Below are 57,671 nucleotides of genomic sequence, written 5' to 3' on the forward strand. Positions count from 1 at the left end.
CCCATCAGCCGGTATTCCCAGTACGGAAACAGATGGCTAGCCGCAATCGCGAGTGCAGACCCGACGACCGTATCGATCGCCCGCTCGCCGATCAGGCTCAAGCTTCCCGGCGCGAGCAAGTGGAACATCAAGAGCACGAACGCCGACGTGAACACGACGCTCGCCGTGTAGTTGAAGAGCAGCAGGCTGTAGCTCATCACCATCGACGCGAACATGACGATCAGGAGCAGATGCGGCTCCTTCACGAGCAAAATGAGCGCGACGCTCGCCGCGCAGCCGATCGCCGTGCCGATGATCCGCTGCGTGTTGCGCTGCTTGGTGAGCGAATAGCCCGGCTTCAGGATGATCACGGTCGTCATCACGATCCAATAGGCGTTGGTGAGCGGCAAAATACGCCCAAGCCAATAGCCCGCGCCGACTGCGATCGTCACGCGCAGCGCGTGCCGGAAGCTGGGCGACGCCATCGTCAGGTTCGAGAAGATCTGCATGAACGGCACGCGGCGGCTCGAAATGAAACGCGAGATCGCGTGGTCGATCTTCATCTCGGTTTCCGTCACGTCGACGTCGCTGCGAGTGTGGCGGCGCATCCTGTCGATGAGGCGCGTCGCGCTCCAGAGGCGCCGGAACACGGCCGCGACCGCCGCGTAGGCTTCCGGATTCTTGTCGGGAAGGGCGTGCTTGCGCATCAGTTCGAGCTCGTATTCGATCGCGCGCAGTTCCGCTTTAACGCTAATCCGCGAGCGCGCGGGCTGGTTCTGCAGCACGGCGAGGCCGATTTCCTCGAGATCGACGGCGGCCTTGCGCATCAGATCGCGATAGAAGATCAGCAGGTCAGAGCCGCCGAACGTGTTGCGCACGAGCGGGTAATCGGTATGCGCGCCGACGAAAAACTCGTGCAGATCGACCACATTGACGAACAGGTTGAATAGCTTCGCGCGCCGGGGCTGGAGCTTGCCCTTCTGCAGCTTCGGCAGGTTGCGCAAAACGATGTCGCGCGCGGCGTCCTGCCGCTCGACCGCCGCGATCTGCTTTTCAATCAGCTTTCGATAACACTCGTCGAGATCGGCGTCGGGATCGTAGAAATCCGCGCGCGCCATCAGGTATTCCGCGCAACTGAAAATGCTCTCAGCAAGCGCCTGCTGCTCGATCCGGTACACCTGCCAGTGGCTGATCAGCGTCGCCCAGTAGGTGTACCAGAGGCCGCCGAGCAGAATCCACGACGCGTTGACGAGCGCCTGCATCGGCGTGAAGTGCTCTTCCAGCGTCACGATCATCATGAAGAGCGTCGCGAAGCTGATCTGCGGCCAGCGGTTGCCGTAGACGACCACGAGCGACAGCACGAACGTGAGCGAAAGCACCGTGATCCAGAGCGCGAGCACGTGGGCCGTGGCGATGCCGGTCGCAAGGGCGGCGACGAAACCGATCACCGTGCACGCCAGCATCTCGTTGTGCTTGTACTTGAGCGGGCCGGGCATGTCGACGACGCACGCGCCGAGCGCGCCCGTCGCGATCGTGAAGCCGAGTTCGCGATTGTGAAACACGGTCAGCATCAGGACGGCCGGAAGCGAAACGCCGAAGGCAATGCGCAAGCCGCCGAAAAAGTACTGGCTGTAGATGAATTTCCTGATTTCGATCGAGTAGGGCATCGACTTCCTGTTTGCTGCTTTTTCGTGTAGCGGGGACTTCCGGCGCCCGACTCGCCCAAAAGTGGCTTCGAGTCTAACGCAACCGGAGACGGTTCTGACCTCGTCCGATCGGACAGGTTCTGCGCGCGTTCGGCCTTTGTTATGCTGTCGGATCAATTCGGAAACGTCCGATTCAACGCCGCAATCTCATTGCAATCCCGCCCCAGGCTCCATGCTCGAACTGTTCTATTCGAATCGCCACGAAACGCTGTCGCAGGCGCTTTTCGACGACCTCGCCGCGTTCTCGATGCAAAACGGCGATCCGTTCGCGAGCCAGCCCGTGATCGTGCCGAGCGCGGCCCTGCGGCGGCGGCTCGAGCTCGACATGGCCGAGCGCTTCGGCATCTGCGCGAACGTGGAGTTCGGCTATCTCGCGCAGTGGCTCTGGGCGCAGATCGGGCGCGTGATGACCGTGCCCGTGCATTCTCCGTTCGCGCCGGACCGGCTCGCGTGGCGTTGTTACCGGCTGCTGTCGGAGCCGTCGTCGGGGGCGTTTTTCGAGGACAACGCGCGGCTCGCGTCCTATCTAAGCGCCGCCGACGATTCAATGCGCTACGAGCTCGCGCGCCCTATCGCGACGGTCTTCGACCACTATCTGACGTATCGCCCCGAGTGGCTCACGCAGTGGCAACAAGGCGGCTCGATCCTGGCGACGCCTGGCGCGGGGGAAATCGATCTGCGCGGGCCGCGTCTGCAAGGCGCGAGCGAAATTCAGCGCGAGGACGAGCGCTGGCAGGCCGCGCTGTGGCGCGCGTTGCTGGCCGACCTGGCCGCCGGCGCCGACGAAACCGGGTACGACCCGACGCCGCCCGCGTACCGCTTTCTCGCGGAATCGTCGAAGCTCGATCTCGATGCCGTAATGCGCGCCGAGTGGCCCGAGCGCATCAGCGTGTTCGCGCTGCCGACCATGCCGCCGCTGCACATCGCGCTCTTGCGCGAGCTGTCGCGCTGGATCGACGTGCGCATCTACGCGATCAATCCGTGTCAGGAGTTCTGGTTCGACATCGTGAGCGTCGCGCGCGTCGAGCAACTGGAGATGAAGGGCGAACTCGACTATCAGGAGGTCGGCAATCCGCTGCTCGCCGAGTGGGGTCGGCAGACGCAGGCGCAACTGCACATGCTGCACGAGCTGACGGAAAGCGCGGCGTCGCGCGAGGCGAGCCACTTCGAGCCGAACCCGGCGCCGACGTGGCTCGCGCGCGTGCAGAACGCGATCCTCGAACTGAGCGAACTCGCCGATGACGGCGGCATCGATGAAACGGGTATCGAGGTGCATGTCTGCCACAGTCTTTCGCGGCAGCTCGAAGTGCTGCACGACCGCCTCCTCGGCTGGTTTGATTCGATCGAAGGGCTGGAGCCGTCGGACGTGCTGGTCGCGTTTCCGGATCTCGCGGCGGCCGGCCCGCTGATCGACGGCGTGTTCGGTACGGCGCCCGTGGGAGTCGCGAACGATCGGCGGCGCATTCCATACCGGATCACGGGCTTGCCGCCGTCGCAGGCGAACCCGGTCGCGCGCGTGCTGCTCGACTGGCTCGCGTTGCCGGAACGCAGCGTCGGCGCGCCGGATCTGATCGAATGGCTGCGCGTCGATGCGATCGCGGCGCGCTACGGCATCGATGCCGCCGCGCTCGAAACCGCGCAGGCGTGGCTCGCGGCGGCGGGCGCGCGGCGCGGCCTGACGCCGGCCGAAGTGTCGGCGGAACACGTGCCGAGCGCACGCCACACGTTCTCCGACGCCCTCACGCGCCTCTTTCTCGGCTACGCGCTGCCCGACGGCGGCGCGCCCGTCGACGAGTGGCTGCCGGTCGAAGGCGCGAACGGCTCGGACGCGGAACTGCTCGGGCGTCTGACGCGTTTCATCGACGACATCGACGCCTTCGCCGAGCTCGTCTCCACGCCGCGCACGCCGCGCGCGTGGGGCGAACTGATGCTCGATTTGCTTGAACGCTTTTTCGACCCGGGCCTTGCGTTCAGCGATTCGATCGCGGACGTGCGCGGCACGCTCGACGCGCTGATCGTCGCGATGAGCGAAGGCGCGGGCGAAGCGGAAGTCGCGGCCGCCGTGCTGCGCACCGCGTTCACCGACGCCCTCGACGACCCCGCGCGCGGCGGCGTGCCGTGGGGCGGCGTGACGTTCTCGTCGCTCACGAGCTTGCGCGGGCTGCCGTATCGCGTCGTCTGCCTGCTCGGCATGGATGACGGCATGCTGCCGAGCCTCGCGCGCGCCGACGAATTCGACCTGATGGCGAAGTTCGGCAAGCTCGGCGACCGCCAGCGCCGCGACGACGAGCGCAATCTCTTCCTCGACCTGCTGCTCTCCGCGCGCGACCGGCTGCTGATCGCGTACACCGGCCGAAGCATCCGCGACAACGCCGCGCTCCCGCCCGCCGCGCTGATCGACGAATTGCTCGACTATCTGGCCGAATCGGCGGCGGGCGCGCATGCCTCGCCGGGCGAGGTGGCCGGGCAGCGCGCGCGCTTCGTCTTCGAGCATCCGTTGCAGCCGTTCGCGCCCGAGTACTTCGAGCCCGGCGCGCCGCTTTTCACGTACGAGCCGGAGCGCGCCGAACTCGCGCGCACGCTGGCGCTCGGCCGCCCGGAACCGGCGGTGACGTTCTTCGCCGAGCCGCTCCCCGCCGAGGACGGAACGGAAGCCGTCGCCTTCGACGATTTCGTGCGCTTCTGGCGGCATCCGGCGCGCGCGCTTTTGCGCGACCGGCTGGGCATCGCGCTCTTCGACGCCGAAAGCGAACTCGGCGACACCGAGCCGTTCGAGCTCGACTTCAGCGGCCGCGATGCGGTCGCGGAGCGCGTGCTGCCAGCGCTCCTCGACATGACCGATGATGACGAGAGCGCCGCGCGCGAGCGCGCGCGGCGCGTGGCAAGGGCGAGTCCCGAGATGCCGGGCGGCGCGACGGGCGGCGTCTGGCAATCGCAGGAACTGCACGCGCTGCATCACCTCGCGAACCGCGTGAGGACCGCGACGGAGGAGGGCACGACGCGCCTGCCGTTCACGCTCGACATCGCGCCGCGCTGGCCCGACACGGCGGGCGTCGCGCTCTTCGGCGCGCATGACGAGGCGCTCGCCCGCGACGCAGCACAGTCTCTGCAACTGCACGGGACGCTGAACCTGCTGACGCCGCAAGGCCAGGTGATCTATCGATATGACGCGCCGCGCGCGCGCGATTACCTCTCGGCGTGGCTCGCGCATCTCGCCTACTGCGCGGCGCTGCCTGACGGCCCGCGCCGCACCGTGTGGCATGGACGCGGCGCGAAGTCGTCGAATTTCGAGCTGACACCCGTCGACGATCCCTTGAGCCATCTCGCCACGCTTGCCGCGCTTTATCGCGCGGGGCGCCGCATGCCGCTGCGTTTTTTCCCGAAGAGCGCGTGGCTCAAGGTGACCGAGGGCGACGCTAAGGCGGAGGGCGCGTGGCTGTCGGAGCGCACGCGCAGCGAATCCGACGATGCCGCGCTGCGCATCGCGTTTCGCGGCACGAGCCTCGCGCTCGACGAAACCTTCGCGACGCTCGCGAAACTCGTCTTCGAGCCGCTGATCCAGCATCTGCGGAGCGACGCATGAACGACGCCCTGCATCTGAACGTGGAAGAACTCGACGTCTTTGCCTGCCCGCTCGACGGCGTGAACCAGATCGAGGCATCGGCGGGAACGGGGAAGACGTGGAACATCTGCGCGCTCTACGTGCGCCTCCTGCTCGAAAAGAAGCTCGCCGCCGACCAGATCCTCGTCGTCACCTTCACGAAGGCCGCGACCGCCGAATTGCACGAGCGGATTCGCGCGCGTTTGGCCGAACTTGCGCACGCGATCGAGAACGGCGATGCTGCGGGCGATCCGTTCATCGAACGCCTTTTCGAGACGACGCTCGCCGAAGTGGATCACGACGAGGCGCTCAAACGCGTCCACATCGCGCTGCATACCTTCGATCAGGCCGCGATCCACACGATCCACGCGTTCTGCCAGCGCGCGCTGCAGGAGGCGCCGTTCGCCGCCGCGATGCCGTTCGCGCTGGAGATGGAAGCCGACGACAGCGCATTGCGCTTCGAACTCGCCGCCGATTTCTGGCGCGAGCGCGTCGAGCCGGCGGCAGCGCGCGAGCGCTCGTTCGCGTCGTGGCTGGTGGCGAAGGGCGCGGGACCGGGCTCGCTCGATGCGCAACTCGCGCGGCGCCTGAAGAAGCCGCTTGCGGCGCTGCGCTGGGGCGATCTGGACGCGGTGGCATTGGCGGACGCGCAAGCCATCTTCGATACCGCGTGCGCGCTGTGGCACGCGGAGCGCGACGGCATCGCAAATTTGCTGCTGGAAGCCGAGGCGAAGCTGAGCAAGACGACGCACAAGCGCGCGCTGATTGAAGCCGCGATCAAGGCGTGGGGCGAGTATTTCGCGAACGCCGACTGCTACGCGCCGCCGCCTCAAGAGGCGCTCAAGCTCACCGCGACGGCGCTCAAGAAAGGCACGAAGGTCAAGCACGAGCCGCCAGAGCACGCGTTCTTCGATCACGCCGATTCGCTCGCCGCCGCCGCGCAGGCGGCCGAGGCGGCGCAGCGCGCATTGTGGCTCGACATCGTGCGCGAGTGGCTCGACTACGCACCGGAGGAGCTCGCGGCACGGAAGCGCACGCGGCGCGTCGTGTCGTTCAACGATCTGCTCTCGAACCTGTATCACGCGCTGACGAAGCACGCGTGGCTCGCGGATGCGTTGCGCGCGCGTTATCCGGCCGCGCTCATCGACGAGTTCCAGGACACCGATCCGCTGCAATTCGCGATCTTCAACCGCGTGTTCGCGCCGGCCGGGCCGCTCTTTCTCGTCGGCGACCCCAAGCAGGCGATCTACAGCTTCCGCGCCGCCGATCTGCACACGTATCTGAAGGCGCGCGAGGCGGCATCGGCGCGCTACACGCTCGCGGTCAACCAGCGTTCGACGGCTCCGATCATCGATGCCTGCAACCGCGTGTTCAGCGCGAATCCGGCCGCCTTCATCCTGGGCGGCCTCGACTACCAGCCAGTGCGCGCAGGCACGCGCCAACGTCCGCCGTTCATCGACAACACGCCGGCCGCGGCCTGGTCCGATACCGCCGACTTCTGCGTGTGGATGCTGCCGCAGGGCGACTCGGTGCTGACCAAGAACCGTGCGCAACGCGACGCCGCCGAAGCATGCGCCGCCGAAATCGTGCGGCTTTTGCGCGGCGCGCAGAAAGGCGAGGTGACGATCGGCGACGAACCGCTTTCGCCCGGACGCATCGCCGTGCTCGTGCAGACGCACAGGCAGGGCAGCCTCGTGAAGCGCGTGCTCGCGGCGTGGGGCGTCGGCAGCGTGGAACTGGCGCAGGCCTCGGTGTTCGGCACGCTCGACGCCGAGCAGATCGAGCGCGTGCTCGCCGCCATCGATACGCCCGGCGACTTGCGGCGCCTGCGCGCGGCGCTTGCGACCGACTGGCTCGGGCTCGATGCCGCCGCGCTCTGGCGCCTCGAACACGCCGATTCCGCCGATGCCGCCAGCGAAGCGATGAGCTGGGTCGAGCGCTTTTCGCGCTATCGGACGCTGTGGCACGAACGCGGCTTCGCGGTGATGTGGCGAACGCTCGCGCGCGAGTTGCGCATCGCGGAACGGCTTGTCGCGGGCGTCGATGGCGAGCGCCGGCTGACCAACGTCAATCACCTCGCCGAGCTGTTGCAGGCACGCGGCGCGGCGCAGCCGGGCATCGCGCCGACGCTGCGCTGGCTCGCGGCCCAGCGCGCCGAGGAAGGCACCGCCGACGAAGCGCAGTTGCGCCTTGAATCGGATCGCAATCTCGTGCAGATCGTGACCGTGCACAAGTCGAAGGGGCTGGAGTATGCGGTCGTGTTCTGCCCGTTTCTCAACGACGGATCGTTGCGCGAGCCGCCGTCGTCGGGTCTGCCGGACGCGAAGGAATATCACGACGACGCGGGCGATGCCGTGCTCCACTACGGCATCGACGAAGAGGCGGAGCAGCGCGCGAAGGCGAGCATGGCGCGCGAGGCGGCGGCGGAGCGCGCGCGGCTCGTCTACGTGGCGCTCACGCGCGCGGTGTATCGCTGCTACGTGGTCGGCGGCGTCTATCTCGTCGGCAAGAATTCGACGAAGGAGGCGCGGCGCAGCGTGCTGAACTGGCTCGTCGCGGGGAAGGGGCACGAGTTCGGCGCGTGGCTCGCCGAGCCGCCCGCAGAAACGGAGGTGCTCGCCGGCTGGCAGGCGCTCGCGGCGCAATCGAACGGATCGATCACGCTGGAACCGCTGCCCGTGATCGAAGCGCGCGAGCCGCTCGTGAACCCGCGCGGCTCGGAACACGCACTCGCTGCGCGCGCGAGCCGGCGTTTGCTGCGCGACCGCTGGCGGATGGCGAGCTTTAGTTCGCTGATCGCGGCGGGCGCGCGCGACGAGTCGAACCAGCCGCAGCCCGCCGACGCGCGTCCCGATCACGACGAATTCGTCGATGCGATCGACGCGCTGCAAGCGGGCGCCACGCCGCCGCGCGAAAAAGCGGTCCTCGCCGATGACGACATTCTTGCGTTTCCTCGCGGTCCGGCGGCGGGCGAATGTCTGCATCGGATGTACGAGCTCGCGGATTTCACCGCGCCCGAGACGTGGCCGAAGGCGATCGACCGCGCGCTGCGCGAGCACCCCACTCCTGCGCCCGAAGCCATCGCGCGCCACTTGCCGTCGATGATGTTGCGCCTCGTCGCCGACACCGTCGCGACCGAACTCGTCCCCGGCATGCGGCTTGCATCGATCGGGCCGAAGCGCCGCATGAACGAGCTGGAGTTCCTGTTTCCGGCGCAGGCGCTCGATTTCGCGGCGCTGCGGCGTCTGCTCGCCGCGCACGGTTTTCCTGACGTCGCGCTCGAAGCGGGCACGTTGCGCGGCTTCGTCAAAGGATTCATCGACATGATCGTCGAACACGACGGGCGCTTCTGGATCATCGACTGGAAGTCGAATCACCTGGGCGATACCCCCGCCGACTACGACGCCGCCTCGCTCGACGAAGCGATGGCGTCGCACGCTTATCACTTGCAGGCGCTGTTTTACGTGGTGGCGCTGCATCGATACTTGCGCTCGCGGCTCGCCGGCTACGCGTACCAGACGCACATCGGCGGCTATTTGTATCTTTTCGTGCGCGGCGTGCGGCCCGGCTGGCTCGACGGCACGCGCGCGGCGGGCGTGCACGCTGCGCTCCCGGGGCGCGAACTCGTCGAGGCGCTCGACCGGTTGATGTCGGGAGGGACGGCATGAACGCGCGCGCTGCTTCCGCCGCCATCACCGCCGACGAAGGCGTCGCACTTGCCGAAGGCTTCGCGCGCAGGATCGGCGCGCTCGCCAAGCGCGTGGGCAACGATCCGCACGGCGCGCGGTGGGCCGAGCGCGCCGCGTTCGCCGTCAGCCGCGCGACGGCGCAGGGGCACGTGTGCGTGTCGCTCGTGGCGCTCGCGCAGCGTTACGGCGAGAGCGTCGCGGCGGCGCGGGCGGCGTTGCTCGCGAGCGGCGTCGCGTGCGACGGCCAGCGCGCCGCGGCCGACCTGCTGCCGCTCGTCATCGACGAAGGCCAGCGTATCTATCTCGCGCGTTACTTCGATTACGAGCGGCGTCTGGCGCAGGCGCTCGTCGCGCGATCGGGACACGCGCCTGCGGCTGTCACGGCGACCGCAGCGCCTGGCGCCCGCATCGCGCGTTTCTTCGGGCCACCTCAGGACGACGACATCGACTGGCAGCGCGTCGCGGCACTCGTTGCGCTTTCCGGGCGGCTGACGATCGTGAGCGGCGGCCCCGGTACGGGCAAGACGACGACGGTCGTCGGCGTGCTGGCCTGCCTGCTCGACGAGAACCCGAACTTGCGCATCGCGCTCGCGGCGCCTACCGGCAAGGCCGCGCAGCGCATGCAGGAAGCGCTGATCGAGCGGGCGGTTCTCCTGCCGGCAGAGCTTGCGGCACGCTTGCCGCGCACGTCGTTCACGCTGCAGCGGCTGCTCGGCACGCAGATCAATGGTCGTTTCCGCCATCATCGCGATAATCCGTTGCCTTATGACGTGATCGTCGTCGATGAAGCGTCGATGATTGACGTCGCGCTCGCCGCGCATCTGCTCGAAGCGGTCGCGCCCGACGCGCGGCTCGTGATGCTCGGCGACAAGGATCAACTTGCTGCGGTCGAAGCGGGCGCGGTGTTCGCGGAACTGAGCGCGCGGCCCGTGTTCAGCGACGAGGGCGCGGCAAGGGTCGCGGCGGGGTTGTCCGTTGCGCCTGCGCAGTTCGTGGCGGCGTTGCCGCGTGAGGCGGCCGCAACCGCTCTAGATGCGCAAGAAGCCGATTCCGATTACCTGTTGATCGATGAAGGCTACGTCGCACTGCACGAGACGGAACCCGAGCCGTGGCATCCGGTGATAGAGGACGAAGGGCGAGGGAATCCGCTGACCGATTGCGTCGTCTGGCTGGAGCGTAACTACCGTTTTGGACTGGATTCGGATATTGGGCGGCTGTCGATCGCGATCCGGCGCGGTTCGCCGCAGGGGGCGCTGGAAGTGCTTCATGTGCTCGATCCGCGGGCGGAAGGGGAGCGCGCGGGGCGGGGTTTGCCGCGAGCGGCTTACGAGGCCGGAGAGAGCACGGAACGTGTCGGACGTAGCTCGCCGCTGGCGATACCCGAGCCCGGTTTGCCGCGCGCATCGCACGCCGCCGAAAGCGTCTCACACGCCGCCACCCTGATCGACGACAGCGCGCCGGTGCTTTCGGACCGCACACTCGCGCGCCTCACCGCCGGTTTCGCGCCCTATGCCGACGCGCTGGCCGCCGCGCTCGACGGCGCGTCGGACCCGGCCGCGCTCTTCGACGCGCTCAACCGTTTCCGCGTGCTGTGCGCGACGCGCGAAGGCGCGCGCGGCGTCGACGAGATCAACGCGCGCATCGCGGCGAAGGTCCGCGAGCGCTCGGGCGCCGCGCTCGCGCTCGGCGCGCAGTGGTTCGCGGGGCGGCCGGTGATCGTCACGCGCAACGACTACGCGCTCGGCCTCTTCAACGGCGACATCGGCATCGCGATGCCCAGCGCTGCCGACGGCGCGCTGCGCGTCGCGTTCCGCATGGCCGACGCGACGCTGCGCTACGTCTCGCCCGCCGCGCTGCCGCCCCACGACACCGCGTTCGCGCTGACGGTCCACAAATCGCAGGGCTCGGAGTTCGACCACGCGGCGCTCGTTTTACCGGCGACGTTCAATCGCGTGCTGTCGCGCGAACTCGTCTATACGGCGATCACGCGGGCGAAGAAGCGCATCGACGTGATCGGCTCGCCGGGGATTTTTGCGCAAGCGGTCGCGACGCCGACGCGGCGTGATTCGGGACTCGCGGCACGGATCGCGAAGATTGCGGGGGACGGGCGATGATGGCTGGGTCACGGGCAGGCGCGTGGCATGCTGGCACGGTGCGATTCGCGGGCGCAGGGTGTCGGGCGATGACGTCCGGCTCGCCGGCACTGGGGGTTTGTCATGCCGGCGCGATGCGAATCAGGGCTCGTCGCGCAAGCGGCGCAAGCGCGCCCGGCTTGCTGGATCAAGCGCTCGCCATACGCAGGGTTTGCCCTGCGGAGCCCCAACCATGACGCACAGCTACGAGATCCCGCCGAACGAAGTCGAACTGACGGCGGTGCGCGCCCAAGGCGCGGGCGGGCAGAACGTCAACAAGGTGTCGAGCGCGATCCATCTGCGCTTTGACATCCGCGCGTCGTCGCTGCCCGAGACGATCAAGATGCGCCTGCTTGCGCTCTCCGACAGTCGCGTCACGCGCGATGGCGTCATCGTCATCAAGGCGCAGGAACATCGCACGCAGGACATGAACCGTGCCGCCGCGCTCGCGCGCCTCGACGAACTGGTGCGAAGCGTCAGCGTCACGCGGCGCACGCGCGTCGCAACGAAGCCGACGCGCGCGTCGCAGGTTCGGCGCGTCGAAGGCAAGGTGCGGCGCGGCGCGATCAAAGCGGGACGCGGGCGCGTCGAGGGCGACTGAGGCGGCGCCGCGCGGGTATCGACCGCACGCCCCATGACCCATGAAACAAATCTCCGCGAGCGATCCGGCCATGCGTCGCCGATGATCTCCTTTCGCCAGCACAAGCCGAGAGACTTCTCACCTTCGAGCCCTGGCATGTGCGCGGACGATTCCGCGCGTCTCCAAGACTAACCGAGAATATCTGCGCTTCCCGCTCAACTCGCGCCCGCAAGGACATGTGCGCAGGCGATCAAGCACGTCTCCAAGGCCAACCGAAAGTCTTATCGCAATGTGACGCGCGAGCACATGTGCAGACAATTCAAAACATCTATAAGACTAGTCAAAAATTTCCTCGCTTCCCGCTCAACTCGCGCGCCCGAGGGGCTGACATGGCAAACACTTGTTTTAGCGCTTCGCGCGCTAATGCACTTCAGCACTGATTTAGCGTCGATTGTCTATCTTGGCTTCGCCGATTAGACCTGCCTTCTGGCCAGCAGACATTGGTAAGAGAACACAGCTATAGCCTAATTCGGAGTTTTCACGTAGCCCAATGTCCGGCAAGAGGCTAAATTTAGCCTGTAAAGGCGATGGACCAGTGGATGTCCACGTTCGGAGTAAGGCTCAATCTTGCTGAAGATTGCCTATATCCATCGACCGATGTTGTGCACAAGTGCCTCGTACTATAGTTGGCATGACTATCTAACGTCAACGCTCTGAAAGCGCTTGTCTGTGTTTCTTAAAACTGAGAGAGAACCAAGAAAAATGACGAAGAGAAAGCAAACTGTCGCATCGAACAAGCAGGCTTCCGCCGCTACTTCCGATGCGCTGACGCAAGCCCTTTCCCGTGCGCGTGTCGTCGCGGCGGGTGCGCCCCGCGGACGCATGATGCTCGCGACTCTCGCGCTGGTCGGCTTGCCGCACATGGCACACGCCGACGTGCGCGAGGAAGCTGCACCGGCCGCCGTCGATGCGCGTCTCACCTACGCCTCGCAAATCGCGCAAGCGCTGGGCGCGCTGTCGATGAACGCCGACGCGCTCGTGCCCCGCGTGCGCACTGCTGCAACAGAAGCACCGGCGCCGCGTGCATCGCTGACGCGAGCGGCATCCAGCCTCCCGCCGGCGGAACTGATCAAATCGGGTCCGACGGACAAGGCTCAGCAAATCGAGGCGCTCGGCTCCGACTCCATCGCGATCGGGTTGAACACGCGCGCGAACGGTCTGCAGGCGGTTGCGATCGGCACGAACTCGATCTCCGGCAACGAAGATGCAGTGGCAATCGGCAATTCGGCCATTTCCAGTGGTGTCGGTTCGACGGCTATCGGTGTCAGTGCGCAGGCTACGATTGGTGACCGTGCACTGGCCATCGGCAATTTTGCTCGGGCCGGTTCGATCGACAGCATCGTGATCGGCAACGACTCGATCGTCGGCGACAAGATAGACGTGCTGGGCGACCCCATTCCGACGGCCAACGCTATTGCGATTGGTTCAAAAAACGCGGTGTTGGGAGCCGACTCGGTTGTCCTTGGCAACGGAAACACCGCCTATGGCACGACGTCTTTCGTGCTCGGCAGCAACGTCAATGTGGCCGGGACGAACAGCGTCATTCTCGGCGCCGGCAGCGATGGTTCGGCAAGCAACGTGCTGTCGATCGGTGCGAAGGGCGCGGAGCGCCGAATCGTGCACGTCGCCGCGGGCACGGTCAGCGCGGCGAGCACGGACGCCGTGAACGCGTCGCAACTGCACGCCGTGGCGTCGAGCACTGCAGCGGCGCTCGGCGGCGGAACGAGCGTCGAGGCGGACGGCAAGGTGAGCCAGCCGTCGTTCACAGTCGGCGACGCCAAGTATGCCGATGTCGGCAGCGCGTTGACTGCGGCGGCTAACGTGGGCGTCAAGGCGTCGGCCGATGCGGTCAGGTACGACGGCGCGGACAAGGCTTCGGTCACGCTCGGCGGCGGGACGGCGGGCACGGTGCTGTCGAACGTCGCGCAGGGCAAGCAGGACATGGACGCGGTGAATGTCTCGCAACTGAAGAGCACGGGCCTGATCGACGGAACGGGCAACGCGCTGGCAGCCGTCACCTACGACGACGCGACCAAGGGCAAGGTCACGTTCGGCGGCGGCACGTCGGGCACGGTGCTGTCGAACGTCGCGCAGGGCAAGCAGGACACGGACGCGGTGAATGTCTCGCAACTGAAGAGCACGGGCCTGATCGACGGAACGGGCAACGCGCTGGCAGCCGTCACCTACGACGACGCGACCAAGGGCAAGGTCACGTTCGGCGGCGGCACGTCGGGCACGGTGCTGTCGAACGTCGCGCAGGGCAAGCAGGACCTGGACGCGGTGAACGTCTCGCAGTTGAAGAGCACCGGCCTGATCGACGGCACGGGCAACGCGCTGGCAGCCGTCACCTACGACGGCCCGACCAGGGGCAAGGTCACGCTCGGCGGCGGCACGGCGGGCACGGTGCTCGCGAACGTCGCCCGAGGCGAGGACGACCTGGACGCGGTGAACGTCTCCCAATTGAAGGGCATCGGCCTGGTCGACGGCGCCGGCAACGCGCTCTCAGCCGTTGTTTACGACGACGCTACCAAACGCAAAGCCACGCTCGGCGGCTCGGCGGGCACGGTGCTGGCGAACGTGGCCCAAGGAGAGCACGACCTGGACGCGGTGAACGTCTCGCAATTGAAGAGCGCCGGCGTGATCGATGGCGCGGGCAACGCGCTGGCAGCCGTAGTCTACGACGACGCCACCAAACGCAAGGCCACGCTCGGCGGGGGGACAGCGGGCACGGTGCTGTCAAATGTGGCGCAGGGCAAGCAGGACATGGACGCGGTGAACGTCTCGCAGTTGAAGAGCACCGGCCTGGTCGACGGCGCGGGCAATGCGCTGGCCGCCGTCACCTACGACGACTCGACCAAGGGCAAGGTCACGCTCGGCGGCGGCACGTCGGGCACGGTGCTGTCGAACGTCGCGCAGGGCAAGCAGGACATGGACGCGGTGAACGTCTCGCAGTTGAAGAGCACCGGCCTGATCGACGGAACGGGCAAGGCGCTCGCCGCCGTCACCTACGACGACGCGACCAAGGGCAACGTCACGTTCGGCGGCGGCACGTCTGGCACGGTGCTGTCGAACGTCGCGCAAGCGAAGCACGACACCGACGCCGTCAACCTGAGTCAGCTCAAGAACGCGGGCCTCGGCGTCGACGCGGACGGCAACGCAACCAACGCCTTCGTCGCCTACGACGACTCGACCAAGGGCCGCATCTCGCTCGGCGGCACGGACGGCACGACAATCGCAAACGTGAAGGCGGGCACCGCCGATACCGACGCCGTCAACGTCTCGCAGTTGAAGAGCACCGGCCTCATCGACAGCACGGGCAACACGCTCGCCGCCGTCACCTACGACGATGCAACCAAAGGCAGTGTCACGTTCGGCGGCGCATCGGCGTCCGCGCCGGTCGTGCTGCGCAACGTCGCGGCGGGCCGCGTCGAAAAGGGCAGCACGGACGCCGTCAACGGCGACCAGTTGTTCAGCACGATGCAGAAGGTCGACAGCATCCAGAACGGCGGCTCGCTCAAGTACTTCGCGACCAACTCGTCGCTTGCCGCCGCCACGGCGACCGGCCAGGACGCGCTCGCAATCGGCGGCAACGCGCAGGCGAGCGGCAACAACGCGGTCGCGCTCGGCGCCAATTCGGTCGCGGACCGCGCGGACAGCGTCTCGGTCGGCGCGAAGGGCCAGGAGCGCCAGGTCACGAACGTGAAGGCCGGCACCGCCGACACCGACGCCGTCAACGTCTCGCAATTGAAGAACACCGGCCTGATCGACAGCAAGGGCAACACGGCCGCCGCGCTGACCTACGACAAGACCGCGAGCGGCGCGACCGACTACGCGAGCGTGACGCTCGGCAACGGCGTCGAGGGCGGCACCACGCTGCACAACGTCGCGAGCGGCTCGCTCGCCAGCGATGCGGTCAACGTCGGCCAGTTGAACGATGCGCTCGGCCAGTTGAACGCCTCGCTCGGCAAGGTCACGAACGCGAGCGTCGCGAGCACGGCGTTCTTCACGGCGGACGGCAACACGTCCACCGAGGGCGCGGTCGCGAGCGGCACGCATGCCGCCGCGATCGGCGCAAATGCAATCGCGACGGGTGCGAATGCGGTAGCGGTGGGCGCCGGCGCGAACGCAAGCGCCGACAACTCTGTCGCGCTCGGCTCTGGTTCGGTCGCGAATCGCACGAACAGCGTCTCGGTCGGAGCGGCGGGCGGCGAGCGCCAGGTCACGAACGTCGCGGCGGGCACGTCCGGCACGGATGCGGTGAACCTCGACCAGTTGAGCCGCGCGACGTCCCAGGCGAACAGCTACACCGACGAGCGCTTCAACAACACCGATAGCCAGATCCGCGATCTCGACCGCAACACGCGCAAGGGCATCGCGGCGGCATCGGCGCTCAATGTGGTGACGCCTTACCTGCCGGGACGCACGGCGGTGAACGCGGGTGTCGCCGCGTATCGCGGACAGGCGGCGCTCGGGATCGGCGTGTCGCGCTGGAATGAGAAGGGCAACTTCAACTTCAACGCGGGCGTGTCGTCGTCGGGAGGCAACAGCACCATCGTTCGCGCGGGCATCGGCTACGTGTTCGGCAGCTAAACAGGCTTAAGCCACAGTCACTTCCCAGCCGTCGTTCGACGGAGCGATACAAAAGCCGCGGCGCGCAATGCGCCGCGGTGCTTATTCGGGCTACACCTATGAAGAACACAATGATTTTCGCGGCCTGCGCGCTTTTGCTTGCAGGCTGCGGCTCGACGGCGGTCCGCGACTCGCTCGCGATCCAGGACCCGACCGTCCTGCAAAGAGGCTTCGACACCGAGCAGAGCGTGGCGGCGGGCGCCGCCGTGCGCCAATGGACCGATGTCTATGGCCAGATCAAGGCGCCGCGCGACGTGACCGCGTCGCTCGAATCGAGGCTCGCCGCGCTCGGGCAGAAAAAAGAAAACTACTACGGCTACAAGGACCAATGCTGGATCGACGCCGCCAATGAAGAGATTCGCTTGCAGAACCGTTGGGGCTTCGTCGAAGAAGCGGTCGGCGAAGCGGCGCGTCTGACGGCGGGCCTCGAAGGCAGCCAGCCGGTGTCGCGCGACAACCCGCCGCTGCGCACGGTCGCCCCGGTGAGGCCGGACCTGGCCGCGTCGGTGAGGGCGCTGGAGAACGATTCGCGCTTCCAGTACTGTCCGGCCGCGCAGAAGGTCGCCGCGTGCATGGAGGTGAAGCTGATACACGCCGGGCATGACGCGTGGGCGCGCAACTTCGATGCGTCGCGGCGGAAGGTCATCGCCGTCGAGGAAGCGATGACCGAGGCGCAGCAACATCTCGCTACGTGCGGCGTGCCGCAGGCGCCGCCGCCTGTAGCACCACCCCCACCGCCGCCTCCACTGCCGCCCATGGTCACGCTGTCGACGGATGCGCTGTTCCTCTTCGATCGCGGAGACATCGCGGCGATCACCGATGGCGGCCGCTCGAAGCTCGACGCCGTGATCGACGACCTCAAACGCGCGGGCGAGGTGACGAGTGTCTCCATCGCAGGCTATACCGACCGGCTCGGCAGCGCGGCGTACAACCGCGCGTTGTCGCAGCGGCGCTCGACGAGCGTGCAGCGCTATCTGCAAAGCCGCGGCATCAAGGTGCCGATTCAGGCGCGCGGTCACGGGCCGGCATCGCCGGGAGCGCAGTGCACGATGAAGAACCATTCCGCTCTCGTTGAGTGTCTCGCGGGCGACCGGCGTGTCGAGTTGCGTTTTTCGCGCAAGGGTGAGCCGATCGACTCGGACGAGTAAGCGCTCCGGCGATCGGTCGCCGCGACAGCCTCATCGCCGGCTGTCGCGGCTAAAACGCGTAGTACGGCCCCTTGCCCGCAGGCGTCACGCGGCCCTCGAACGCTGTGAACACGCGCCGTCCGTAGAAGAACGGCAAACCCCAGTCGAAGTAATTGCCGACCGGCCCCGCGAGGTTCGAAAACGCGTTGTTGCCGCTGGCGAAGAGCATCGTCGATGTCGAGACGGCGAAGCTCACGTCGCGCGTCACACCGCTCGCCGAGCGTAGCGTCGCGGTAAGGCTCGTCGGCGACGGCGGGCAATACCAGAAGCCGCACGTCTTCAAGTCTTTCGACGGGAAGAAGAGCCCGTTCGATCCGCTGTCGATGAAGCTCGTCGAGAACGTGCTGCCGTCAAAGTTCGTGCTCACGAAGCCGGAAAGCGCGCTGCCCTTGAGCACGGTGGCATCGCCGAGCAGGTTGTTCGACTGCGAGCCGATGCCGAACGTCATGGTCCCGGCCACCGCCGATGCGCCGCCGTCCGGTACGGCGGGCAGTTCGATGAGCACGCCGTTGTTGTCGGCGGGGAAGCGCGCGACCGGGTTCGTCACCTGTTGCGCGACGGGCAGCGTGCTCGCGGTGCAGTTCCCCGACGCGCACGCGTAGTACCAGCGTGGCAGCGCGGCGCTCGCGCAGGCGCCGCCGCAATCGGCGCTGAACGGGCCGACGCCGAGAATGCCGTTGCTGCGCAACCGGTCGGCGGTGAGCATGGGCAGGCCCGACTTCGTGCAGTCCGCGGCGGCGGCGGGCACGGCCGGATCGGCGATCGCCTGAATCGACGTCGCGCGGGCGACGTGCCCGGCGAGCTTGATGTCGGCGGTACGCACCGCGCCCCACGTGTAGCCTGAGCCGAACACCGTACATTGCGCGGCATTCGAGCCGCCGCCGTTCGTGACGGCCGGCAGCGCGAGCGGCGCGAGCGCCGACGCAAGGATGCGCAGGCCCTGCGAGCCGGTATCGACCTGAATGTCGTCGATGGTCTGGCAATCGTCGGTGCCGGGCACGCACACGGTGACGCTCGTCATCAGCATGTTGCGCGTGTTGGTCACGAGTTTCGAAACGCGGATCGGCTGGACGTTCGGCGTGGTCGATTGGGCGACGGTGTCGTCGGGCGGCGGGGCGGGCGGCGCTGGTTGGCTGGCGGACGCGGCGGCGGGACTGGATGCGGGCGCCGCGCTTGCCGGTGCCGTGCTGTTGCTGCCGTCACTTCCGCCGCCTCCGCAGCCGGAAAGCACAATGGTCGAAAGGATTGCGGCGAATGCGGCCGCGAGCAGGACTCGTCGATGAATTTGCATGGCGCCGCTCCTATTCGATGTCCGAGGCAATGACGCCGGCGGGTAGCGCACTCGTGAGCCACGCGCGGCCGACGAATTCCCGCAGCCGCACGCCGCTTTCGACAACCAGATCGCCTCGCGACACCCGCGACGCGTGCAGTCCGTTGTCGGCTTGCGACGTGCTGGCACTGTTCCGATATCGCGCGTAGTGGCCTCCGAGCAGCGCCTCGACGTCCGGCATCGCGGGGCCGTGCCAGCTCACCGCGTAGACGTCGCCGGCAGAGCTCACGTACTTACGCACAGAGATACCGTTGGCATCGGTGGATTGCTGGAACGAAAGCTGGCCGTTTTGCGTGTGCTGCATGACCGCCGCATGCAAAGGATCGAGGGGCTTGACGATCGTCGAGCCGAGTTGCGCATATGCGGTGCCGCTCACGATCGCCGCGCATAGCGCGATCACCCGAAAGCAGTGAGGAGTTCTGATGCGTGTCATGGTCTTTCTCCGTTCTCAAGGTCATTCTTATTTTTGAGATGCAATTTTAAGATTGCGAGGAGCGGAGGCAGCGCGATGGTGGATCGTCTTGAGGGGTTTTTTGAGATATCCTTTGAATTGCTTAATAATGCTTAGTAAACAAAGACTTGTTGGCTTAGGAAAGATCAGAGCGATCGAGGAGAAATGTCATTAATTGTCGTCATCGACGCGGCCGTGGATTTTTTCGAGACAAAGCGGGCACTGCGAATCAGACAGCAGCGGTTCGGGTTATCCGGCGGAGGTGCGGTTTATCGCGCGGAGGAGAAAGCAGGAATCGCCAAATAACTATCGACACACGCCCGATCCAGCACCGAACCGGTGCTCTTTTTGCACGGCGGCGCGTGGGACCGGTAAAATGCTGGGTTGATCCACGGAAAACACCGTGGCGTAGCGGAAGGACTTCCCAAACATGACAGATTTTCGTGTGACCAAGCGGTTGGCAGCACTTTTAATGGCGGCCGGCTTCGTGGCCGGATGCGGTACGTCGTCCCCCACCGCGATCAACTACAAGAGTGATTCACGCTCGAAGCAGGCGTCGCTTGCCGTTCCGCCGAACCTGATCGATGAAGTTTCCGATCAGCGGTCTTTGCCGCCGCAGGGTGGGCAGGCCACGCTGTCGGACCTGCAGCAAGTCCAGAAAGCTGCCCCGACTACGCCCACTGTGGTTCCGCCGGTTTCCGGCATGCATATCCAGCGCGACGGCACGGAGCGCTGGCTCGTGATCGACAACAAGTCGCCCGAGCAGGTCTGGCCGCAAATCCGCCGTTTCTGGCAGGAGCAGGGCTTTCTGCTCGTCGTCGATTCGCGCGACAAGGGCGTGATGGAAACCGACTGGAACGAAACCCACCCACAGATTTCCGACGGCCTGATCCGCAACACGCTCTCGAAGGCGACAGGCAACTCCTATGTCACCGCCGAACGCAACAAGTACCGCACGCGTCTCGAAGTCTCGCCGTCGGGTGGAACGTACGTGTTCGTGAGCCAGAAGGGCCTGCGCGAGGCACTCACGGGCGTCAACAACGATTCGAGCCAGTGGCAAGCCCGCCCGAACGATCCCGCGCTCGAAAGCGAATACCTGAAGCGCTTGATGGCGTCGCTCGCGCTGGCCGACTCGCGCCAGGCATCAGGCGCGCCGCTCGACACGCTCCTCGCCGACAAGGCGGCTTCCACCGGCGAAGCGCCCAAGGCCGGCAACGCGGCGGCAGCGACTACGGCAGCGCAGAACGTCAAGCTGTCGAGCCAGACGGCGCTTCAGAACGACACGGTGCCCGAGGCGTCGTCGGCGGAACTGACGCTGCCCGAAGCGTATGACCGCGCGTGGCTGCGCGTGGGCATCGCGCTTGATCGCAGCAACTTCACGGTCGACGACCGCGATCGCGCGAAGGGGGTCTACTTCGTGCGCTATGTGGATCCGAAGGATATGACGTCGGTGGAGCAGGGCTTCTGGAGCCAGGTGTTCCACGGCAAGAAGGAAAAGGTCGCCAAGCAGTACGCGGTCAACGTCCGCGCGATCACGGAGCAGCAAACGCGTGTGTCGATCGTCGACGACAAGGGCCAGGTCGACTCCTCGCCGCAAGCTCGCCAGATCATGGCATTGCTCGCCGATCAGATCAGCTGAATCCAAGCAAGCCGATATCGACTGACATGAAAACCCGCCTCACCCCGAGGCGGGTTTTTTTTTGGCCGGAAACGGGCAGAAGAAGGCTCTCGATAACCGAGTGTCCTTTCTACAAGTTGTGTGCGGGAAAGCTTACAAGGAACAATGGCTTGGCAAGTAAAGTGTGCTCATGCCATGCCTTTCGCACGCTCGACGCAGTAGCACTGACTGGAATACCACTTTGCACGGGCGCTGCGAGCGCCTTTCCCCGACACGAGTCCGCGCTCTCGCGCGGGCCCCGGTGGCCCCGTCGCCTATCCTCGTAGGGCGACGGTTTTGGCCCGCGTTTCGAAGAGACGCGGGCTTTTTCTTTGCATCGGCCGAGAGCCGCGTGGGTCAAGGGACCGCGTTCGGCGAACAATCCGCGGCGCAGTTATCCTTGACCCTCTTTTATTCGAGGAAAACGCTTATGTCGGAAATTGCCGTTGTCGCCACGTTCGTCGCGAAGCCGGGCCAGGAGGAGAAGCTGAAGGAGGCGTTGCAGGGTCTCGTCGCGCCGACGCTGAAGGAACGAGGCGCCTTGCAGTACGACCTGCATCGCGATCTGAAGGAACCGCGGCGTTTCGTGTTCTTCGAGCGCTGGGAGAGTGAAGCCGCGCTCGAGGAGCACGGCCGCCAGCCGCATATCGAAGCGCATCGCCGCAACGCGCCCGACCTCGTCGAGCACGGCGAGATTCACGTCGTGGCGAAGCTGTAAGTCAGTGCGTTTCGTGCGGGACGTCGAGAATGAGGATGATGGTCCAATCGGCGTCGCCTTCGTGGTGATACTGCCGCTCGGCGACGATAAACGGTTGCTGCTTGCCCTCCGGCCCGAGAAAGAGCACGTCGCCTTCCATCGGCAGGCATTCGACGGGCGGGAGCGCGAGATAGGCGTCCTTGTTCGCGCTGCGCGGCATCAGTTTTTCGATCTTGCGTGACGCGGCTTCCGTCCATTCAATATCGAGTTGGATATTGCTCATGCTGTCCTCCGCACCTGCGTGCGTTTGCTGTTTGACACGTGTGAAAAGGGGATATCAAGCGGGGTCAAAATTTTCGATGCGCAATGTAGCATACCGCCGCGCGAGTCATCGCGCGTGTCATGCAAGCGCCAAATGAAAAAGCCGGAAAACGCGCGCGTGGCGCGGCTTCCGGCTTCATATTCTGAAAATGCCTCGGCTGTCGGCGTTTACTGCGCCGGCGCCATTTTCTTCGAGCCCTTTTTATGATGACCGGACTTGTGTGCCGGCGCAGCGGGCATTTTTTGCATGTCCGCCTGCTGCGATTGCAGATTCTGAGCACGCATTTCGATGTCGGAGATCTTAGCGGGATCGGTGCTCATCGTCACGCCTTGATCGGCCTGCGCGAATGCGCCCGTCGCGACCGCGCTCAGGGACAACAGAACAGCGAGGGAGATTTTCTTCATTGTTTCCTCCTAGTAAAGGTCGAACCCGGGAACAGCCTGTCCGAAACGGTGTGAGATCGCCGATTGAACATCGCCTACGCCTGAGCAAATTCCGCTCCAGCTAGAGCGGCGGCGTCGACGAAAGCCGCGAATCGCAACACGTTTTGAACGTCCTTTCCCGCCAGTCGATGACTGAGCGCGTGATCTTACCGACGGTGCCCTCCCGTTTCTAGTCCTTATTAATTCGAGATGAAGGGCATCGAACCCGCTTCGATGCGGCGCCTCGCCAATTCAGTATAGATGCAGCCAGCGATACGCATGAAAGCGCATGATCCCGACCGCCTCGTGGGCCGCGATTTCAGCGGTCTTGAACCCGTCGATACTGGGAAAGAGCGTCCGCTTCGCCGTCCACACGTTGGACACGAAAGCCTGCGGCGCGAAGCCGAACGCCTCGAATGCGAGCATGACACGCGCCATGTGATACGACGATGTCACGACGATTACGGTTTCGTCACGCTCCGGACGCACAAGGGCGGCAACATTGCGTGCGTTCTGATACGTATCGAGGCTGCGGTTCTCGAGCGTGAGATCGGCCGCGCCGACGCCGCGCGCGAGCAGATAGGGCGCGTAGTTGTCGGCTTCGGCCTCGCCGTGATGCTGCGGATCGCCGCCGCTCACGATCACCCGGCACGCAGCGCCCGTGCGCCGGCACTCGCGATACAACTCGGCGGTCGCATCGATGCGCTGGATCGAATCGCGCTTGGGCACGAGGCGCGATTCGCGGTCGCGATCGGTGCCGCCGCCCAGTAGGACGATGATCGTGCGCGGCGCGAAATCCGGCTGGATCGACTGGTCGAAGCCGTGCTGGACGTATTCGAGGATGGGTAGCGAAGTCCATCCCGCGCCAAGCGACCAGAAAAGCAGGAAACAGACGATTGCGATTACGCGTCGCTTACGTCGCCAAACCACAAATAACGCAAAAAAAAGCAGCAATAAAGTGAATAGAACCAATTTGATTGGGGTAACGTAGAGTTTTCGAGACAATCCGCAGCGACGTCGCATTCTTTTGAACGCGCCAGCGCGAGCGGGGAAAAGCGTGCGATCAGCGCGCCTGTAACGGGGGCTTGAAATAAAAAGCAGCACCTAGCGCAAGCGGCGGCTGCGAGTTCCGGTCCTGGGCCGCGAGGCGGCATGGGTACCGGCGGGGCATGCCGCGTTTAGTCGGTGCCGCCGGCAGTCTTCTGACTGCTTACGCGCGGTGCCGTCATGGCTGCACAGGAAGAAAGAACGAAATGACCACGTATTCTAACGAAGCCGTACTCGAAGCGCTCCGGCGAGCTCAGTATCGCCAGGTCCCGTGGGCGAAACGCCCCAACGTTTTCGATCATCTGCGTGCGCTCGGCATGCTGGAGCTCGTGCGCCAGCGCACCGTGGCACCGGCGCCCGGATTTCATGCACCCGTCGATATCGCGGTCGTCACAGAACTCGGCAAGCTCGAATTCAACCGTCTCGCACGCGACGAACGATCGATGGATTGGGATCTGCATCGCAACCAGCCTTACGCGATGGCCACGCACGAGCCGGTACTGGAAGCCCGCGTCTGACGCGTCGCGCCAAGCGTTTCAGTCGGGAGGCGCGGAGCGCTTCCCTCTAGCGCATTCGACACGGGCGAACCACTACCACCCGTAGCGCGCAGTGACAGGTTTCGGCTCGTGGACCGAAGGTCGCGCTGTCGCCTGCATCGTCGACGCAGAGAAAGAGCAGGGCGCAAAAAAAAAGCCCGTATCGCGAGGATACGGGCATACCGGATCTTTACTGCTGCCACGCTGTGCTCATGGCACTTGATGGGACTGGCCAGACTCGGCAGTGGTTCCCCATCGATTCATCGGAATGAATCCAAAGTTCTCAAAAACGTCTCAACGATGCCGCCCGTGACTCCCGCGATCCGGCTCCGGACGCAAATGCGCATTGCTCGCGATATCGCCGCGCAAGTCGCCACGCGGCGCCGGCGGACTGAAATCCCTCGCACGCGACACGTCTTGCTGCGCCGACACAACCGCCCGAGCGCTTGCCTGCACGCTCATGTCGGCGGGCTGCAATTGCGCCTGCGCAATGGCCGCTCCACATAGCAACGAAACGCCAATGCCGCACGCGAGCCGTGACATTGGTTTCATGGTGAGCTCCCTCCAGGTTTCTATTGAAGCCTGTTTGTCAGCTAACCAAGTTATGCCTGTGCGCGCCATGGCGCTGTAAATAATAGTAAGGAGTTGTTTCGTTCACGAAACAACGTGCGCGAGAACGCGTTCGACTGCGAGTGCTCGCGTCGCGCGGTAAGAGAAGCTGGGGAGTCGTCGAGGTTTCACCCGGCACGGAGTCCGGACGAAACCTCGAAGGGGTAAAACTTCGCGATACGCCGCCCCAAAACTTTTTGGCGACCGTATCGTTCTGGAGAGCTGTCGCTCAGGCCATCTTGGCCGGTGCGCGCCACGATTCCGGATTGGTCCAGAACGCGCCACGCAGACGATCGCGGCTCGGCGGTGCTGGCGGCTTCGCGGCGGTCGATCCGATGCGGCCGCGCAGCGACACTTCACGGCCATTGCTACCGAGGCGCTTTACGATCTCCGCCAAGGTGCCATCGGCTTGCCATTCGTCGAACCGGCGACGGCACGTCGGCGGCGACGGATAGCGGCCCGGCAGTTTCGACCAGCCTTCACCGGTCGAAAGGACCCACAGCACGGCGTTGACCACCGCGCGCGCTTCGACGCGCGGACGGCCGCGGCGTTCGCTGCGTGCCGGTTCCGCACAGAAAAGGGCTTCGACCAGCGCCCACTCGTTATCTCTCAAATCGTCGAACAGCATCATGTTTCACCTCAGCGAAGCTAACCCCGGTGCGCTGCCCCGCGCCGCGCACTCTGGTCGGAATCCGAAGAACGAATACCCAGGCAGGCTGAAAACCGCTGCGGCGGACGATTTGCTTTCTGACCGCAGTCGATCCCAACCCTGTGCGCAATGAAATGCGAGAACCGTGCCATGTGAGCAGCAAACACCGGGAAACCCACATGGCAGTAGGCTGGCGCGATGCCAGCATGGCCAGTATCAGACCCGAAATGCAGTGTTCGCGAAATCGGGACAATCACCAATCCAGTGCAAGAGGCCCACACAGCGTGCGTCCGGACGCTTTTGTTGCACCGCAGCGAAACCTCTGCGGTGCTTGTTGACTGCAGATAATCCACGCCGGTGACGTGAATTGGCGAGGTTTGCGAATCAGTGGCGCGCTGAAAGTGACGCTGCGGTAGCTGCGAGTGTTGAGCCTTCAGGCCCTCTAAGCGCTCCATCTCAAAACCCAACCTCACAAGTTAGACTTCCCTTTTTATCGACGGGGCGGGCAATGAGCGAATCGGCGGGAGCGGTATCGGCGGAACTGGGGACACTGACGGGCAACGAACACGGCCACGCACCGAACGCACGCGATGCCGTCCGCGGCCTGCGCCCGTCGCAGATCCGCGAGGTGGCTAACGCGGGCTTCGGCATCCCCGACGTCCTCCCGTTCTGGTTCGGCGAATCCGACCGCGTGACGCCGCAATTCATTTGCGATGCCGCGAGCCGCGCGCTCGCCGACGGCGCCACGTTCTACACGCACAACCTCGGTATCGCGCCGCTGCGCGAGGGGCTCGCGGGCTACGTCGGCGATTTGCACGGATCGACTGCGCCCGGCCACGTCGCCGTGACGAGCGCCGGCGTCAACGCGCTGATGCTGGCGGCGCAACTGGTGGCGGGCGCGGGCGATCGCGTGGTTGCGGTCACGCCGCTCTGGCCGAACCTCGTTGAGATTCCGAAGATCCTGGGCGCGCACGTCGAAACCGTAGCGCTGACCTACGGCGCCGACGGCTGGACGCTCGACCTTGAGCGCCTTCTCGCCGCGCTCACGCCGGCCACGCGGATGCTGATGATCAATTCGCCGAACAACCCGACCGGCTGGACCATGACCCGCGACGAGCAGCGCACCGTTCTGGCGCATTGCCGCCGGCACGGTATCTGGATCGTCGCCGACGAGGTCTACGAGCGGCTTTACTACGGCGCGGACAGCCGCGTCGCGCCGTCGTTCCTCGATCTCGCCACGCGCGACGAACGCGTGATCGCGGTGAATTCGTTCTCGAAGGCGTGGCTGATGACGGGCTGGCGTCTCGGCTGGCTCGTCGCGCCGACCGCGCTGATGGACGATCTGGGCAAGCTTGTCGAGTACAACACGTCGTGCGCACCGTCGTTCGTGCAGCAGGCGGGCGTCGTGGCGGTGAGGGATGGCGAGGCGTTCACGCAGTCTCTCGTCGCCGATCTGCACGCGAGCCGGGATCACCTCGTCTCGGCCCTGCAGACGATTCCAGGCGTCGACGTGCGCGCGCCGCTCGGTGCGATGTACCTGTTCTTCTCGATGCCCGGCGCCGAGCGCAGCCTCGATCTGTGCAAGGAGCTGGTGCGCGACGCGGGCCTCGGTCTCGCACCCGGCAGCGCGTTCGGGGCCGAAGGCGAAGGCTTCGTGCGCTGGTGCTACGCGTGCGATCCGGCGCGTCTGGACGTCGGCGTCGAGCGCCTGCGCGCGTTTCTGGCGTCGCGATAAATCGCTCAGAGGGCGGCGGATGGCGCCAATAAATGCTGTTAAGCCGTCCGACGTGAGCAATCGGACATCGAAATGTTTCACCTTTACGCACCGGTTCTTTTTGCGTAATATGGCGCTCAGTCACGCGCTTGCGCCTTGCAAAGCGCGCCTCCGTCCGGCTGGGATGGCTCGGTGATCCGCCAGAAGTACCGCGAGTTTTCTCCTCGCACTGGCCGGTTCGCTCGATTCGGCTCCCCCCGGTACGTGCTCCCAATCAATATGACCGATCAAAATCGGGCGAGCGCGTCTGGAAATTCCGCGTCCAGTTTCATCGTCCGCAGCGTTTGCCTGGGTCTCAAGGCCCGCTCGATTCCGATTGATCCAGTTCATTGACCATACAGGGTCTGACCTAGCTGCATGAATACCCAAGAGGCGAAGATCGTCCTCGAGACTGCTTTGATTTGTGCGCAGGAACCGCTGAAGCTCGGCGAGTTGCGCAAGCTCTTCGCCGACGATATTTCGGCAGACACCGTTCGTACGCTGCTCGAAGGCCTGAAGGAAGACTGGTCGGGGCGCGGCGTGGAACTGGTGGCGCTGGCGTCGGGATGGCGTTTTCAAAGCAAGCCCGCAATGCGGGGTTATCTCGATCGGCTGCACCCCGAAAAGCCGCCCAAATATTCGCGCGCCGTTCTCGAAACGCTCGCGATCATTGCCTATCGGCAGCCGGTGACACGGGGCGATATCGAAGAGATTCGCGGTGTCACCGTGAACACGCAGGTCGTGAAGCAGCTCGAAGACCGAAGCTGGATCGAGGTGATTGGCCATCGCGACGTGCCGGGACGCCCGGCGCTCTACGCGACGACCAAGCAGTTTCTCGACGACCTCGGCCTGACCGCGCTCGACGAACTGCCGGCGCTCGATAACCCGTCGGCGCAGTTCGAGGCGGCGCTTCTGGTGCAGCATTCGATCGAATTCCCGGTCGGCGATGCGGCGGCGTCGATGGAAGACACGCCGGCGCAGGTTTCCAGGGATTTCGACGCGGCCGGGGAACACGGCGCGCAGAACGAAGTCCACGGGGAAGGAGTATTGGTCGAAGCATTCGACGTGGGCACGCAGCCCGCAGCGGCCGATCAGGCCGCGCAGCAAAGCGAAGCACCTTCCGGCGATGAGCCCGAAAACGCCGAAACCGGCGCCCCGATTCAAGCAGTACCCCCGACCGATCCGGCGCAGCACGCATCCGGATCGACCCTGGTGCAGGCGGACGAAGCGCATCCCATCGATCGCGACACCCCCGCACCGGACGCAAACACGCTGACCGACGACGATTCCGACGAACGGGAAGCACGCCGCGCCTGAAGCAATTGCACGGACCCTGATCCGGCTGTCCATAAAGATCAGTTCACACGATCAGCCGAGACGATCAGCGGATTTTTGGCGCGCCCGCGACGGGCGCGCGACTCGACACATTTGAGGTTGTTTTGACACATTCCCACGACAGCGATTCGCCCGAATCCGAGCGCCCCGTTCGTGCCACGGACGCACAAGACCCGTCCGACGCCGGCGAGCGCGCGCGCACCGACGATTCCGCCGAGGGCGACGATCGTCCGCGTCGCGGCTTGCGTCGCGGGCCGCGCAGCCTGATCGCACGGCGCCGCGCCGTCGCGAAAACGAAGGGCGACGAAGGCGCGCCGGAAGCGGGCGTCGTGACGGAGGCGCCGCCGGATGGCGTCGTCGCCGCGCAGGTGCGCATGCCGCGCAAGGACGCAGGCGCGCGCACGCCGAAGAACGGCGCGGCCAAGCGCGAAGCGGGTGCGCGTGTGCCGCGCGAGCCGAGGGAATCGAAGGAAGGTCAACGCGAAGGCGGTCGCGGTCTTGGCCACGGCGCGCAGCAAAAGCGCGGGAAGCGCGATGACGCGACGGCAGCGCCGGTGCCGAGCGCAGCGGCCGCTGCCGTCGACGACGTGTTCGCCTACGTGACATCGCCTGCTTTCGATGCCGACAACGGCACGGGCGGCGTGCGCGCGCCGATGCTGCGTCGCGGGCGCAATGCCCCGCAGCAAAAGCGCGTGCTGGAACCGGACGACGACGCGCCGAAGCTCCACAAGGTGCTCGCCGAGGCGGGCATGGGCTCGCGCCGCGACATGGAGGAGTTGATCATCGCGGGGCGCGTGTCGGTGAACGGCGAGCCGGCGCACATCGGCCAGCGCATCATGCCGACCGACCAGGTCCGCATCAACGGCAAGCCGGTGAAGCGCAAGCTCTCGAGCAAGCCGCCACGCATCCTGCTGTACCACAAGCCGACCGGCGAAATCGTGAGCCACGCCGATCCGGAAGGCCGCCCGTCGGTGTTCGACAAGCTGCCGCCGATGAAAACGGCGAAATGGCTCGCCGTCGGCCGGCTGGACTTCAATACCGAAGGCCTGCTGTTGCTCACGACGTCGGGCGATCTGGCGAACCGCTTCATGCATCCGCGCTACAGCGTCGAGCGTGAATACGCGGTGCGAGTGGTCGGCGAACTGGCGGAAGGTATGCGGCAGAAGCTGCTGAGCGGCGTCGAACTCGACGACGGCCCGGCGAACTTCCTGCGCATCAAGGACGGCGGCGGCGAAGGCACGAATCACTGGTATCACGTCGCGCTCGCCGAAGGGCGCAATCGCGAAGTTCGCCGGATGTTCGAGGCGGCGGGGCTGATGGTCAGCCGGCTGATCCGCACTCGCCACGGCCCGATCGCGCTGCCGAAGGGGTTGAAGCGTGGCCGCTGGGAAGAACTCGAGGATAACGAGGTGCGCAGCCTGATGGAATCGGTCGGGTTGAAGGCGCCGGTCGAGGAGCGGGGCAGTCGGAACACGCCGCAACGCGTGCAACCCGATCCGATGCAGACGTCGATGGGCGTCATCACGCGTGAACCTGTACTGAGCTCGCATCTGCGCATGACGCAGACGCAGACGCCGGCGCGCGGCGGTCCGGGCGGGCGTCGCGGCGCGGCGGGCGGTTTCGGCGCGGGTTCGGCCGGTGGCTTCGGCGGCGCGAGCGGCGGTGGATATGGCGCGCGCGGCGGCAGCGGTGGTGGTGGCGGTCGCGAGCCGAACGGCAATCGCGCGGGCGGCGAGCCGAATGGCAATCGCGCGAATGGTGGCCGTCCCGGTGCGGGTCCGCGTGGCGGCCGCGCGCAAGGCGGATTGCAAGGCGCCGGAGCAGGCACGGGCGGTGGCGGCAAGCGCGCACCGGGAGCGGGCGGTGCTCGCACGGGTGGCCGGCAGGGCGCTCAGGGCGGCCCGCAAGGCAAGCCGGGCAACGCGGGCGGCGCGGGCCGCGGTCCGCGTCCGGCGACGCCGCGCAATCGCACGCGCGGACGCTGATCCAGCGTGTTGGAGCGCAAGAATGGGGCACACCAGCGTGCCCCATTTCAATAGCCCCGAAAAAGCGCGCAACATGCGATTGCCCCGCAAACCCGGCGCAAACAGCAGCGAAACAGCGTTGAAATGGATGCAAACCTGCCGCCAACCGGACTAGTCCGTTTGCGTTTATCCCGAAAAATGGCTAAAATCACAAAGTCGCTGGGCACGCAGTTTTGTTTCGCCGCCCAGATGCGACCTCGGTAAAAAGAATTTGGGCGTTGCGCCCATTTTTTTTTGGCTAATCGGTTCGGCATCTTGGGGCAACAAGTGCGCGCCGGCTCAAGGCGCAGCCCGCAGGTGTTTCGGCGTGGAGTGCGCGCGAACACCTTGGAGTCACTGTGCAACTGACGGAATTGATAGAAACCACGGTCTCGGGCCTCGGCTACGAGCTTGTCGATCTCGAGCGTTCGGGAGGCGGCATGTTGCGCGTCTCTATCGACCAGCCCGCCGGAATCGCCATCGAAGACTGCGAGAAAGTCACGCGCCAGCTTCAGTATCTGCTCGAAGTCGAAAACATCGATTACGACCGGCTCGAAGTGTCTTCGCCGGGTCTCGATCGTCCGCTCAAGAAGCTGGCGGATTTCGAACGCTTCGCGGGCAGCGAAGCCGTCATCACGTTGAAAAAGCCGCTGGATGGGCGCAAGTCGTACCGGGGCATCGTGCATGCGCCGAACGGCGACACGATCGGTTTGGAATTTGAAGGGAAGGACGGCGCCGCGATGCTCGATTTCACGCTCGCAGACCTCGATAAAGCACGTCTCGTCCCCAAGGTTGACTTTAGGAGCCGCAAACAATGAGTCGCGAAGTTTTGATGCTGGCGGATGCGCTGGCGCGCGAAAAGAACGTCAACAAGGACGTGGTGTACGCAGCGCTCGAAGCTGCGCTTGCTTCGGCAACGAAAAAGCTGTTCGAGGAAGATGTCGATATCCGCGTCGCGATCGATCGTGAAAGCGGCGAGCACGAAACCTTCCGCCGCTGGCGCGTCGTGCCGGACGAGGCAGGCCTGCAGGAGCCGGATCAGGAAATTCTGTTGTTCGAAGCGAAGGAAGACAAGCCGGACGCCGAAATCGACGACTTCATCGAGCAGCCGATCCCGTCGATCGAATTCGGCCGCATCGGCGCGCAGGCGGCGAAGCAAGTCATTCTTCAGAAGGTTCGCGACGCCGAGCGCGAGCAGATCCTCAACGACTTCCTCGAGCGCGGCGAAAAGATCATGACCGGCTCGGTCAAGCGTCTGGACAAGGGTAATTTCATCGTCGAATCGGGTCGTGTCGAAGCGCTTTTGCGCCGCGACCAGTTGATTCCGAAGGAAAACCTGCGCGTCGGCGACCGCGTGCGTGCCTACATCGCGAAGGTCGACCGCACCGCGCGCGGCCCGCAAATCGAACTCTCGCGCACGGCGCCCGAGTTCCTGATGAAATTGTTCGAGATGGAAGTGCCGGAAATCGAGCAGGGTCTGCTCGAAATCAAGGCAGCCGCGCGTGATCCTGGCGTGCGTGCGAAAATCGGCGTGATCGCTTATGACAAGCGGATCGACCCGATCGGCACCTGCGTCGGCATCCGCGGATCGCGCGTGCAGGCGGTGCGAAACGAGCTCGGTGGCGAGAACGTCGACATCGTGCTATGGTCGGAAGACCCCGCCCAGTTCGTGATCGGCGCCCTCGCGCCGGCTGCCGTACAGTCGATCGTCGTCGATGAAGAGAAGCATTCGATGGACGTCGTCGTGGACGAGAACGAACTTGCGGTCGCCATCGGCCGCAGCGGCCAGAACGTACGACTCGCCAGCGAATTGACCGGCTGGCAGATCAACATCATGACGCCGGACGAATCCGCGTTGAAGCAGAACGAGGAGCGCGGCACGTTGCGCGGCCTGTTCATGGCGCGTCTCGACGTCGATGAAGAAGTGGCCGACATCCTGATCGACGAGGGCTTCACGAGCCTCGAAGAGATCGCGTACGTACCGCTTAACGAAATGCTCGAAATCGAAGCCTTCGACGAAGACACGGTTCACGAACTGCGCAACCGCTCGCGTGACGCGCTTCTGACGATGGCCATCGCCAATGAAGAGAAGGTCGAAGGGGTCGCACTCGACTTGAAGAGTCTCGAGGGCATGGACGACGAATTGTTCTTGAAACTCGCAGAAAACCAGATCCAGACGCGCGACGAACTCGCCGAGCTGGCTGTGGATGAGCTGGTCGACATGACCGGCATGGAAGAGGATGCCGCTAAGGCGTTGATCATGAAAGCACGTGAACACTGGTTCCAGTGAGAAATGACCATGGCGCACTGATATATCGCGGCCAGTTCGGCCGCATGACCCGATCTAACAGCAAGGAAATTGTCCTTGCATCACGAGGAATGAATGGCGAGTAACAACGTAGCCCAATTTGCCGCGGAACTCAAAATGCCTGCAGGCGTACTGCTCGAGCAGCTGCAGGCGGCTGGCGTTCAGAAAGCAAGCGCTGACGACGACTTGTCCGAAACGGACAAGGCGCGTCTGCTCGATCATTTGCGCAAGTCGCACGGTTCCACCGACGCCGACAAACGCAAGATCACTCTGACCCGCCGGCATACGTCGGAGATCAAGCAATCCGACTCTACGGGTAAAGCTCGCACCATTCAGGTCGAGGTGCGCAAGAAGCGTGTCTTCGTGAAGCGTGACGAACAAGGCGCGGAACAGGTCGTCGAGGCGCAGGCCCAGGTCGAGGACGACGTCGACGAAGCCGAATTGCAGCGTCGCGAGGAAGAAGCACGGCACGCGGCCGAGCTGCTCGAGAAGGAAGCGCAGGAGCTCAAGGAACGCCAGGAACGCCTCGAGCGTGAAGAGGCGGAGCGCCGCGCACACGAGGAAGCGGCCGAAGCCGAGCGCCGTCGCGCCGAAGAGGAAGCTGCGAAGCGCGCCGCCGCCGTGAAGGAAGCAGCGGCGGTGTCGCGCGCGGCGTCGGCGGTGCGTCAGGAACAGCGCGCCGAGGCCAAGGCCGAGAAGCCGGCCGAGGAACCCGCAAAGGTCGATCCCGCCGCGCAGCAGAACGAAGAGAAGGCCGCCGCCGAGCGCGCCGCTCAACGCGAAGCCGCCAAGAAAGCCGAGGACGCCGCACGCGCCGCGACCGAAAAGGCGCGCGCCGAGCAGGAACAGATCGCGAAGCGTCGCGCGGCGGCCGAGGCCGAAGCCCGCGCGATTCGCGAAATGATGAACACGCCGCGCAAGGCGCAGCAGGCAAAGCCGGCCGAGCCGGCGCCTGTCGCCGCCAAGCCGGCCGAAGCGGCAAAGGCTGCGGAGGCGAAGGGCACGTTGCACAAGCCGGCCAAGCCGGAAGGCTCGGTGTCCGCGCGTCCGGCAGCGGCGAAAAAACCGGCGGCTGGCGCGCCGGCAGCGGCAGCGCCGTCGTCGCCCGACAAGAAGAAGGCGGGCGGCAAGGGCGGCTGGCAGGACGACGCAGCCAAGCGCCGCGGCATCAAGACGCGCGGCGACACGAGCGGCGGCGTCGATCGCGGCTGGCGCGGCGGTCCGAAGGGTCGTGGCAAGCATCAGGACCAGACCACGTTCCAGGCGCCGACAGAACCGATCGTGCGTGAAGTGCACGTGCCGGAAACCGTCTCGGTCGCCGATCTGGCGCACAAGATGTCGGTGAAGGCGTCGGAAGTCATCAAGGTCATGATGAAGCTCGGCCAGATGGTCACGATCAACCAGGTGCTCGATCAGGAAACGGCGATGATCGTCGTCGAGGAACTCGGTCACCGGGCGGTCGCGGCGAAGCTGGACGATCCGGAAGCGCTGCTCTCCGAAGGCGAAACGCAAGAAGAAGTGGGCGAACGCCTGCCGCGTCCGCCGGTCGTCACGGTCATGGGGCACGTCGACCACGGCAAGACGTCGTTGCTCGATTACATCCGACGCGCGAAAGTGGCGGCGGGCGAAGCGGGCGGCATCACGCAGCACATCGGCGCGTATCACGTCGAAACGCCGCGCGGCGTCATTACGTTTCTCGACACGCCGGGCCACGAGGCCTTCACGGCCATGCGTGCGCGCGGTGCGAAGGCTACCGACATCGTGATTCTCGTGGTCGCAGCCGACGACGGCGTCATGCCGCAAACGAAGGAAGCTATCGCTCACGCGAAGGCTGGCGGCGTGCCGATCGTCGTCGCGATCAACAAGATCGACAAGCCGGATGCGCATTCCGAGCGCGTGAAGCAGGAACTCGTCGCGGAAGGCGTCGTGCCGGAAGAGTACGGTGGTGATTCGCCGTTCGTCGAAGTGTCGGCGAAGACGGGTCAGGGTATCGACGATCTGCTGGAAAACGTCTCGCTCCAGGCCGAAGTGCTGGAACTGACGGCACCGGTCGAAGCGCCTGCCAAGGGTCTCGTGATCGAAGCGAAGCTCGACAAGGGCAAGGGTCCGGTTGCAACGATCCTCGTTCAGTCGGGGACGCTCAATCGCGGCGACGTCGTGCTCGCGGGCAGCGCCTACGGCCGCGTTCGGGCGATGCTCGACGAAACCGGCAAGCCGACGAAATCGGCGGGTCCGTCGATTCCGGTCGAGATTCAAGGTCTGTCGGAAGTGCCGGGCGCGGGCGAGGAAGTCATCGTGCTGCCGGACGAGCGCAAGGCGCGCGAAATCGCCTTGTTCCGTCAGGGCAAGTTCCGCGACGTGAAGCTCGCGAAGCAGCAGGCCGCGAAGCTCGAAAACATGCTCGAGCAGATGGGCGAAGGCGAAGTGCAAAACTTGCCGCTCATCGTCAAGGCCGACGTGCAGGGTTCGCAGGAAGCACTCGTGCAGTCGCTGCAAAAGCTCTCGACCAACGAAGTGCGCGTGCAGATCGTGCACAGCGCAGTCGGCGCGATCAGCGAGTCGGACGTCAATCTCGCGACGGCGTCGAAGGCGGTCATCATCGGCTTCAACACGCGTGCGGATGCCCAGGCGCGCAAGGTCGCCGAGAACAACGGCATCGACATCCGCTACTACAACATCATCTATGACGCCGTGGATGAGGTGAAGGCGGCGATGTCCGGCATGCTGTCGCCGGAGAAGCGCGAAGTCGTGACCGGTATGGTCGAAGTGCGTCAGGTGATCCGCGTGCCGAAGGTCGGCCTGATCGCTGGTTGTATGGTGACCGACGGTGTAGTGAAGCGCAGCTCTTCGGTGCGCGTGATCCGCAACAACGTCGTGATCCACACCGGCGAACTCGACTCGCTCAAGCGCTTCAAGGACGACGTGAAGGAAGTGCGTCAGGGCTTCGAGTGCGGTATGTCGGTGAAGAATTTCAACGACATCGTCGAAGGCGACCAGTTCGAAGTGTTCGAAGTCACCGAAGTGGCTCGTACGCTGTAAGATTGCCCGCCGTAGAGTCAAGGCGGAGCGGGCCTCTAGGTCCGCTCCGCTTTTTTTATGGACGCGGGCACGGCAATAAAAGGAACACATCATGGCCAAGAAACGTACATCCCCGAATCGAAACGTGCAGATCGCGGATCAGATCCAGCGCGATTTGTCCGAACTGATGCGCGAGGTGAAGGACCCGCGCGTCGGGATGGTGACGATCCAGAGCGTCGAGCTGACGCCGGATTATGCGCACGCGAAAGTCTATTTCACGACGCTGACGGGCGATCCGCAGCAGACGCAGGACGGCCTGAATCACGCGGCCGGGCATCTGCACAACCAGTTGTTCAAGCGCTTGCACATCCACACCGTGCCGACGCTGCATTTCCATTACGACCAGACGATCGAGCGCGCGGTCGAGATGTCAAAGCTGATCGACGAAGCCAACGCGACGCGCGCGAAGGACGACGAGGAAGGCGCCTGATCGATGACTGGTTCTGCTCGTCCGAAGATTCCGCGCCGCGCGCTCGACGGTGTTTTGCTGCTGGACAAGCCGCTCGGGCTGTCGAGCAATGACGCGCTGATTCGCGCGAAGCGGCTGTATCTGGCGAAGAAGGCGGGGCATACGGGCACGCTCGATCCGCTCGCGACCGGTTTGCTGCCGCTTTGCTTCGGCGAGGCGACGAAGTTTTCGCAGGATCTGCTCGAAGCCGACAAGACGTATGAGGCGACGATGCGCCTCGGCATCCGCACGACGACGGGCGACGCCGAAGGCGAAGCGATCGACACGCGCGATGTGACGTGCGACGAAGCGCAGGTTCTAGCGGCAATGGCGAATTTTCGCGGCGAGATCACGCAGGTTCCACCGATGTACTCCGCTTTGAAGCGCGACGGCAAGCCACTCTACGAATACGCGCGCGCTGGTCAGACGGTCGAGCGCGAAGGGCGGCAGGTGACGATCCACGCGCTCGACCTGATCGCGTGCGCGCTGCCGCTCGTGACGTTTCGCGTGACGTGCAGCAAGGGCACCTACGTGCGCACGCTGGCGGAGGATATCGGCGAGGCGCTGGGTTGCGGCGCGCATCTCGTAGCGCTGCGTCGCACGGGCGTCGGCGCGCTGACGCTGGAGCACGCGGTGACGCTCGATGCGTTGTCGGATGCGCCGGAAGTCGAGCGCGACGGCTGGCTTCAGCCCGTCGACGCGCTGCTCTCAACTTTTCCCGCCGTGCATCTCGATGCCGATGCCACTCGCCGCTTCCTGCACGGGCAGCGGCTCAAGCTCGCCGAGGTGTCGGCGCAACCGCTGGAAGACGGCCGCGTGCGCGTCTACGCGAACGAAGGCGCGAAGCTGCTAGGCGTCGCGAAAGCGGGCGAGGGCGTGCTGGCGCCGGAACGGCTTGTTGTGACAGCGTCGGCGAACTGAGATCGGCGAGACAAAAAATGCCCGGAACCTCAATCGAGGTTCCGGGCTTTTTTACGTCCGCGCGGCAAAAAAACTCAATGCGCCGCCGATGCCGCCGCCGCCGAATCCCCGCCGCCCGACCGCTCGGGCTTCGTGATCCAGATCAATCCGATCAGCGCGACAAAAATCCCCGCCGACAAATAGAACAGATCGTTCACGCCGAGTTGCGCCGCCTGCTGCGTCGCCATGCTGTTGAAGAGTCCATAAGCCTGCGCCTGATCGAACCCCGCGGCGCCCATTTGCGAAATCGAATTCGCGAAGACCGGGTTGTACGCGTTCGCCTGCTCGACCAGTTGCGTGTGATGCACGATAGACCGATGCTCCCACGCCGTCGAAAAAATCGACGTGCCGATGCCGCCGCACATGATCCGCACAAAATTCGACAATCCCGACGCCGCCGGAATCCGATGCCCCGGCAGGCCCGACAGCGTGATCGACACGAGCGGAATGAAGAACCCGGCCATGCCGATGCCTTGAATCAGCGTCGGCATCATCAGCGAGTAGGTGTCGACGCCCGTCGTGTAGCGCGAGCGCATCCAGAAGCAGAGCGCGAACACCAGGAACGCCGCCGTCGCGATCTTGCGCGGATCGGTGCGCGGCAGGAACTTGCCGGTCACCGGCGACAGCAAAATCGCGAACACGCCGACCGGCGCCATCACGAGCCCGGCGTCGGTGGCCGTATAGCCGATGTCGGTCTGTAGCCACAGCGGCAGGAGCACGAGATTGCCGAAGTAGAGGCCGTAGCCAATCGAGAGCGCGATCGTCCCGCCGGTGAAATTGCGGAGTTTGAACAACGACAGATCGACGACCGGATGCTCCGCCGTCAGCTCCCACACGATGAAGAACGCCAGCGCGATCACCGCAATCAGCGTGAGCACGATGATCGTCGTCGAATTGAACCAGTCGAGGTCCTTGCCCTTGTCGAGCATGATCTGCAGCGAGCCGACCCAGATCACGAGCAGCGCGAGGCCGACCGTGTCGATCGGCGCCTTGCGGATCGCGGAATCGCGCTCGCGGAAGATCGCAAACGTCGCGAGCGCGGCCGCGATCCCGACCGGAATGTTGACGTAGAAAATCCACGGCCACGCGATGTTGTCCGAGATCCAGCCGCCGAGGATTGGACCTGCGACCGGCGCGATCAGCGTGGTCATCGACCACATCGAAAGGGCCATCGGCGCCTTCGCGCGCGGGTAGCTCGCGAGCAAGAGCGTCTGCGAGAGCGGGATCATCGGACCGGCGACCGCGCCCTGGAACACGCGCGCGGCGAGCAGGAAAGGCAGCGTCGGCGCGAGCCCGCACAGCCACGAAGCGATCACGAACAGCACGATCGACGTCATGAACAGGCGGACCTGCCCGAAGCGCTGCGTGAGCCAGCCGGTGAGCGGCACGGAGATCGCATTGGCGACCGCGAACGACGTGATGACCCACGTGCCCTGGTCGGACGCCACGCCGAGGTCGCCCGAAATCGACGGGATCGAGACGTTGGCGATCGACGTGTCGAGGACGTTCATGAACACCGCGAGCGAAACGGCGATCGTGCCGATCACGAGTTTCGCGCCTTCGAGCGGCGGATGAACCACGTTTGCCTGAGACATTGAACGGGCCCGGCGCTTACATCAGCTTCGCAGCAGCGGGTTTCGCACCGCTGCTGCGCGGCACCGAACTCTGCGCGCCGCCACCTGAACCGGCGTTTTGCTGGATGATGCGGGCGATTTCCGCATCGGCCTGATCGCCGTATTTGTCGAAGACATTCGTCTGGTAGACCGTGTTCGGCGCCGTGCCTAGCTGGCCGCCTTCTTCGCTCTTGATCGTGACGTCGGCGTTCATCGAGAGGCCGATGCGCAGCGGATGCTGCTCCAGTTCCTTCGGATCGAGCGCGACGCGCACGGGCAGCCGCTGCACGACCTTGATCCAGTTGCCGGTCGCGTTTTGCGCCGGCAGCAGCGAAAACGCCGAGCCCGTTCCCGCCGAGAAGCCGATCACCTTGCCGTGGAACACGACTCCCGAGCCGTAAAGATCGGCCGTCAGTTCGACCGGCTGGCCGATGCGCATGTGCTTGAGTTGCACTTCCTTGAAGTTGGCATCGACCCAGACGGCGTTGAGCGGCACGATCGCCATCAGCGGATTGCCCGGCGCCACGCGCTGGCCGACCTGCACCGAACGCTTCGCCACATAGCCCGTCACCGGCGCCGGCAGCGTGTTGCGCGCGTAGTTGATGTAGGCGTCGCGCACCTTCGCGGCGGCGGCGAGCACGTTCGGATGGCCCGCGATCGTCGTGTTGGCGGTCAGCGAGCGGTTCGACGCGAGTTCCTGCTGGGCGGCATCGAGCCCGGCCTGCGCGCCGCGCACGGCGTCGCGCGCGTGCGAGATTTCTTCCTGCGACACAGCGCCCGTCTGCGCGATCGTCATGCGCCGGCGCAGATCGTCCTGCGCGCGCGACAGGTCCGAGCGGCGCAGCGCGACTTGCGCTTCATACTGGTTGTCGTTGACGAAGAGCGTGCGGACCTGGCGCACCGTCTGCGCGAGATTCGCCTCGGCCTGATCAAGCGCGACTTTCGAATCGGCCGGATCGAGCACGACGAGCGGATCGCCGACCTTGACCGTTTGCGTGTCGTCGGCGTTGACGGACGTCACCGTGCCGACCACTTGCGGCGTGATCTGCACGACATTGCCATTCACGTAGGCGTCGTCGGTGCTTTCGTGAAAGCGCGCGACCAGGAAGTAATACAGCCCGTACGCGACGGCGGCGATGATGATGACGAGCACGATCAGCGTCATCAGCGTGCGGCGCTTCGTCGTGTTGGTCTTCGGCGCCGGTGCGGCGGCGGTTTGTTGGGGGTCGCTCATGGATGGCTCCGTTCCTGTCCTGTTCGATGCTGTTTTTCGATTCTGTTCTTAGTTCGCCGGGGCGGGGCTGGCCGCCGCATGCGTCTGGCCGCTGCCGTCGATGGCGAGATTCGTGTCGGTGGCGTCGAAACCGCCGCCGAGCGCCTTGATGAGCGCGATCTGCAAATCGCGGCGCCTCATCCTGAGGTTCGTCACGGTCTGCTCGTTCGCGAGCCGGTTCTCGTCCGCCGACAACACCTGCAACTGCGGCGACAAGCCCGCCTTGTAGCGGATCACGGCGAGTTCGTAGGCGTGGGTGGCGGCGTCGAGCGCGCGCTCGGCGTCGACCGTCTGCTTGTCGAGCGAACGGATCGCGGCGACTTGCGTGGCGACGTCGTTCAGCGCGTTAATCAGCGTCTGGTTGTAGTTCGCGACGTCGAGTTCGAAGTCGGCGTAGCGGCCCTTCAACTGCGAGCGGAGATAACCGGCGTCGAAGATCGGCAGGTGGATCGCCGGGCCCGCCTGGATCTGGCGGCTGCTTGCCGTGAGAAATTTGCTCCAGCCGAACGCATCGAAGCCGAACGCGGCGGCGAGGTTGATGTCGGGGAAGAACTCGGCCTTCGCTTCCTTGATGTTGTGCGTCGCGGATTCGACCTGCCAGCGCGCGGCGACGATGTCCGGACGGCGCGAGACGAGATCGGCGGGCACGTTGTCCGGCAGCGCGACGTCGATCTTGGGGTTCGCGACCGGCTTCGCGATCTGCAGCCCGCGATCCGGCCCCTTGCCGAGCAGCGCGCCCAATTGATAGCGCACGCCGGTGATCTGGCCGTCGAGTTCGGTCAGGTTCGACTGGCTCGTCGCGACGTTGCCTTCGGCCGTGCGGCGCTCGACGTTCGTATCGAGCCCGGCGGTGACGCGCCCGTTCGTGATGCGGCCGACGTCGTTGCGGTTCGCGATCTCGCGCTGGGCCACGTCGCGCAGCGCGTAGAGCAGCGCCAACTGGTTATACGTCCGCGCAACCGATGCGGAGAGCGTCACGCGCGCCTGCTGCATGTCGGCTTCGGCGGCTTTTTCCTGCGAGACGGCCATCGCGAGTCGCGACTTATTCTTGCCCCACAAGTCGAGTTCCCACGATGCGCTGACGAGCGCATTGTTCTCGCTGTACCACGTGCCGCCGTAGGGGGGCGGGAAGAGGGCGTTCGCGGAATAGAGTTCGCGCGTCCACGAATACTGGCCGGTGACCTTCGGATAGAGCGCCGAGCGCGACGTCTCGATATACGACGACGCCTTCGCGATGCGCGCCTGCGCCTGCGCGATCGACGGGCTGCCCGCGAGCGCCTCGTCGATCAGCTGCGGCAGTTGCGGATCGCCGAACTGCGCGGCCCAGTCGAGCTTGGGCCACGTGCCGCCCTGGGTGGGCAGGCTCTGAGTGCTCTCGAAGTTCTCGGGCGCGGCGAGCGTCTTGTCGCTGCCGATGCCGGAATAGTTCGCGCAGCCGGCGAGCGCGAGCGCCGCGACGGCCAAGGCGAGCGCGCTTTTCGTGACGCGAGGCGCGGACGAGGAAAGTGTTTTCATCGCTCGACTCTTAGTTTTTGACTGGATGATGGACGGTGCAATCAATTTCTTTCAGTTTCATGACGAAAGTTTATTGTCAGCGCAACGGTGAACCGGGCTGCTTCTCGGCGGAGGCAAGCGCGGAGCTGGCGAGCGCCGCACAGCCCGGATCGCATGAATTCACGAGCACGCGCCGCAGCATGCTCTTCAGAAATCCGACTTCCTCCGGCGTGAAACCCATCAGAAGTTTGTCCATGACACGAATGAAGATAGCCGGAATTTTCTCGGCGAGCGCAAAGCCTTCGGGCGTGAGCGCAAGCCGGACGACGCGCCGGTCCTCTTCGCTACGCACGCGCGAAAGCAGGCCACGCTTCTCCAGCCGGTCGATGAGTCGCGTGACGGCGCTTGCATCGATGCCGTATTCGCGGGCAAGATCGGCGGCGGTGAGGCCTTGTCCAGACGCGAGCATGAACACGATACTCGCCTGCGTACTAGTGATGCCGAGCTCGGCGGTAGTGTGCTGCGTGACCATGTTCCACATCGTCGAGCGGACCCGGCTCATCAGATAGCCGACGCTCTCGCCGAGTTGATAGTCAGCGATTCGCGGCGGAGGATTAGGAGCGTCGCTCATGGATTCTCATGCGGTTGCAATAGTTGACTAGGCAGGATTATAGGATTGCTCTTAGGGCGCGGCAAGAAGTTTATGGAGACGCTTAAAAGTGGCCCGAGACGTGCTTTGATGAAAATCGACAGCGGTCGCACGGCTTTCGGGTTATGTCCTATTGTCAAATGCGCTGAGAAGCAGACATATCTGCGTGCTATACTTTCGGGTTCCCATTGCGCCGAGTGCTCGATTCAGACATCGAGACGTTCTTGCTTGAGTCCCCGAGCGAGCGACTACGGATTGCGCGAGCACCTTCGAAACTCGTCGAAGCTCGCACCGACGGCGCCCAACTGTACAGATCCTATGACTCGCGCCCTCCGCAACATCGCCATCATTGCCCACGTCGACCACGGCAAGACTACGCTCGTCGACCAGCTTCTCCGCCAGTCCGGCACGTTCCGGGAAAACCAGGCGGTCGTCGAACGCGTCATGGACTCGAACGACATCGAAAAGGAACGTGGCATCACGATTCTTGCGAAGAACTGCGCGGTGGAATACGAAGGCACGCACATCAATATCGTCGACACGCCCGGACACGCGGACTTCGGCGGCGAAGTGGAGCGCGTGCTCTCGATGGTCGACTCGGTGCTCCTGCTCGTCGATGCCGTCGAAGGCCCGATGCCGCAAACGCGCTTCGTGACAAAGAAGGCGCTGGCGCTTGGTTTGAAGCCGATCGTCGTGATCAACAAGGTGGACCGTCCGGGCGCGCGTATCGACTGGGTGATCAACCAGACGTTCGATCTCTTCGACAAGCTCGGCGCCACCGAAGAACAGCTCGACTTCCCGATCGTCTACGCGTCGGGCCTGAATGGCTATGCCGACCTGAACCCCGAAGTGCGCGAAGGCACGATGCGCCCGCTCTTTGAAGCGATCCTGGAGCACGTGCCGGTCCGCCCGTCGGATCCGGACGCGCCGCTGCAACTGCAAATCACGTCGCTCGACTATTCGACCTACGTCGGCCGGATCGGCGTCGGGCGCGTCGCGCGCGGGCGTATCCGCCCGGGCATGGCGGTCGCCGTGCGTTCGGGCCCGGACGGCGCGATCATCAACCGCAAGATCAACCAGGTGCTGTCGTTCCGTGGTCTCGAGCGCGTGCAGGTCGAGGAAGCGCAGGCGGGCGACATCGTTTTGATCAACGGTATCGATGAAATCGGCATCGGCGTTACGATTTGCGCACCGGAAGCGCCGGAAGCGCTGCCCATGATCACCGTCGACGAACCGACGCTCACGATGAACTTCCTCGTGAATTCGTCGCCGCTTGCGGGTCGTGAAGGCAAGTTCGTGACGAGCCGCCAGATCCGCGATCGTCTGATGAAGGAACTGAATCACAACGTCGCACTGCGTGTGAAGGAAACCGGCGACGAAACCACGTTCGAAGTGGCGGGCCGCGGCGAACTGCACCTGACGATTCTCGTCGAGAACATGCGTCGCGAAGGCTATGAGCTTGCGGTATCGCGTCCGCGCGTGGTGATGCATGAGGTCGACGGCGTGAAGCACGAGCCGTACGAAAACCTGACGGTCGACATGGAAGATTCGCACCAGGGCGGCGTAATGGAAGAACTCGGCCGCCGCAAGGGCGAAATGCTCGATATGGCGTCGGACGGCCGAGGCCGCACGCGTCTCGAATACAAGATCGCGGCACGTGGCCTGATCGGCTTCCAGGGCGAGTTCCTGACGCTCACGCGCGGCACGGGCCTGATGAGCCACACGTTCGATTCCTACGCGCCGGTGAAGGAAGGCGCGGTCGGCGAGCGCCGCAACGGCGTGCTGATCTCGCAGGACGACGGCGCGGCCGTCGCCTATGCGCTGTGGAAGCTGCAGGACCGAGGCCGCATGTTCGTGTCGCCGGGCGATGCGCTGTACGAAGGCATGATCATCGGCATTCACAGCCGCGACAACGACCTCGTCGTGAACCCGATCAAGGGCAAGCAGCTGACCAACGTGCGCTCTTCCGGCACCGACGAAGCCGTGCGCCTCGTGCCGCCGATCCAGATGTCGCTGGAATACGCAGTCGAATTCATCGACGACGACGAACTCGTCGAAGTAACGCCGCAATCGATTCGTCTGCGCAAGCGTCATCTGAAGGAACACGAGCGCCGCCGCGCGAGCCGCGAAGGCGCAGTCGACTGAGTTCGACAGCCTCGCTAATAGTGTTTACCAAGCCGCCTTCGGGCGGCTTTTTCGTTGGCTGAAGCGCTTCAAAGCACTCTTGTTTTATTCATCGAACGCCCGCACATGCTCGTTGCGAGAGGGCGTGAGGTGCGACCATCGGCTATATCGACTATGTGTTCTGTGCTATGCTAGTCAGATGTTTTGCCGCTTTTTAGGTCCTTCCAAGCAGACTTGATTCGCGCAATCCGCTAAACGGTCAGGCCGTGTCGCGGAAGGTTTCTTAACCCGCTATTTCTCGAGAAACTCGAAGAAAGGTGAGCGTAAAAATGATGAAGCAATTCCAGCTGAACTCTTATCTGTTCGGCGGCAATGCTCCGTACGTCGAAGAACTGTACGAAGCCTACCTGGATAATCCCGCGTCCGTCCCGGACACCTGGCGTGATTATTTCGACGCGTTGCAGAACGTGCCGGCCTCCGATGGCACGAATCACAACGACGTGGCCCACGGCCCGATCGTCGAATCGTTCGCACAGCGCGCGAAGGCCAACGCCTTCATCCCGCGCGAAAGCACGGGCGACCTCGCCACCGCGCGAAAACAAGTCTACGTTCAATCCCTGATCGGCGCGTACCGGTTCCTCGGCTCGCAATGGGCGAATCTCGACCCCCTCAAGCGCCGCGAACGTCCGCATATCCCCGAGCTCGAACCCGCGTTCTACGACTTCACCGAGTCGGACATGGACCAGACGTTCCATGCGCAGAACCTGTACTTCGGCTTCGAGCAGGCGTCGTTGCGCGAGATCGTCAAGGCGTTGCGCGACACGTACTGCGGCACGCTCGGCGCTGAATTCATGTACATCAGCGATCCGGAACAGAAGCGCTGGTGGAAGGAACGCCTCGAATCGATCCGCTCGACACCGAATTTCTCGAACGAGAAGAAGAAGCACATTCTTCAACGCCTTACGGCGTCGGAAGGGCTGGAGCGCTTCCTTCACACCAAGTACGTCGGCCAGAAGCGCTTCTCGCTGGAAGGTGGCGAGAGCTTTATCGCGTCGATGGATGAGGTCGTGCGTCACGCGGGCGCGGCGGGCGTGCAGGAAATCATCATCGGCATGGCTCACCGCGGGCGCCTGAACGTCCTCGTGAACACGCTCGGCAAGATGCCGGCCGATCTCTTCGCCGAATTTGAAGGCAAGCACGTCGACGACCTCCCGGCCGGCGACGTCAAATACCACAAGGGCTTCTCGTCTGACGTCTCGACCGACGGTGGCCCGGTGCATCTCTCGCTCGCGTTCAATCCGTCGCACCTCGAAATCGTCAACCCGGTGGTCGAAGGGTCGTCGAAGGCGCGCATGGACCGTCGCGGCGACGAAAATGGCATGCAAGTGCTGCCGGTCCAGATCCACGGCGACGCGGCCTTCGCGGGCCAGGGCGTGGTGATGGAAACGCTGAACCTCGCGCAAACGCGCGGCTACGGCACGCACGGCACGCTGCACATCGTCATCAACAACCAAATCGGCTTCACGACGTCGGACCCGCGCGATTCGCGCTCGACGCTGTATTGCTCGGACGTGGCGAAGATGATCGAGGCGCCGGTGCTGCACGTGAACGGCGACGATCCCGAAGCGGTCGTGCTCGCCACCCAGCTTGCCATCGACTTCCGGATGCAGTTCCACAAGGATGTCGTGGTCGACATTATCTGCTTCCGCAAGCTCGGCCACAACGAGCAGGACACGCCTGCCGTCACGCAGCCGCTGATGTACAAGACGATCGCGAAGCACCCGGGCACCCGCGCGCTGTATGCGGAAAAGCTCGTGCAGCAGGGCGTGATCACGGCTGAAGACGCTGACAACTTCGTCAAGGCGTACCGCCAGGCGATGGACGAAGGCCATCACACCATCGATCCAGTGCTCTCGAACTTCAAGAGCAAGTACGCGGTGGACTGGGTGCCGTTCCTTAACCGCAAGTGGACCGACGCCGCCGATACAGCCGTCCCGCTCGCGGAGCTGAAGCGCCTCGCCGACCGCATCACGACGATCCCCGACAACTTCAAGCTGCATCCGCTCGTCGAGCGCGTGATCAACGATCGCCGCGCGATGGGTCGGGGCGAGTCGAAGCTCGACTGGGGCATGGGCGAGCATCTGGCCTACGCGTCGCTCGTGGCATCGGGTTATGCCGTGCGCCTGACGGGCCAGGACTCGGGCCGCGGCACGTTCACGCACCGCCACGCCGTTCTGCACGATCAGAACCGCGAGCGCTGGAACGACGGCACGTACATCCCGCTGCAGAACATCGCCGAAGGTCAGGCGAAGTTCACGGTGATCGACTCGGTGCTGTCGGAAGAAGCGGTGCTCGGGTTCGAGTACGGCTATTCGACGGCCGAGCCGAATACGCTCGTCGCGTGGGAAGCGCAGTTCGGCGACTTCGTGAACGGCGCGCAGGTCGTGATCGACCAGTTCATCTCGTCGGGCGAAGTGAAGTGGGGCCGCGTCTCGGGTCTCACGATGCTGCTGCCGCACGGCTATGAAGGCCAGGGTCCGGAGCACTCGTCGGCGCGTATCGAGCGCTTCCTGCAGCTGTGCGCGGATCACAATATGCAAGTGGTCCAGCCGACCACACCGGCGCAGATCTTCCACCTGCTGCGCCGCCAGATGATCCGCTTGTTCAGGAAGCCGCTGATCATCGCGACGCCGAAGTCGCTGCTGCGTCACAAGGAAGCGGTGTCGGATCTGTCGGAACTCGCGAAGGGTTCGTTCCAGCCGGTGATCGGCGAAGTGGACGACGCTATCGAGCCGAAGAAGGTCAAGCGCGTGGTGGTGTGCTCGGGCCGCGTGTATTACGACCTCGTCGCGCATCGCCGGGAAGCGAAGTCGAACGATGTCGCGATCGTGCGTATCGAGCAGTTGTATCCGTTCGCTCACAAGCAGTTCGACGCGGAACTCAAGAAGTACGAAAACGCGGCCGAAGTGGTCTGGGTGCAGGACGAACCGCAGAACCAGGGCGCCTGGTTCTATGTCGAGCACCATCTGCGCGACGGCATGAAGGAAGGTCAGAAGCTGGCTTACAGCGGACGTCCGGCTTCGGCGTCGCCGGCGGTCGGTTACTACGCGAAGCACTACGAGCAGCAGAAGGCGCTGGTCGAAGGCGCGTTCGGCCGCCTGAAGGGCGCGCAGACGATCGCGAAGTAAGCGCAAGGCGTAAAGGATCGGGCGGTTTTAGACAAACTTCCCGATCCGCTCGTGTGGCCGCATTGCGGCGCTCGCAATCGATCGATGCGCGCAGCAGCCACGGAGTTCGTTCTCACAAGACACGTATTAGGACAATTCAGAATGGCTATCGTAGAAGTCAAGGTTCCCCAGCTTTCCGAATCGGTTTCGGAAGCCACGATGCTGCAGTGGAAGAAGAAGCCCGGTGAAGCCGTCGCGCAAGACGAAATCCTCATCGAAATCGAAACCGACAAGGTCGTGCTGGAAGTGCCGGCGCCGTCCGCCGGCGTGCTCGCGCAAGTGATCAAGCATGACGGCGACATCGTCGTCGCCGACGAAATCATCGCGAAGATCGACACGGAAGCGAAAGCGGGCGAAGCGCCTGCCGCCGTCGCCGCGGCGGGCGACGCCGAAGTAAAGCCGGCCCCGGTGGCGGCCGAAGCCGCACCGGCCGCGCAAGCCGCGCAGGCCACGGGTTCGAGCAGCGCCGCATCGCCGGCCGCGGGCAAGATCCTGGCTGAGAAGGGCCTGTCGAACGATCAGGTGTCGGGCTCGGGCCGCGACGGCCGCATCACGAAGGGCGACGCGCTCGCCGCGACGCAAGGCGCGCCGGCTGTCCCGACCACGAGCGCGCCCGCTGCGAAGCCCGCGCCCGCACCGGCTGCGAAGGCCGCCAAGCCGGCGCTGCCGGACGTGAAGGCGCCGACTTCCGCCGACCAGTGGCTGAAGGACCGCCCGGAGCAGCGCGTGCCGATGTCGCGCCTGCGTGCGCGGATCGCCGAGCGTCTGCTCGAATCGCAGCAGACCAACGCCATCCTGACGACGTTCAACGAAGTCAACATGGCGCCGGTCATGGACCTGCGCAACAAGTACAAGGACCGCTTCGAGAAGGAACATGGCGTGAAGCTCGGCTTCATGTCGTTCTTCGTGAAGGCCGCCGTCCACGCGCTGAAGAAGTTCCCGCTGGTGAACGCGTCGATCGACGGTAACGACATCGTCTATCACGGCTACTTCGACATCGGTATCGCGGTCGGTTCGCCGCGCGGCCTGGTGGTGCCGATCCTGCGCAACGCCGACCAGATGAGCCTCGCCGACATCGAGAAGAAGATCGCCGAATTCGGCCAGAAGGCGAAGGACGGCAAGCTGTCGATCGAGGAAATGACGGGCGGCACGTTCTCCATCTCGAACGGTGGCGTGTTCGGCTCGATGCTCTCGACGCCGATCATCAACCCGCCGCAGTCCGCGATTCTCGGCGTGCACGCGACGAAGGAACGCGCCGTGGTCGAAAACGGCCAGATCGTGATCCGTCCGATGAACTATCTGGCGCTGTCTTATGACCACCGGATCATCGATGGCCGCGAAGCCGTGCTGTCGCTCGTCGCGATGAAGGACGCGCTGGAAGATCCGGCCCGCCTGCTGCTCGATCTGTAAAAAACATTCAAGGACGCACGGCGCGCGCGATAGGCTCGCGCGCGCCGCGACGCCAACAAAAGAAGGAAAGTCATGTCCAAGGAATTTGACGTCGTCGTGATCGGCGCCGGCCCCGGCGGCTATATCGCGGCGATCCGCGCAGCGCAGCTCGGCAAATCGGTTGCGTGTATCGAAAAGTGGAAGAACCCGGCCGGCGCGCTGAAGCTCGGCGGCACGTGCCTGAACGTGGGCTGCATTCCGTCGAAGGCGCTGCTCGCGTCGTCGGAGGAATTCGAGAACGCGACGAAGCATCTCGGCGACCACGGCATCAGCGTGTCGGACGTGAAGCTCGACGTCACGAAAATGCTTGCTCGCAAGGAAGGCATCGTCGAGAAGATGACGAAGGGCATCGAGTTCCTGTTCCGCAAGAACAAGATCACGTGGCTCAAGGGCCACGGCAAGTTCACCGGCAAGACGGACGCCGGCGTGCAGATCGAAGTGTCGGGCGAGGGCGAGACCGAGACCGTGACCGCGAAGAACGTGATCATCGCGACGGGTTCGAAGGCGCGCCATCTGCCGAACATTCCGGTCGACAACCGAATCGTCGCCGACAACGAAGGCGCGCTCTCGTTCGACGCCGTGCCGAAGAAGCTCGCCGTGATCGGCGCGGGCGTGATCGGCCTGGAGCTAGGCTCGGTGTGGCGCCGTCTCGGGTCGGACGTGACTGTGCTCGAAGCGCTGCCGGCGTTCCTGGGCGCGTGCGACGACGCACTCGCGAAGGAAGCCGCCAAGCAGTTCAAGAAGCAGGGCCTCGACATTCACCTCGGCGTGAAGATCGGCGAAGTGAAGACGACCGACAACAGCGTCTCGCTCGCCTACACCGACAAGGACGGCAACGCGCAGACGCTGGACGCGGACCGCCTGATCGTGTCGATCGGCCGCGTGCCAAACACCGACAACCTCGGTCTGGAAGCGATCGGCCTGAAGGCGGACGAGCGCGGGTTCATCCCCGTCGACGACCATTGCGCGACCAGCGTGCCGAACGTGTACGCGATCGGCGACGTCGTGCGCGGCCCGATGCTCGCCCACAAGGCGGAAGACGAAGGCGTGCTGGTGGCCGAGATCATCGACGGCCAGAAGCCGCATATCGACTACAACTGCATTCCGTGGGTGATCTACACCGAGCCGGAGATCGCATGGGTCGGCAAGACCGAGCAGCAGTTAAAGGCCGAAGGACGCGAGATCAAGTCGGGCCAGTTCCCGATGATGGCCAACGGCCGCGCGCTCGGCATCAACAAGGCGGAAGGTTTCGTCAAGATGATCGCCGACGCCAAGACCGACGAGATCCTCGGCGTGCACATCATCGCGGCGGACGCGTCGGACCTGATCGCCGAAGCCGTGGTTGCGATGGAGTTCAAGGCGGCGTCGGAAGACATTGGCCGCATTTGCCATCCGCATCCGTCGCTGTCGGAAGTGATGCGTGAAGCGGCACTCGCCGTCGACAAGCGCGCGCTCAACATGTAACGCCCGGCAGTGCACGAAGCACCACGACGAAGGCGGGCGGGAGCCATCCCGCTCGCCTTCGTCATATCCAAAGGTCACATGCGGGCCACATTCGCGGCATCATGAACGTCAACGAATATTACGAACACGAACTGCAGACGCGCGGTTACCAGTCGGACGAGGCGCAGCTCGTGGCGGTCGAACGCCTGCAGCGCTGCTACGACGAATGGACCGCGTACAAGGCGCGCCGTTCGAACGCGCTGAAGAAGTTTCTCGTGCGTCCGGATCTGCCGCGCGGCGTGTACCTGTGGGGCGGCGTAGGACGTGGCAAGAGCTTTCTGATGGACAGCTTTTTCGCGGTCGTGCCGGTGCAGAGAAAGACGCGCTTGCATTTCCACGAGTTCATGCGCGAGGTGCATCGCGAACTGGAGGATCTGAAGGGCCAGGCCGATCCGCTCGACGAACTCGCGCGGCGCATTGCAAAGCGCTATCGGCTGATCTGTTTCGATGAATTTCACGTCTCCGATATCGCGGACGCGATGATTCTTTACCGGCTGCTCGACCGGCTGTTCAACAACGGCGTGCAGTTCGTGATGACGTCCAACTACCATCCCGACACGCTCTATCCCGAAGGCCTGCATCGCGACCGGCTGCTGCCCGCGATCGAGCTGATCAAGACCAACCTCGACGTGCTCAACGTCGATGCCGGCACGGACTACCGCAAGCGCACGCTCTCGCAGGTGACGGCGTACCACACGCCGCTCGGCGCCGCGGCGGATCAGGCGTTGCGCGCCGATTTCGCGAAGCTCGCCGCCGTCCCCGATGAAAGCCCGCTGCTGCATATCGAAAAGCGCGAGCTGAAGGCGCTGCGCCGTGCCGACGGCGTCGTCTGGTTCGATTTCGCGACGCTCTGCGGCGGCCCGCGCTCGCAGAACGACTATCTGGAACTCGCGAGCCGCTTTCACGCGGTGATCCTCTCGGACGTGCCGCAGATGTCGCCGCGCATGGCATCCGAGGCGCGCCGCTTCACGTGGCTCATCGACGTCTTCTACGACCACAAGGTGAAACTGCTGATGTCGGCGGCGGTGCCGGCGGAGCAGCTGTACGTCGAAGGGCCGATGGCGAACGAGTTCGCGCGGACGGTTTCGCGCATCGTCGAGATGCAGTCGAAGGAGTATCTGGAGACGCCGCGGCGCATCGTCGATACTTCGCTTACCTGAATACGAGTATCAAAAATGCCGGGCGAACCAATTGGCAAAAGGCTCCGGCTCAATTTGAAGATTCGGACGTATCTGATACCGACGCTTTGGGGCGGCCGGTATCTTCCGTACACACCTAATTGTGTATGGAGATGATCATGAAGCGCTATCGCGACATGACCGATGAAGAATGGCAGATGGTCGCAGCGCTGCTTCCCGAATTGCGTCCCCGCGCCGAGTTGCGTGGGCGGCCGTTGGCGAACACGCGTGCCGTGCTCAATGGCGTCTTGTGGGTGATGTACAGCGGCGCGTCGTGGTCCACGCTGCCGCGCAAATATCCGTCTTATCAGACGTGTCATCGGCGCTTCAAAACGTGGCATGACTCGGGCGTGTTGTCACGCGTGATGGTCCAGTTGTTCGGACCGGCGGGCGAGAGCCTCTATTCGCTGATGACCTCGCGCATGCGCGTGCCGGGCAGCGTCCCCGAGGTCGCGATGGAAGGCGCAGCACAGGTCCACGAGATCGTGCCTGCCACACCGGATATCGTGCCGCCGCGTTTCGTGCCGGACATTGTGCGCCGCGCGGCTTGAGATTCGCCGCATCGGTATCGGTATCTGCGTTCAGCGGATAGAACCGGCCAAAGACGAACGTCTTTGGCCGGTTTTTTTCATGTTTGCGGCTGATCAGTCACTGCTGACGCACCCACGTCTGCGAGCGTCCCAAAAGCGCCACGCCGATATACCCCCGCACCACCAGTTTCTGCCCGCCATCTTCGAGACGCATCTTGCACTTGTAGAGCTTGCCGCTCTCCGGGTCGAGAATCTGGCCGCCTTCCCAGTCGCTGCCGCTGGGCTTCATCCCGGTAATGATCGTCATGCCCTTGATCAACTGGTCCTTGCGCGAATCGGTGCAAGCCGTGCAGCGGCGCTCCGGCTTGTCGTGCTCTCCGAGTCCCTGAATGATCTTGCCCGACAGATTGCCGCCGCCGTCGTCGATGATCTGCACGAGCGCCTTCGCCTGGCCGGTGTTGTCGTCGATGGTTTGCCACAGGCCCGCCGGTGAATTCGACTGAGCCGCGGCGATCGTCGCCGATACGAAAAGCGCCGACGCGATCGTCATGCGCGCCAAAGCGCTTCCGGTGAAACGGGTCATGCTTCCTCCCTTGCGAAAACGCGTCTCTGGCGCGCGGTGTTGGTGTGGTGCCGTAGAGAATCCGCGCGTCCTGGCCGGCCAGCATACGTGAATGCGGCGGCATCGTTTTGTAGTATGGGCTCTAGGCCTCTTTGAGGAACTCGCTCAGCTTCGGTGCTGAAGCGCCGCTGTGAGCGTCGCGAAAGTGCGGTCGTCGGTGCGATCAAAGTGCAGCGGCGTCACCGAGACGCGTCCGGATGCGACCACCGCCGTCTCGCTATCCGGCGCATTGGCGCGCGGCCCGCGCTGGAAGCGCAGCCAGTGATACGGCAGGCCTCGCGGATCGGTCTCGCTCAGCACGTCGATGCCCTCGACCAGACCGACGCCCTGATTCGTCGGCGTAAGGGGGCCGGCGGCCGAGGCATCGCAGTCGGGAAAATTGACGTTGAGGCACGTCGGCGCGTCGTGGGAGATGTCGAGCAACTGGCGGATCACGCCCGGCGCGAGCGTGCGCGCCGTGTCCCAGCGGACGTTTTCGCGATCGGTGAAGGCCTGCGAAAGCGCGATCGACGGCAAGCCGAGCAGGAGGCCCGTCATCGCCGCGCCGACGGTGCCGGAGAACATCGTCTCGACGCCGAGGTTCGCGCCGCGGTTGATGCCTGAGAGCACGAGCGTAGGCGGTGCGTCCTTCATCAGATGGCGCGCGGCCATCACGACGCAGTCGCCGGGAGTGCCTTGAACGCCGAAGCGCCGCTCGCCCTGACGGCTCACGCGTAGCGGCGAATGCAGGCTGATCGAATGCGAGGTGCCGCTCTGGTCGTGTTCGGGCGCGATGACCCAGACTTCCTCGGCGAGTTCCGCCGCGACGGCTTCGAGGACGGCGAGGCCGGGGGCGTCGATGCCGTCGTCGTTGGTGAGCAGAACACGTTGAACAATGGGTCGTGCGGACATCGCGGATCTCTCCTGTCGATCAGAGTTAGCGCTTGCTCTGATCCCGTGCAACGTAGTTGCAATCGAATTGGCCTAAGCCGACCGATTATTGCAGAGATCGCAACCTCCCGCGCCGCCACGCTTACTTCACGCCGAGCCCGCGCAAGATCGCGTTGCCGTCCTCAGTGAGACGCACGGTTTTCTCGCCGGCGTCCTGCGACAGCGTCTCGACATACCCATATTCCTGGAGCGAAGCGACATCGGGCGTCGCAGCGATGGCATTGATCGGCCCGTGCCACAAAAGCAGCAGCGTGGCGATTTCGTGATGACTGAGCAGGCGCTTGATGGCTCGGACGGGAGCCGATTTTGGCCGGAGGTTCATGAGCGAACTCCTCTATTCACATGGCGATGTGGGCGGCGGCGGCCGCGGCGTTTTCGGTGGAGTGCGGGCAATGTATCGGCCGATTCTTAGGCGAAACTTAAATCAATCCAGGCCGGTGTTTCAGCATATGTCACGACCCGCGACGCCTTCGTGTCAGAACCGATAGGCGGGATTGCGCGGGTCGAACGTCTGGTCGTCGAAGGTCTTTGGCACCACGTTCTGGAACACGATGCTTTCGAAGATATTGCCGTCGTTGTCGAACGATTCCACCGAGCGGAACCACGGCCGCTCCAGGTCGAGCCCCAGAATCTCCTTCTTCGCGTAGAACTCGGGCTGGCCGGTCGGCGTCTCGTAAGTAAACGCGACGACCCGCGCGCCTTCGATCGTCTTCACCTCGATGCGGCTCGCGCGCGTGACGCCCGCCTCGGCGAACTTCCGCCCCTCGGCGAGAAACTGCCGCGTGATGTATTCGACGCCCAGGTCTCGCACCGAATGATTCGACTGCGCCCGCGCGAGCGGCCCGTGCAGCGACGCCCACAGCGGCACGACGCCGAGCAGCCCGCCGAGATGGCCGTAGACCTGGTCGGGGCGCGTCGAATCGTCGTAGATCAGTTCCTGGCCTGCGTGCGCGCCGTCGGGCAGCCACCGCGCATAGATGCGCAGCGGCTCGCGCGTGAGGCGCACGAGCATGTGGTCGGGGCGGTCTGGCCAGACGCCGCGGATGCGCTCGCGCCGCACGAGCGTGAATTCGTAAGACGGGTAGCCGTTCGGTCCCTGCTTCAGATAGCGAGGCAGCGTGAGCGGATCGAGCGACTCGAAGAGCGCGACGAGGTCCGCGTCGCCCATGCTCGCGAGCAGGCCGCTGCGGGCGGCGCGCGAGAGCCAGCGCACCTGTTCGTCGAGCGGCAGTTTGCCCGCTTGCGACGGCGCGACGGTCGGCGGCGATGGTTTTTCAGCCGTGAGCGCCGCGCCGGCGGCGGAGGTGGCGGCGGCCGTCGGCAGCGCGTCGGTGGCGGTCTGCGCCGATGCCGCGGACGACCAGACGAAAGCGCAGGCGAGCAAAACGGCTGAGGCCAGCGATCGCCTGAGTCGCGCATCCGGCATGAAGGGAATCTCCGTGAACTAAGCCTTCGATTTGGCGATTTCCGCGTCGCGCAGTTCGCGGCGCAAGATCTTGCCGATCGTCGTCTGCGGCAACGTGTCGCGGAATTCGACGGCGGTGGGGCGCTTGTAACCCGTCAGGTGTAAACGGCTGAAAGCGATCACTTCTTCCTCGGTCAGCGATTTATCGCGCGGGACGATGAAGACCTTCACGCGCTCGCCGGTGACCGGGTCGGGCACGCCGATCGCCGCGACCGAGCGCACTTTCGGGTGCATTGCGAGGACATCCTCGATCTCGTTCGGATACACGTTGAAGCCGGACACGATGATCATGTCCTTCTTGCGGTCGATCAGGCGGATGAAGCCTCGCGCGTCCATTACGGCGATGTCGCCGGTCGCGAGCCAGCCGTTCGCATCGATGACTTTCGCCGTCTCGTCGGGGCGGTTCCAGTAGCCGTTCATCACTTGCGGGCCCTTCACGCACAGCTCACCCGGTTCGTCGATGCCGGCCCACGCGCCGTCGTCGCGGCGCATGCGCACGAGCGTAGCGGGCGCGGGCACGCCGACCGAACCGTCAAATTCCTGCTGCCGGCCGACGGCGACCGGCGTCATCGCGACGATCGGCGAGCATTCGGTGAGCCCGTAGCCCTCGACGATCGGCTGCCCGGTCACTTCGCGAAAGCGTTCCGCGACGGCCTTCTGCGTCGCCATGCCGCCCGCCATCGCGAGCCTGAGCTTCGAGAAATCGCGGCTGCGGAACTCTTCGTTGTCGAGGAACGCGCAGTAGAGCGTGTTGAGCGCGGTGATGCAGGTGAATGTCTCGTGTCGCAGGACGCGCATCATGGTTTTCGTGTCGCGCGGATTCGCGATCAGGATGTTGCGCCCACCGATGCCCACGAAAATCAGCGCGTTCACCGTCAGCGAATAGATGTGATAGAGCGGCAGCGGCGTGAGTACGGTCGCGATGTCGCCTTTCAACTGCTCCTCGGCCCAGGCCTTCGCCTGCAGCAGGTTCGCGATCACATTTCGGTGCGTAAGCATCGCGCCTTTCGCGACGCCCGTCGTGCCGCCGGTGTATTGCAGGAACGCGATGTCGCCGTGGCCGCTCCGCACCGGTTCGAGCCTGCGCCGCTTGCCTTCGGCCAGGGCGTCGAGAAGCCGTATCGTCTGGGGCAGGTCGTACGCGGGCACCACCTTCTTCACATGCCGCAGCACGAAATTGAGCGCGTGGCCCTTCAGGTTGAGGCCGTCGGAAAGCAGATCGCCGAGCGCGGTCACGATGACGTGCTTCACCTTCGTGCCCGGCAGCGCATCCTGTAGCGTCTTCGCGAAGGTTTCGAACACGACGATCGTCTGCGCGCCGCTGTCCTTCAGTTGATGCGCGAGTTCGCGCGCGGTATAGAGCGGATTGACGTTGACGACGATCGCGCCCGCGCACAGCGTGCCGAAGAGCGTGACGGGATACTGGAACGTGTTCGGCATCATCAGCGCGACGCGGTCGCCGGGCTTCACGCCGATGCCCTGCAGATACGCGGCGAACGCGTGCGCCTTCTTGCCGAGCGCCTCGAAGGTGAGTTCGGCGCCGACGCTCACATAGGCCACGCGCTCGCGGTACGTCTCGACGCATTCGTCGAAGAAATGCACGAGCGACCGATAACGCGACAAATCGATGTCATGCGGCACGCCCGGCGGATACGACGCGTACCAGATCCCGTCGGTGCTGTGCGAGTCGGACGCGCCCGGCAGGGGCGGTACGTCTAGCGGATTCATCTGCGGTCTCCCTTGACGCCGCGTTGTTGTTCGAGTCGTGATGCGCGCCTAACGTTCCGCTGACAGCGTGCGGTCAGATTACCGCGCGTTCCAGAATCGCGACGACGCCCTGGCCGCCCGCCGCGCAAATCGAGATCAGGCCGCGCGGCGGCTGGCCGTCGGCGCGGGCGGGCGCCTTCGCGAGCATCTTCGCCAGGTTGCCGACGATCCGGCCGCCGGTCGCGGCGAACGGGTGGCCTGTAGCAAGCGAGCCGCCGTTGACGTTCACCCGTGCCCGGTCGATCGAGCCGAGCGGCCCGGCGAGGCCGAGCTGCGTGCGGCAGTATTCGTCGTCTTCCCAGGCGGCGAGCGTGCACAGCACTTGCGCCGCGAAGGCTTCGTGGATTTCGTAGAAGTCGAAGCTGTCGAGTGTCAGCGGCGCGCGCGCCAGCATGCGCGGCACGGCATAGGCGGGCGCCATCAGCAGGCCTTCCTTCTTGTCGATGTAGTCGACGGCGGCGGTCTCCGAAAAGCTCAGGTACGCCAGCACGGGCAGGTTGCGCGCGGCGGCCCATTCCTCCGAGGCGAGCATCACGACCGACGCGCCGTCGGTGAGCGGCGTCGAATTGCCGGCGGTGAGCGTGCCGGCGTCGCGGTCGAAGACGGGCTTGAGCGCCGTGAGCTGGTCGAGCGTGATGTCGGGGCGCAGGTTGTTGTCGCGTGAGAGGCCCTTGTACGG

42 protein-coding genes (2 of these 42 cut by a window edge) are annotated in these 57,671 nt (G+C 64.7%); 24 read left to right on the plus strand and 18 right to left on the minus strand.

Annotated elements, in window-relative coordinates; genetic code table 11:
• On the minus strand, nucleotides 1-1,646 hold the 5' portion of the coding sequence (locus AWB67_RS11515) for an FUSC family protein (RefSeq protein WP_087656371.1). 880 nt of this gene lie to the left of the window's left edge; 1,646 of the gene's 2,526 nt are visible here — the first part of the coding sequence; the start codon lies at nucleotides 1,644-1,646; the stop codon falls past the left edge of the window.
• Nucleotides 1,647-1,857: 211 nt separating this feature from the next.
• On the opposite strand from AWB67_RS11515, the gene recC reads away from it, so the two are divergent.
• The 6 genes from recC to AWB67_RS11545 all read left to right on the plus strand — a co-directional run bounded on the left by recC (nucleotide 1,858) and on the right by AWB67_RS11545 (nucleotide 17,524).
• Complete coding sequence (gene recC, locus AWB67_RS11520; RefSeq protein WP_087656372.1) at nucleotides 1,858-5,268, plus strand: exodeoxyribonuclease V subunit gamma; 3,411 nt, start codon at nucleotides 1,858-1,860, stop codon at nucleotides 5,266-5,268.
• Nucleotides 5,265-8,954, plus strand: a complete 3,690-nt coding sequence (gene recB / locus AWB67_RS11525; RefSeq protein ID WP_087656373.1) for an exodeoxyribonuclease V subunit beta — start codon at nucleotides 5,265-5,267, stop codon at nucleotides 8,952-8,954. Before recC ends, recB begins: the two co-directional genes overlap by 4 nt.
• Complete coding sequence (locus AWB67_RS11530) at nucleotides 8,951-11,089, plus strand: AAA family ATPase (protein WP_087656374.1); 2,139 nt, start codon at nucleotides 8,951-8,953, stop codon at nucleotides 11,087-11,089. Before recB ends, AWB67_RS11530 begins: the two co-directional genes overlap by 4 nt.
• 211 nt (nucleotides 11,090-11,300) lie before the next feature.
• Entirely contained in the window at nucleotides 11,301-11,708 is a 408-nt protein-coding gene (gene arfB / locus AWB67_RS11535; RefSeq protein WP_087656375.1) for an alternative ribosome rescue aminoacyl-tRNA hydrolase ArfB, read from the plus strand.
• A 741-nt stretch (nucleotides 11,709-12,449) separates the two neighbouring features.
• A complete protein-coding gene (locus tag AWB67_RS11540; protein ID WP_087656376.1) occupies nucleotides 12,450-16,337 on the plus strand; it encodes a YadA-like family protein in 3,888 nt (1,295 codons plus the stop codon).
• A 98-nt stretch (nucleotides 16,338-16,435) separates the two neighbouring features.
• On the plus strand, nucleotides 16,436-17,524 hold the full coding sequence (locus AWB67_RS11545; RefSeq protein WP_087656377.1) for an OmpA family protein: 1,089 nt from the start codon (nucleotides 16,436-16,438) through the stop codon (nucleotides 17,522-17,524).
• Nucleotides 17,525-17,573: 49 nt separating this feature from the next.
• Here AWB67_RS11545 and AWB67_RS11550 read toward each other — a convergent pair whose 3' ends face one another.
• Both AWB67_RS11550 and AWB67_RS11555 read right to left on the minus strand, forming a co-directional pair.
• On the minus strand, nucleotides 17,574-18,854 hold the full coding sequence (locus tag AWB67_RS11550; protein WP_087656378.1) for a DUF3443 domain-containing protein: 1,281 nt from the start codon (nucleotides 18,852-18,854) through the stop codon (nucleotides 17,574-17,576).
• 10 nt (nucleotides 18,855-18,864) lie between these two features.
• On the minus strand, nucleotides 18,865-19,326 hold the full coding sequence (locus tag AWB67_RS11555; RefSeq protein WP_087656379.1) for a DUF2844 domain-containing protein: 462 nt from the start codon (nucleotides 19,324-19,326) through the stop codon (nucleotides 18,865-18,867).
• A gap of 183 nt (nucleotides 19,327-19,509) precedes the next feature.
• Here AWB67_RS11555 and AWB67_RS41805 point away from each other — a divergent pair, with 183 nt between their 5' ends.
• The 3 genes from AWB67_RS41805 to AWB67_RS11565 all read left to right on the plus strand — a co-directional run bounded on the left by AWB67_RS41805 (nucleotide 19,510) and on the right by AWB67_RS11565 (nucleotide 21,719).
• Nucleotides 19,510-19,650, plus strand: coding sequence for a hypothetical protein (locus AWB67_RS41805; RefSeq protein ID WP_235025111.1), 141 nt, complete (start codon nucleotides 19,510-19,512; stop codon nucleotides 19,648-19,650).
• Nucleotides 19,651-19,774: 124 nt separating this feature from the next.
• Nucleotides 19,775-20,983 carry an NlpB/DapX family lipoprotein gene (gene bamC / locus AWB67_RS11560; protein WP_087656380.1) on the plus strand — a complete coding sequence of 403 codons (1,209 nt, stop codon included), beginning with the start codon at nucleotides 19,775-19,777 and terminating at the stop codon, nucleotides 20,981-20,983.
• Nucleotides 20,984-21,431: 448 nt separating this feature from the next.
• A complete protein-coding gene (locus tag AWB67_RS11565) occupies nucleotides 21,432-21,719 on the plus strand; it encodes a putative quinol monooxygenase (protein ID WP_087656381.1) in 288 nt (95 codons plus the stop codon).
• Between the two features lies 1 nt (nucleotide 21,720).
• Here AWB67_RS11565 and AWB67_RS11570 read toward each other — a convergent pair whose 3' ends face one another.
• The 3 genes from AWB67_RS11570 to AWB67_RS11580 all read right to left on the minus strand — a co-directional run bounded on the left by AWB67_RS11570 (nucleotide 21,721) and on the right by AWB67_RS11580 (nucleotide 23,372).
• A complete protein-coding gene (locus AWB67_RS11570) occupies nucleotides 21,721-21,981 on the minus strand; it encodes a DNA-binding protein (protein WP_087632160.1) in 261 nt (86 codons plus the stop codon).
• 206 nt (nucleotides 21,982-22,187) lie between these two features.
• A complete protein-coding gene (locus AWB67_RS11575) occupies nucleotides 22,188-22,424 on the minus strand; it encodes a hypothetical protein (RefSeq protein WP_087656382.1) in 237 nt (78 codons plus the stop codon).
• A gap of 270 nt (nucleotides 22,425-22,694) precedes the next feature.
• Entirely contained in the window at nucleotides 22,695-23,372 is a 678-nt protein-coding gene (locus tag AWB67_RS11580) for a YdcF family protein (RefSeq protein WP_235025112.1), read from the minus strand.
• A gap of 323 nt (nucleotides 23,373-23,695) precedes the next feature.
• On the opposite strand from AWB67_RS11580, the gene AWB67_RS11585 reads away from it, so the two are divergent.
• Nucleotides 23,696-24,007, plus strand: a complete 312-nt coding sequence (locus AWB67_RS11585; RefSeq protein ID WP_087656384.1) for a hypothetical protein — start codon at nucleotides 23,696-23,698, stop codon at nucleotides 24,005-24,007.
• 312 nt (nucleotides 24,008-24,319) lie between these two features.
• Here the strand turns inward: AWB67_RS11585 and AWB67_RS11590 are convergent, their stop codons facing one another.
• Both AWB67_RS11590 and AWB67_RS11595 read right to left on the minus strand, forming a co-directional pair.
• The gene (locus tag AWB67_RS11590) at nucleotides 24,320-24,577 is read right to left on the minus strand and encodes a hypothetical protein (protein ID WP_087656385.1); all 258 of its coding nucleotides are present in this window, start codon (nucleotides 24,575-24,577) and stop codon (nucleotides 24,320-24,322) included.
• 286 nt (nucleotides 24,578-24,863) lie between these two features.
• Nucleotides 24,864-25,265: a transposase gene (locus tag AWB67_RS11595; RefSeq protein WP_087646514.1), complete on the minus strand. Its 402-nt coding sequence runs from the start codon at nucleotides 25,263-25,265 to the stop codon at nucleotides 24,864-24,866.
• 526 nt (nucleotides 25,266-25,791) lie between these two features.
• Here AWB67_RS11595 and AWB67_RS11600 point away from each other — a divergent pair.
• From AWB67_RS11600 to truB, 8 genes are all read left to right on the plus strand, one after another.
• Nucleotides 25,792-27,018, plus strand: coding sequence for a pyridoxal phosphate-dependent aminotransferase (locus tag AWB67_RS11600; RefSeq protein WP_087656386.1), 1,227 nt, complete (start codon nucleotides 25,792-25,794; stop codon nucleotides 27,016-27,018).
• A gap of 396 nt (nucleotides 27,019-27,414) precedes the next feature.
• On the plus strand, nucleotides 27,415-28,353 hold the full coding sequence (scpB, locus tag AWB67_RS11605) for an SMC-Scp complex subunit ScpB (protein WP_087656387.1): 939 nt from the start codon (nucleotides 27,415-27,417) through the stop codon (nucleotides 28,351-28,353).
• A 122-nt stretch (nucleotides 28,354-28,475) separates the two neighbouring features.
• On the plus strand, nucleotides 28,476-30,356 hold the full coding sequence (gene rluB, locus AWB67_RS11610; protein WP_087656388.1) for a 23S rRNA pseudouridine(2605) synthase RluB: 1,881 nt from the start codon (nucleotides 28,476-28,478) through the stop codon (nucleotides 30,354-30,356).
• Nucleotides 30,357-30,733: 377 nt separating this feature from the next.
• Complete coding sequence (gene rimP / locus AWB67_RS11615) at nucleotides 30,734-31,192, plus strand: ribosome maturation factor RimP (RefSeq protein ID WP_087656389.1); 459 nt, start codon at nucleotides 30,734-30,736, stop codon at nucleotides 31,190-31,192.
• The gene (gene nusA, locus AWB67_RS11620; RefSeq protein ID WP_087656390.1) at nucleotides 31,189-32,664 is read left to right on the plus strand and encodes a transcription termination factor NusA; all 1,476 of its coding nucleotides are present in this window, start codon (nucleotides 31,189-31,191) and stop codon (nucleotides 32,662-32,664) included. Before rimP ends, nusA begins: the two co-directional genes overlap by 4 nt.
• A gap of 93 nt (nucleotides 32,665-32,757) precedes the next feature.
• The gene (gene infB / locus AWB67_RS11625; protein WP_087656391.1) at nucleotides 32,758-35,721 is read left to right on the plus strand and encodes a translation initiation factor IF-2; all 2,964 of its coding nucleotides are present in this window, start codon (nucleotides 32,758-32,760) and stop codon (nucleotides 35,719-35,721) included.
• A gap of 91 nt (nucleotides 35,722-35,812) precedes the next feature.
• Nucleotides 35,813-36,190 carry a 30S ribosome-binding factor RbfA gene (gene rbfA / locus AWB67_RS11630; protein WP_087656392.1) on the plus strand — a complete coding sequence of 126 codons (378 nt, stop codon included), beginning with the start codon at nucleotides 35,813-35,815 and terminating at the stop codon, nucleotides 36,188-36,190.
• 3 nt (nucleotides 36,191-36,193) lie between these two features.
• Nucleotides 36,194-37,129, plus strand: a complete 936-nt coding sequence (gene truB, locus AWB67_RS11635; protein ID WP_087656393.1) for a tRNA pseudouridine(55) synthase TruB — start codon at nucleotides 36,194-36,196, stop codon at nucleotides 37,127-37,129.
• A gap of 74 nt (nucleotides 37,130-37,203) precedes the next feature.
• Here truB and AWB67_RS11640 read toward each other — a convergent pair whose 3' ends face one another.
• The 4 genes from AWB67_RS11640 to AWB67_RS11655 form a co-directional block, all read right to left on the minus strand.
• Nucleotides 37,204-38,763, minus strand: a complete 1,560-nt coding sequence (locus AWB67_RS11640; RefSeq protein WP_087656394.1) for a DHA2 family efflux MFS transporter permease subunit — start codon at nucleotides 38,761-38,763, stop codon at nucleotides 37,204-37,206.
• Nucleotides 38,764-38,779: 16 nt separating this feature from the next.
• The gene (locus AWB67_RS11645; RefSeq protein ID WP_087656395.1) at nucleotides 38,780-40,015 is read right to left on the minus strand and encodes an HlyD family secretion protein; all 1,236 of its coding nucleotides are present in this window, start codon (nucleotides 40,013-40,015) and stop codon (nucleotides 38,780-38,782) included.
• 48 nt (nucleotides 40,016-40,063) lie between these two features.
• Nucleotides 40,064-41,569: an efflux transporter outer membrane subunit gene (locus tag AWB67_RS11650; protein WP_087656396.1), complete on the minus strand. Its 1,506-nt coding sequence runs from the start codon at nucleotides 41,567-41,569 to the stop codon at nucleotides 40,064-40,066.
• A 76-nt stretch (nucleotides 41,570-41,645) separates the two neighbouring features.
• Nucleotides 41,646-42,179 carry a MarR family winged helix-turn-helix transcriptional regulator gene (locus AWB67_RS11655; RefSeq protein ID WP_087656397.1) on the minus strand — a complete coding sequence of 178 codons (534 nt, stop codon included), beginning with the start codon at nucleotides 42,177-42,179 and terminating at the stop codon, nucleotides 41,646-41,648.
• Nucleotides 42,180-42,515: 336 nt separating this feature from the next.
• Between AWB67_RS11655 and typA the strand changes: the two genes are divergently transcribed.
• The 6 genes from typA to AWB67_RS39520 all read left to right on the plus strand — a co-directional run bounded on the left by typA (nucleotide 42,516) and on the right by AWB67_RS39520 (nucleotide 52,229).
• Nucleotides 42,516-44,342: a translational GTPase TypA gene (gene typA / locus AWB67_RS11660; protein ID WP_087656398.1), complete on the plus strand. Its 1,827-nt coding sequence runs from the start codon at nucleotides 42,516-42,518 to the stop codon at nucleotides 44,340-44,342.
• A gap of 308 nt (nucleotides 44,343-44,650) precedes the next feature.
• Complete coding sequence (locus tag AWB67_RS11665) at nucleotides 44,651-47,509, plus strand: 2-oxoglutarate dehydrogenase E1 component (RefSeq protein WP_087656399.1); 2,859 nt, start codon at nucleotides 44,651-44,653, stop codon at nucleotides 47,507-47,509.
• A 141-nt stretch (nucleotides 47,510-47,650) separates the two neighbouring features.
• Nucleotides 47,651-48,958, plus strand: coding sequence for a 2-oxoglutarate dehydrogenase complex dihydrolipoyllysine-residue succinyltransferase (gene odhB, locus AWB67_RS11670; protein ID WP_087656400.1), 1,308 nt, complete (start codon nucleotides 47,651-47,653; stop codon nucleotides 48,956-48,958).
• Between the two features lie 72 nt (nucleotides 48,959-49,030).
• The gene (gene lpdA / locus AWB67_RS11675; RefSeq protein ID WP_087656401.1) at nucleotides 49,031-50,461 is read left to right on the plus strand and encodes a dihydrolipoyl dehydrogenase; all 1,431 of its coding nucleotides are present in this window, start codon (nucleotides 49,031-49,033) and stop codon (nucleotides 50,459-50,461) included.
• 101 nt (nucleotides 50,462-50,562) lie between these two features.
• On the plus strand, nucleotides 50,563-51,660 hold the full coding sequence (gene zapE, locus AWB67_RS11680; protein ID WP_087656402.1) for a cell division protein ZapE: 1,098 nt from the start codon (nucleotides 50,563-50,565) through the stop codon (nucleotides 51,658-51,660).
• Between the two features lie 137 nt (nucleotides 51,661-51,797).
• Nucleotides 51,798-52,229, plus strand: coding sequence for a transposase (locus AWB67_RS39520; protein WP_159964832.1), 432 nt, complete (start codon nucleotides 51,798-51,800; stop codon nucleotides 52,227-52,229).
• A gap of 97 nt (nucleotides 52,230-52,326) precedes the next feature.
• On the opposite strand, the gene AWB67_RS11690 is transcribed toward AWB67_RS39520, so the two are convergent.
• From AWB67_RS11690 to AWB67_RS11715, 6 genes are all read right to left on the minus strand, one after another.
• A complete protein-coding gene (locus tag AWB67_RS11690) occupies nucleotides 52,327-52,791 on the minus strand; it encodes a DUF2147 domain-containing protein (RefSeq protein ID WP_087656403.1) in 465 nt (154 codons plus the stop codon).
• A gap of 144 nt (nucleotides 52,792-52,935) precedes the next feature.
• Nucleotides 52,936-53,721, minus strand: a complete 786-nt coding sequence (surE, locus tag AWB67_RS11695; protein ID WP_087656404.1) for a 5'/3'-nucleotidase SurE — start codon at nucleotides 53,719-53,721, stop codon at nucleotides 52,936-52,938.
• A 121-nt stretch (nucleotides 53,722-53,842) separates the two neighbouring features.
• Nucleotides 53,843-54,082 (minus strand): hypothetical protein, encoded by a 240-nt coding sequence (locus AWB67_RS11700; RefSeq protein WP_087656405.1) that lies wholly within the window; start codon nucleotides 54,080-54,082, stop codon nucleotides 53,843-53,845.
• A gap of 153 nt (nucleotides 54,083-54,235) precedes the next feature.
• On the minus strand, nucleotides 54,236-55,186 hold the full coding sequence (locus tag AWB67_RS11705; RefSeq protein ID WP_087656406.1) for a DUF1571 domain-containing protein: 951 nt from the start codon (nucleotides 55,184-55,186) through the stop codon (nucleotides 54,236-54,238).
• 18 nt (nucleotides 55,187-55,204) lie between these two features.
• Nucleotides 55,205-56,953, minus strand: coding sequence for an AMP-binding protein (locus AWB67_RS11710; protein ID WP_087656407.1), 1,749 nt, complete (start codon nucleotides 56,951-56,953; stop codon nucleotides 55,205-55,207).
• A 73-nt stretch (nucleotides 56,954-57,026) separates the two neighbouring features.
• Nucleotides 57,027-57,671 carry the final stretch of an acetyl-CoA C-acetyltransferase gene (locus tag AWB67_RS11715; protein WP_087656408.1) on the minus strand. 675 nt of this gene lie beyond the right edge of the window, so the window shows 645 of its 1,320 coding nt (coding positions 676-1,320); its start codon lies off the right edge, out of view; it ends in the stop codon at nucleotides 57,027-57,029.

This window comes from Caballeronia terrestris, assembly GCF_001544515.1.
Lineage (GTDB): Bacteria > Pseudomonadota > Gammaproteobacteria > Burkholderiales > Burkholderiaceae > Caballeronia > Caballeronia terrestris.

Excerpts from the sequence above, each read along its gene's own strand:
- recC (WP_087656372.1), top strand. The coding sequence starts at position 1,858 with ATGCTCGAACTGTTCTATTCGAATCGCCACGAAACGCTGTCGCAGGCG.
- recB (WP_087656373.1), top strand. The coding sequence starts at position 5,265 with ATGAACGACGCCCTGCATCTGAACGTGGAAGAACTCGACGTCTTTGCC.
- AWB67_RS11530 (WP_087656374.1), top strand. The coding sequence starts at position 8,951 with ATGAACGCGCGCGCTGCTTCCGCCGCCATCACCGCCGACGAAGGCGTC.
- arfB (WP_087656375.1), top strand. The coding sequence starts at position 11,301 with ATGACGCACAGCTACGAGATCCCGCCGAACGAAGTCGAACTGACGGCG.
- AWB67_RS11540 (WP_087656376.1), top strand. The coding sequence starts at position 12,450 with ATGACGAAGAGAAAGCAAACTGTCGCATCGAACAAGCAGGCTTCCGCC.
- AWB67_RS11545 (WP_087656377.1), top strand. The coding sequence starts at position 16,436 with ATGAAGAACACAATGATTTTCGCGGCCTGCGCGCTTTTGCTTGCAGGC.
- AWB67_RS11550 (WP_087656378.1), bottom strand. The coding sequence starts at position 18,854 with ATGCAAATTCATCGACGAGTCCTGCTCGCGGCCGCATTCGCCGCAATC.
- AWB67_RS11555 (WP_087656379.1), bottom strand. The coding sequence starts at position 19,326 with ATGACACGCATCAGAACTCCTCACTGCTTTCGGGTGATCGCGCTATGC.
- AWB67_RS41805 (WP_235025111.1), top strand. The coding sequence starts at position 19,510 with ATGTCATTAATTGTCGTCATCGACGCGGCCGTGGATTTTTTCGAGACA.
- bamC (WP_087656380.1), top strand. The coding sequence starts at position 19,775 with ATGACAGATTTTCGTGTGACCAAGCGGTTGGCAGCACTTTTAATGGCG.
- AWB67_RS11565 (WP_087656381.1), top strand. The coding sequence starts at position 21,432 with ATGTCGGAAATTGCCGTTGTCGCCACGTTCGTCGCGAAGCCGGGCCAG.
- AWB67_RS11570 (WP_087632160.1), bottom strand. The coding sequence starts at position 21,981 with ATGAGCAATATCCAACTCGATATTGAATGGACGGAAGCCGCGTCACGC.
- AWB67_RS11575 (WP_087656382.1), bottom strand. The coding sequence starts at position 22,424 with ATGAAGAAAATCTCCCTCGCTGTTCTGTTGTCCCTGAGCGCGGTCGCG.
- AWB67_RS11585 (WP_087656384.1), top strand. The coding sequence starts at position 23,696 with ATGACCACGTATTCTAACGAAGCCGTACTCGAAGCGCTCCGGCGAGCT.
- AWB67_RS11590 (WP_087656385.1), bottom strand. The coding sequence starts at position 24,577 with ATGAAACCAATGTCACGGCTCGCGTGCGGCATTGGCGTTTCGTTGCTA.
- AWB67_RS11595 (WP_087646514.1), bottom strand. The coding sequence starts at position 25,265 with ATGATGCTGTTCGACGATTTGAGAGATAACGAGTGGGCGCTGGTCGAA.
- AWB67_RS11600 (WP_087656386.1), top strand. The coding sequence starts at position 25,792 with ATGAGCGAATCGGCGGGAGCGGTATCGGCGGAACTGGGGACACTGACG.
- scpB (WP_087656387.1), top strand. The coding sequence starts at position 27,415 with ATGAATACCCAAGAGGCGAAGATCGTCCTCGAGACTGCTTTGATTTGT.
- nusA (WP_087656390.1), top strand. The coding sequence starts at position 31,189 with ATGAGTCGCGAAGTTTTGATGCTGGCGGATGCGCTGGCGCGCGAAAAG.
- infB (WP_087656391.1), top strand. The coding sequence starts at position 32,758 with ATGGCGAGTAACAACGTAGCCCAATTTGCCGCGGAACTCAAAATGCCT.
- rbfA (WP_087656392.1), top strand. The coding sequence starts at position 35,813 with ATGGCCAAGAAACGTACATCCCCGAATCGAAACGTGCAGATCGCGGAT.
- truB (WP_087656393.1), top strand. The coding sequence starts at position 36,194 with ATGACTGGTTCTGCTCGTCCGAAGATTCCGCGCCGCGCGCTCGACGGT.
- AWB67_RS11640 (WP_087656394.1), bottom strand. The coding sequence starts at position 38,763 with ATGTCTCAGGCAAACGTGGTTCATCCGCCGCTCGAAGGCGCGAAACTC.
- AWB67_RS11645 (WP_087656395.1), bottom strand. The coding sequence starts at position 40,015 with ATGAGCGACCCCCAACAAACCGCCGCCGCACCGGCGCCGAAGACCAAC.
- AWB67_RS11650 (WP_087656396.1), bottom strand. The coding sequence starts at position 41,569 with ATGAAAACACTTTCCTCGTCCGCGCCTCGCGTCACGAAAAGCGCGCTC.
- AWB67_RS11655 (WP_087656397.1), bottom strand. The coding sequence starts at position 42,179 with ATGAGCGACGCTCCTAATCCTCCGCCGCGAATCGCTGACTATCAACTC.
- typA (WP_087656398.1), top strand. The coding sequence starts at position 42,516 with ATGACTCGCGCCCTCCGCAACATCGCCATCATTGCCCACGTCGACCAC.
- AWB67_RS11665 (WP_087656399.1), top strand. The coding sequence starts at position 44,651 with ATGATGAAGCAATTCCAGCTGAACTCTTATCTGTTCGGCGGCAATGCT.
- odhB (WP_087656400.1), top strand. The coding sequence starts at position 47,651 with ATGGCTATCGTAGAAGTCAAGGTTCCCCAGCTTTCCGAATCGGTTTCG.
- lpdA (WP_087656401.1), top strand. The coding sequence starts at position 49,031 with ATGTCCAAGGAATTTGACGTCGTCGTGATCGGCGCCGGCCCCGGCGGC.
- zapE (WP_087656402.1), top strand. The coding sequence starts at position 50,563 with ATGAACGTCAACGAATATTACGAACACGAACTGCAGACGCGCGGTTAC.
- AWB67_RS39520 (WP_159964832.1), top strand. The coding sequence starts at position 51,798 with ATGAAGCGCTATCGCGACATGACCGATGAAGAATGGCAGATGGTCGCA.
- AWB67_RS11690 (WP_087656403.1), bottom strand. The coding sequence starts at position 52,791 with ATGACCCGTTTCACCGGAAGCGCTTTGGCGCGCATGACGATCGCGTCG.
- surE (WP_087656404.1), bottom strand. The coding sequence starts at position 53,721 with ATGTCCGCACGACCCATTGTTCAACGTGTTCTGCTCACCAACGACGAC.
- AWB67_RS11700 (WP_087656405.1), bottom strand. The coding sequence starts at position 54,082 with ATGAACCTCCGGCCAAAATCGGCTCCCGTCCGAGCCATCAAGCGCCTG.
- AWB67_RS11705 (WP_087656406.1), bottom strand. The coding sequence starts at position 55,186 with ATGCCGGATGCGCGACTCAGGCGATCGCTGGCCTCAGCCGTTTTGCTC.
- AWB67_RS11710 (WP_087656407.1), bottom strand. The coding sequence starts at position 56,953 with ATGAATCCGCTAGACGTACCGCCCCTGCCGGGCGCGTCCGACTCGCAC.